The sequence below is a fragment of the Actinoallomurus sp. CA-150999 genome, from assembly GCF_050942425.1.
In the GTDB taxonomy this organism is placed as follows: domain Bacteria; phylum Actinomycetota; class Actinomycetes; order Streptosporangiales; family Streptosporangiaceae; genus Actinoallomurus.
Window position 1 is genome coordinate 11,854,870 of the sequence record NZ_CP192063.1, and the last position, 55,286, is coordinate 11,910,155.

Genomic DNA, 55,286 nt, shown 5'->3' on the forward strand with positions numbered 1-55,286 from the left:
TCATCGCGAACCGCGCGGGCGTAGCACGCTGCGTCGAGCCAGCCACCTTCGGGGAAGGTCCAGCCCGTGGTGTCTCCTGCGCGGACGATGCGCTTGGCTTCTGCTTCGAGTCCGTGGGGGAACTGCAGCCAGCCACGTATGTAGATCCAGGTGCCCATGATCCGATAATGCCAGGTCGGCGGCGGTGCGGACCCTGCCAGAGCGGCTCGGTGGACGCCGGACGGGTGGGTCGTGGCCGGGGCCGCCCACACCGGCAGGACCATAGGGGATCGGCGCCCACGCCGCACGCCCGTAGGGCGGGCCGGTGTGGGCGCGGGCGAGACGCGCCGCCGCCTTGACCTGATTACAGCTCAATTCGGCAATACGACTGTGCCGCCTCGTCCCGCACTACCGACGCGACACGAAAGCGACCATGATCATCGAAAATGTCGGAGGCACGAACGCAAGGAGACGGCATGGGCGACAGTGATCCTCACCGTCCTGTCGGCCCATGCGGCCGTCGACCCCCAAGAGGTGCGGTGGCTGGCGCAGTACGACCACTATTCCTCCCACGATCCCACAGACGGGGAAACGCTCGTCGAGATCACGATGGCGTTTGACGGCAACAGCTACCACGGCGACCTGCGCGGGCACCGCTTGCTCCACGTTAAGGAGACCGCCCAGCTCCTCAAACAGCTGAACATGGCACCCGTTCCCGACGCGCTTCTCCAACTCGGGCATACCGACGGGATGTGGTGGCAGCATCAATCTCGCGGGTGGGTGCTCTTGCGCGCGGAGGTCTGGGGCGGCAGGCTCCAGCGGCACGCCCGATCAAGCCGTTACTTCCTACTCGGAGGCTGAGCCAATGACACCCAACCCGCAGGACGCGATACTCGAAGAGTTCGCGGCGTACTACAACGCCGACGAGCTCGAGGGATTCATTCATGACGGCCTGGCAGAGCAGGTAGACGACTCGGCCACCCGTATGGTGCACATTCTCGGCGACCGCGCCGCTGAGGTAGCGGACCTGCTGCGCGAAATGGCGGCCGACCCCGCTCACCCCCTATTCGAGACGATCGGCACCCAGACGATGTACGACTGGAATACCCCCGACTCCTGGGCGAAGCTCAAGGAGATCGCGCGACGCATGGCCGATGGCATCACCGCGGCCACGGGCAGCGTATGAGCGAATCCTGTCGGGCTCGAAACCACCACACCACCCACCAAGCGCCGCCGAGTGGTCAAAGCCGTGGCGTTGTTGGATCCGACGATGCGGCAACTGATCCGCTAGATAGGGCCAGAGGAGTCGAGGCGTGCCTACCCACGGTTCCCCCGCGTTGACGCCGCGCGTCGTCCAATCCTTCTCTGCGCGACGCGCACCGCTCCCCCTGCCGGGTCATCCCCTCTGCCGTCCCACCCTTCGGGAAGGGCCACGTCAACCGCATCATTACGTGGAATCCGATCTGTCAAGGTCGGTGGCGTGCCGGCGACTGCCGACCCGCAGTCGGCCGGCAGATGGGCGATGACCAAGGCGATCGCATCGTGGGGGTTGTCGACTTCTCCGATGGCTGGTCCATGAGGCGAGCGGACCTGCCACCACACGACGCGGTATGTCCCGTCCGGTCGGGGACCGATCACGGGAATGTCGTGTGTGTAGGGGAAACCGGTGCAGCGGCTGAAGTGCAGCGAGCGGTGGCTGTGGAAGGGGAACAGCGCCCGCAGCCGTGGCTGGGCGTAGGCGGCCTCGATCAGGTCGTGATCGACGTGCGGTGCCGAGGTGTTCCGGTAGATCGCCCATTTAGCTTCGACCGCGTCGCCGCGTTCGTGGGCTTCGGCAAGCGGGCCGTACTCGACGAACAGGCAGGCGGCCTTCAACTCACGCAGGCGCGAGCCGGCCTGCCAGAGTCCGATAGCCTCGGCCGCTGCGGACAAGTCGCCGGTCTTGGCCTTGGCCATCATGACGCCCCGGTCCCAGAACTCCATCAAGAACCAGCGTTGCTGGCTGCCCGCGTTGACGCTCACATGCCGATGGGCGTCACCTACCCGCGTTGCGCAATCCCACCAGCCGGGAGCACTGGTCAGCACCGCCGTCAGCTCATAGCCCGCATGATCGAGCGCGGTCTGCATCGCAGCCTGGAGGCTCCCCGCCAGGCCGATCTCGGGGTAAAGGCGGACGAGGTGCTCTCCCGGCTGTCGTGTCACAGCTTCAACTCTGCCGCAGCGACACCGATTCTGAACGGGTACAGCCCGCCCTTCGATCAAGCAGGACCCCGCCGGAGGCAATGACACGGTCGCGATTGCGCTGCCGCGCTCCTCTGGGCTACTGGCGAAGCTGGCCCATCTGTGGGTCAAAGCACACCAAGCCGAGTCGTGCCGCGACGCCAGCAGCGAACGCGGATGTCTCGTCGGCTCGGCTCCACGCCATTGGAATGTAGATGTAGGGCCCGGACGCTCCTCTAATCAGCGGTGCCGCTGACCAGGGCGTGTCCTCGTCTTCAGACGGTTCTGGCCACCGTTGCAGCAGCAGGTCGACGACCTTACTGATCAATGGTGTCGGAGGGCTGAAGCTGTCTCCGTCGAGGTACTGCTCGTACAGGGCTTCGTGGATCTGTGCGGCCGCCCGGTTGTTTGCGGGACGCTCGCCCTCCCAGACCGCCAAGTCGTAACTCATCGCCGGATGATCTCATGACGCGTTCGGCGAGCGCTCGCGTTCAACCCTGTAGGCGATCGTAGAGCTGTAGGAATGACGGCCGCTCCACCCGGCTGGCCGCCCGACCGGCGCGGCCGGAGGGACCAGCGCCGCCTCGACCTGATACAGCTCAATTCAGCAATACGACTGCGCCACCTCGTCCCGCGCTACCGACGCGACACGAAAACGACCACGATGGTCGAAGGTGCGGAGGCACGAACCCAAGGAGGCGGCATGGGCGACAGTGGCAACGTGCTGGTGGCCGACATCGAGGGAGGCCACACGATTTCGTGCATCCTGCGGTGGCCCCACTATTGGGGTGGCCAAGCGCACTGCCTCGCCCGCGCGGTCGTGACTGGCCCGCCGGAGGTACCGGTGGCCGTGTTGTCCGAGCTTGCCAGCAACCCCGACCTGCTCGGCATCAGCGCCGATTTTCCCGCCGCAGCAACCGCCTTCCTCACCGTCCTGTCGGCCCATGCGGCCGTCGACCCCCAAGAGGTGCGGTGGCTGGCGCAGCACGGCCACTATTCCTCCTACGATCCCACAGGCGGGGAAACGCTCACCGAGGTCACGATGGCGTTCGACGGCCACCACTACCACGGCAACCTGCGCGGGCACCGCTTGCTCCACCTTGAGGAGACCGCCCAGCTCCTCAAACATCTGAACCTGGCACCCGTTCCCGACGTGCTTCTCCAACTCGGGCACACTGACAAAAAAGGCCCTGCGATCTGGTGACCAGGGCTGCGGTCGCTGCCAGGCAGTACGCCCAAAACGAGACCGACGCATCCCGCTCCGCCCCCGCCGACCTGCGCCTCAGCGCTTACCGCTGATTCTCGACCGAACGGAATAGTCCCGGGTCCTAGGTTCGTTCTCGGCGAGGACACCGGGTAGGGGTAGACAGCCGCACCGCAACGTGCCTGTTCCGCGGCCACCGTGACAGGTTCAGGTCTCGCTGCTGTCATTACCTATCGGTTCGGCGAGCTTCGATTAGCTGGTTTCGCGGCCGAATGCCGCGCGGTCTGATGGTTATGCCCCACTCTGCGGCGTTTCGTGCGAGTGTCGAATGACTCACACCTGCTTCATCGGCCAGTTCGTCGAGGGTTCGTCCGTTGTTGATGTATTCCTTTTCGAACCAGTCTCGCGAGAGGAAATGCCGACGCTGCTGGCCTGGCTGGCGGACTGGGATTCCAGCGTCTGCCAGTGCGGCCTTCACGAGGGTCACACTTCCTCCGACTTGTTTGGCGATCGTGGCCATGGACTGACGTTCCACAATATAAAGCTCATGGAGCCGCTCTGGGGAGAGGAGTCCTCGACGCGGCCGAAGTGCATTCCGAGCCTGGCTGGGGGGATGGGGCAAGGCGCGACGACGAGGCGAATGTGGACGGATTGTCGGGGAGTTCACCGTGAAGACCCCAACACCGGTGATTTCAGCGTAGAGCCGAACGTTTTCATAGCTCAGGCTCATCCGCTCGGCCACTTGGGAGATGGAGGCTCCCTGCGCGGCGAGGTCGCGCAGGACATCCGGATCGAGCTGATCGGGATCCGGGCCAGGCCAGTTGATGTTCTGAGCCCAGTCGCGAGGCGGTTCCCATGTCACCGGTTCATCGATAATCCCCTGCCTTTTCAGGGCGGTCTCGGCCTGTTCAATTAGGAAGGCTCGCAACTCTGGTGCTATCCCATATCGGAGGACGTTCCAGCCCGTCGTGACCACGTCCGTGCTGAGCGGCTCGTCGGCGATGTCGTTGACATCTGATCCGGTAAGCAACGCGACCACGTAGAGATTTATGAGATTCAGGCGGCGATCGGCATCCCGCTTCCAACCTTGGCGGTGACACAGCTTGAAGTGGGCGTCTCGGTCAACGATTGCGCTTTCGCGGATGAATAGTCGACGTCGCCGACTGTAGTTGATCGGCGATCCGTGCCGGTCCAGTCCGGCAGCCAGCTGGAATATGGTCGACATGATCGCGTCGTGTCTGTCCGGGTGGAAAGCGAGCAGCGACCGGATGATGCTCTTGCCGCCGGACAGCCCGAGGTAAGAGCCTGCCTGGTCGTAGGTAAAGCCCGTGGGTGACGTCGGGATCAACAACATGGCGCTGAGCGCTGCGCGGGGACGCCCCATCCGGTGGTTGGCGGCCTCGCTATTCACCAGCCGCATGCTCCAAGAAGGCCACAGCATGGCCGGAATCTGATCGGCTCTTCGCCGTAGGTCCGCAATTGGGCTCGAAAGGAGGCGCGGACAGGGAGAGGCGGTACCGTACTTCAGCCGGAAGATGGGCCGCAGGTCGCTGTCCATGGAGGCCAGCGCGCGACTGCTGACTTCAGGACTGACCTTTCGGTATGGCACGAAGAGCGCTGCAGGGTTGAGGTTCTGACGGCGCGCCCGCTCGCTACGCGTCACCCACCTGAAGATTTCACGCCCGGCCATACCCGATGACGTCAACGCGATCAATGCGATGGCGCTACCAACGGCAATGGCATTTGCGGTAGGGGTGGAAAGCGCGTTCAGAGGCGGCGGAATCTCGCCTCGGTGCTCATGAAGAATTTCGGCAACAGCGCTGGGAACGGACATCGGCTGAGCGTTTAGGGCTTCCAGCGCCTGCCAACTCAGGATGTAGAGGTCATGCAATCGCTGTCGGGCTGCGACCCGGTCGTCTTGCGCGAGGACCTTGTTGATGTGCCTCTGGGTAGTGATCGTCGTCTCGCCGCCAACGAGTTCACGAACGGGCACGTCGCCGAGGGGGAAGTCACAGATGGCGCGCTTGGTGCTCGGTGAGTGCCGAGTAGCGTCCAGAGGCTTTGGCCGAGCACCGCATTCAGGGCAGATGTCGGCCAGGATCACCGAGTGCCGCAGACAGCAGAACTGCCACGGGAGCCGCCAGGACAGTTGCCAGCGACCTGAGTCCTCCCGCAAGCATCGAGGGCAGAAGCGAGTGCCAGCAGTGCCACGCCAGTCCGGTGGGCGGCCGAGTCCCCGAGCCTTCCTCCTGATGGTGATGGCGATTCCGTCATAACGACTCAGGGTCATCTCGGTTAACCGGTCAGCTTGCACTCCGGTGGCCCGGGAGAGGGCTTCCCGCTCGAGATCGGCCAACGCGACCACCATTTGCCCGATTCTGGCTTCTGTCAGCCCCAAGAACCGCAGAAGGTCGCGAGAGGGCACTCGCAGGCGGGTCGCGTAGGCCGCCAGCCAACTATCCAGCGCCTCCCCTGGGAGAGGCCGAACCACGATAGGGATGCGCTCAGCGGACCAGCTCATCAGGCCGTCTGCTTGCGCTGCGTGGGGTGAGTCGGCCGAGTCGTCAACAGGCCGGCTTCGATCGCCGCGGCAAGTTCCTGGCGGGACTCCTCCGCAGCGGCGTCATTCTTGACCTGGTTCATCAGCTCGGGATCGAGTCGCTCGTGGCCACTGCGGATCGCCCGTAGGCAGCCGCGGTTGATCAGGGCCATGAGGGAGGCGAAGTGTCCAGTGGACCGTGCGTAGAGATAGTCCGGGAGATCATCAGCAAGCATCCCGGGGCACTTCTCCGCCAGCACCAGTTGACGCTCGATCGTCTTCAGAAGCGTCCGCCACTCCCGCCGTCCGGCTTCGTCCTCGATCTGAAAGGGCCGCAGCGTAAGCGGAGTCGTCCGGCGCCCGAACTGGGCAAGCAGCGCCTCCTCAGGCGAGAAGCCCTCCCGGAGGAGCCCCCGTCTCTGCACCCCGACTCCGACGTGGATCAGCGTCACCGGAAAGACGTTCGACAGGTACTTCAGCTGGTTGGCCATCCGCACGGAGTTGCTATGGGAGCCGGCGAGGAAGTGCACGTCATCGATGATGAACACGGCGGTCTTCAGGCTCAGCACCGCATCCACCGCTCGCTCCGCCAGGGTGTCCGCGTCACCAGACGTCGGCAGGCCGTAGAACCGGCAGATGGCCGCGTTCAGACCACGGATCTGCGTGTTCCCGGTCAGCGCGATGTAGATCACCGGAACTCTTCGGTGCCCGGCCACGGTGGTCTCCCCACGCAGGGCGACCTGTTCGCGATAGAACCTGCGCCCGTAGTCACGCACCGCCGTGCTCTTCCCGAGCCCGGGATAGGCATCGACCAGCGCAGCCGGCTTGGCCTTGTCGCCATCGTGTCGATTCGATTCGACGATCGCCGCCAGATCCTCGTGCAGAGCACGTAGTTGCGGGGTCTGGATCGGTCCGATATTGGCATGCCAGACCGCGCGCCGATCGTTGTGACGCAGCAGCTCACGCGGCGACAAGTCGGCCAGTTGGCCGCGGGTGAGGCACTCGGGTTTGACACGATCAGGACCGTTTACCTCCTGCAGCCACCCCGAGAGGCGAGTCGGCGAGTACTGCTGGTCATCGCCCTCGAACGGCTCGTCGTCTACCACCTTCAACGGCTCTCCCAAACATCGGCGTAGAAGTCGTCTTCCTCGACCGAGCCGGCAAGGTCCTCATCGCCGGGGAAGACGGCCTCGCACTCGTCCTCCTCGTCGTCGTCTCCACCCAGATCCACCTCCGCGGATGAGGCGGCCGTCAACCCCTGCCTGTCATCCGCCTCTGCATCGAGATCCGAGAATGTGTTCAAGGCCGCGAGGCGCTGGACGGACGGCAACTGGGCAACCTCACCACTCTCGCCTTGCGACGGGTCGTCGCCGCCGACCAGCCGCAGCCGCTCCTGAGACAGCCTCACCGCCATACGCCGCTCGACACGGTCTGCGGCCAACCCGGCACCCCACCGCTCCAGCAGTTCGACGAGCGCACGCTTGGTGTCCGGGAACCGGTGAGTCTTCGCCGCGAGCCTGCGCGCATAGGCGACGGCTTCGCTGCTGACCGGCCCGTTCAACGCCGCGGCGTGTTCCCAAGCCAGGCGATGCCAAGCGTGGTCCTTAGGGTCTTGGAAGTAGACCTTGGTGACGTCGCCGCGATCCACCGCGATCGGCCACTTCCCCGCATCCACCCCGCGGTATGGACTGGGCTGGTTACGGTAGCCGTTGAGCGCATCCCCGTTGTAGCGCAGTCCGTTGACCTCCACGCCGTAGTGCTGGATGGTCGTGCGTACCTCCTCCAGGAACTCCAGCGCGAGGTCCGGGCGGATCGGAATGCGCAGCGGGCCAGTGCGGGTGACCCCGTGCTCGAACATCTCCAGTGGGCTCAGTTTCAGGCCCGGGACCTCCGGGATCGTGAGCCCGCGGTGGTGGCGCCGGTGATAGATCTGAACGATCCATTCCCGGATGATCGCTTCGAGTTCGTCGAGGAAGAAGTACGCCTCCTCCTCGACCTTCTCGCCACGGCTGTGCACGTCCGAGCCTTTGTAGCCGGGCAATGCCGCCAACAACCCCTCGTTCAGGGTCTTGAACCAGCGTTCCACCGGCTTGTCGGTCGGCGTGTAGGGCCGGGCGGGCTGCAGCGAGATGTCCAGCTTCGCGCAGACGCTGCGGATGTGGTTCGACACGTAGATCTTGCCGTGGTCGAAGACGATGGTCTCCGCAGCAACCGCCGGTAACACCGGCTGTCCGTGCGCATCCACCAACTTCTCCGCGTCCACGACCACCGTGGACGGCACCCCGCAATACGGCAGCGGCTCGCCGCTTTCCGCAGTGGCGTCGCGGGGCCGGACCGTCTCGAACAGCACCCCGGCCACATCCACCGACTTCGTCGAAACCGGTGTCAGTCGCAGTCCGGTGATGACCTTGCTGTAGAGGTCCATCGCAACCGTGAGCTCGCATTGCACCCAACGGCAGGTCACCGGTTCCATCGCGAACACGTCCAGCCGGTTGGTGTCCAGCACCACGTACTCGCCAGGCCGCGTCGCCCGCAGTCTTCCGTAGGTTCCCTGCGGACGGTTTGCGATCGACCGCTTTCCCTTGGTGCTGCCCTCGAACGCGCCCGTGCCCTTTGCCAACTCCCGAAGCAGCTCATAGCCCATCGTCCGGCTGGGAAGAGGCACCGTGTCCCTCCCGAAGTCCCTGGCCAGACACTCCTCGATCTCCGCCAGCACCAAGTTCCGCACCGGCCGGCTGGACTTCACATGCTTCGCCAGCACCGTCCGGGCCATATCCACCCAGCGTGGATCCGCCCGGTCCAGCGCATGCCTCGCCGGACGCTCACTCACCAGGCCAGCCGGGCCGGACTTCTTCACAGCCGCCGCCCATCGACGGATCGTGCTCGCACCGACGCCCAGCTCCGCGGCCTTTGCCGCGTAACGGTGCAGCATGGGTGCCCCTGGGGCGTAGTCCGGACGCGGCTCGCCCGCCAGTGCCAGCTCCGAGCAACTGAGCTGATACCCGGTGAGGACCTCTTGAATGTGACGGAACCTCACCGTCAAAGCATCGTCCTGGTCCTCATCCAGGCCACTCAGCGTCGCCGCGACGGCCGACTCCTCTTCCGGGGACGCGACCAGGACCTGCGTGGTGGGGTGAGAAAGCAGGACAGAGATGTCGACCTGCCTCCACGCCGGGGAGCCAGCGGCCGCGGCCTGTCGCAGGAGGATCCGGCGGCCCTCGATCTCCGCGACGGTGAACTGCTCACCGTCGAAGCGCAACGGCAGCCCTGGCCGCAACATCACCGTCCACGCACTCATTCGCATCTCCGCAGCACCGAGCTTCCCGACAGCGGACGGGACAAGTCCGTGATCAGCCGCCCGGCCCACAACAACGCCATCAACGGGGGGCGGCCCTCATGAGCGGGACGGTCGCCGACGAGCCGACGCTCGGCGATGGCCATCTGGTCGCCGTCCGCGACGCTCCGCCAGGCCCGTTCGATCTCAGACGCGGGCACCACGCCAGGTCGCCGGTATGCCGCCAGGACCCGTACGTTCTCCAGCAGCACAGGATCAGCGCCGGACCAGACTTCATACTCCCAGCCATGCCGCCTGACCAGCTCCCCTGGCCACGCCAGCGCCTCCGCAATCTTGGGATCCTCCAAGCGGCTCGCCGGCTTGACGTTGACCACCCGCACCGTCCCCGACCTCTTGACCAACAGGAAGTCCGGGACATGCCGCCGTACTCGATCGCCGACGCGGGCCACGAGCCGGCACGGCTGAGCAAAGATCGCCCGAACCGCCGGATCGAAATCGGCCAGCAGCAGCCGAGCCAACTCCAGACGGCTCTCGTAGACCACGTGCCCGCCCGTCGTGGCAGACGCATAGCTGCCCGAGTAGTGAGCCTGTCCACGCACAGACCGGACCTGTCTCCACGGCCCAGACTCCGCGAAGTCCATCAATCTCAGCTGCGAAAAGGGAACTTCGCGCACCGACCCGTCCTCATACCGGATCGACACCGAAGGAGATATCCGGTCACGACGGGCCTTACCCGTGCCCCGTACCGCCATAGCTCAGACCGTACAGACCACGTCGTACGTCTGCCCCGAAGTCGCCAAGATCTCCGTAAACGGGCAACTACCGAACGTCACAAGTGCTCATGATCACCCGGATTTGCTCGGACAGTGCTCATGATCAGCCGCCAGTGCTCATGTAGGATCCGCGGGATCATGAGCACTCGCAGGCCGGTGACCTGCATCGTTCTTGGATGTGAGCAACGCGCTCTCGCTGGTTTTCCGGGGGATCATGAGCAATCCGACGCCAAGGGGCATCGCTGGGTGTTCCTGCTGGCATGGCGAATGGGACAGCCATCGGGCCGGAACCGCCGGAACGGAGCTGAACGGCATCCGCCGCACCCTGGTCGCCCGGCGTGGTTTCGTCTACATGTAGCAGATCTGACTCAAAGTCCGCGAAGCGGTGATGTGTGAGGGCTCAGGACTTCCTTGACAGTTTGTTCTCAGCTCTTCCTTAACCCGCGCCCGGACAGACGTCATCTTCAGGCCCACGAGCTCTGCGGTTCGCCCCGCAACGCTAAGGTCGTGGCCCCCCGGGAACGCGGAGCAGGTTCCGGGGGGCCACGACCTGTTCCGCCCTGACGCCCGCAACCGGCGGCGGGAGTTGCGGCATCACGGCCAGGGTATTCGTGTTGTTTTGGGGCCCCTGAGCCGAGGACCGACGCTTTCCGCATTCGCCGCGCGGGGCGTCAGTGGGCCCAGGTGCTGGTGTCCGGCTGGGCGCCCGCGGGGAGCACGGTGGCGGGGGCGGGCGCAGCGGGCTGGGCCGCCGGGAAGCGGGCGGTCGCCAGCAGGACCACCGCGACGATCCCTTGGATTCCGATGATCATGGCGAGTGTCACCGGGGCCGTGACGTTCAGCAGGACCATCGTGAGGTTGGTCGCGAAGTGCACAGCCATTGACGCGACGATTCCGGCGCGCTCGTAGGCGTAGCCGGTCAGCAGGGCCATCGGGACGACGCTGACGGTGAACAGCACGCCATTCGGGCTCGTCAGGCCCAGCTTGTGCTGTTGCGAGCCGGTGATGAGGAACAGCGGCAGGTGCCATACGGCCCAGATGACCCCGAGCGTCAGACCGGCGTGGAAGCGGCCCATCGACGCGCGCATTCGGGGGTAGGCGGTGCCGCGCCAGCCCGGCTCCTCCGACAGCGGCCCGGTGACCAGGATGCCGAACAGGAACGCCGCGGGCCCGTTGGCCTTGTCGATCGCGTCCTTCGCGTCCTGCGCGCTGAAACCGGGCCCGCCCGCCGCGTGCGCGATCACCGCGGCCACCAGGACGGTCGCCGAGGCGAGCACCAGCAGCAGCGGCGCCCAGGGCAGGGTCGCGCGGCGGAACGGGACGGCGTTGGCGGGGGCTGGTTCGCCGCGCCAGCGGCGGCGGATCCGAACGACCAGGGCGGCGATCGCCGGGCCGAAGGCCCCCAGGACGTAGGGCGCGGCCGCGGGCGGGGAGGTCGCCGAGCCGCCGAGCCCGGCGGCGGTGAACCAGCACGCCCAGCTCAGCGCGAAGGCGATCGCCAGGTACAGGATCAGGTCGCTGCGGTAGCGGCCCGGTGCGGGGGACGTCAGGGACGAGGTGGTCATTACGCGGTTGCCTCTCGGAGGTCGGGCGTGGAAACGGGGGTCAGGAGGTCGTTCGCCGCTCGGCGGGCGTCTGGTGCGGGGCGGCGTCGAGCCGTCGCGCGAGCCAGGTGGCGGTGAGGGTGAGGAGGCCGGGATCGACTGGCTCGCGCAGGAGGCGGCGGTAGGAGCGCAGGGTGTGGTGCTCGGGGTCTTGGCGCAGGAGGTGGGTGAGGCCGGGAACGCGGTGGACCTCGGCTCCGCCCGGCACCAGCCGGTGGATCTCGTCCAGGTCGGCGGGGTCGATCTGGATGTCCTTGGCGCCGGTGACGGCCAGGACCGGAGCCGTGATGGCGGCGAGATCGTCACGGGTGTCGTGCAGGAGCATCTCTCGCATCCACCGCGCGTTGATCGGCAGCCCGGCGACGCGCGCCACGTCCGTGCGGGTCTGCTTGATCCGGGCCAGGGCCCGTTCGCCTGCGGCCTGGAGGGGCCGGCGCAGGAGGCGGAGCGGCGCGGGCAGGCTGCTGGCGATCGAGCGGGCCTGCCAGCGCAGGGCGTCCTCGCCCGGGCGCGCGTATCCGGCCAGCAGCACCACCGCCCGCACGTCGTGGCGTGCGGCCAGAGCCATGGCGTGCAGGGCGCCCTCGCTGTGCCCGACGACGGCGACGGCGCCGGGGCGGACGGCCGGGTGGGCTGCTACGGCGAGCAGGGCGTCCGCGGCGTCCTGCCGGTTCCCGGTGAAGCCGGCCGCGCGCCAGGTGCCGGGGGTGGCGTCGGCGCCGCGCCGGTCGTAGCGCAGGGTGGCGATCCCCTCCGCCGCCAGGGCGGCCGCCAGAGACGGGCCGAGGTTCATGGGAAGCCTGCGGGTGTTGCCGTCGCGGTCCAGGGGGCCGGAGCCGTGCAGCAGCAGGACCGCCGGGTGCGGGCCCGCGCTGTCCGGCAGGGTCAGGGTCCCGGCGAGGGGTGTCCCGTCGTTGGCGGTGACCGTCATGTCGATGTCGGGCAAGGGCTTCACCTCTCATTGTTATCAAGGTGAGAACATTATCAGCCATGAGACAATGAGGGGGTGGCAACCGCGGATCTTCTTCTTCATCCCGTCCGGGTGCGCATCCTGCAGACCTTGATCGGCGCCGGCGAGCTGACCACCGCTCAGCTGCGCGAGCGCATCCCCGACGTCTCGCCGGCGACCATGTACCGGCACGTCGCAGTGCTCGCCCAGGCGGGCGTCCTGGAGGTCACCCGGGAGAGACCCGTCCGCGGCGTTGTGGAGCGCACCTACCGTGTCCGCGAGGACAAGGCCCGCATTGACCAGGCGGCCCGCAACGCCATGACCAAGGACGACCACCGGCGGGCCTTCGCCGTCTTCGCAGGCGCCGTGATGGCCGACTTCGACCGCTACCTCTCACGCGAGGATGCCGACCCACCCCGCGACAACCTCCTCTACCGGCAGGGCGCGGTCTATGTGACCGATGAGGAGTTCACCGCACTCGTCGAAGAGATCGAGGCCGCCGTCGCCCGCCACACCCGCACCGCCCCCGGCGACGGCCGCACCCGCCACATCATCAGCCTGGTCCTCGTCCCGGACCCGCCCCCTGGGAGCGAGCGCTGAGTGGCCCCGGCACCCCCGGGAACGGGCCGGCGGCGTCAACGCAGGACGACCAGCGGCTGGTCGCGTCCGGTATGGCGCCGCCACAGCTCGTCGGCCACCGCGTCCGGCTCGTGCCGGGCCCCCGGGCCGACCGCGCCCACGATGGTGACCTGGGCACAGCCGTGCCGTTCCGCCAACGCGCCCGGCCAGGCCAGTACCCGAGCGACTCTGTGATCTTGCAACCGCGCGGCCGGCTTCACGTTCACCAGCCGACCCGTACCCGCGGCCGTCACCAGCAGGAAATCCGGCACATGACAACGGATCTGGCCATCGACCTGGGCCACGAGACGGAACGGCTGGGCATAGATCTGACGGACGTGTGGGTCGAAATCGGCAAGCAGCAGCCGGGCCAACTCCAGGCGGCTCTCGTACGCGACAAACCCGCCCGTCGTCGCAGATACGTACGCGCCGGCATAGTGCGCCTGGCCATGGCGGGCACGGACCTGCCGCCACGGAACCGACCCGATGAAATCCGACAGACGCAAGCGATCAAGCGTGAACTCCCGCACCGCCTGGTCGTCGTAGCGAACCCAGACGAACGGATCGCACACCCTCATCCGAGCACGTAACCGTGCCATCAACCCACAGTAGGCGAACCAGACTCACTGACCAGCGTCGACCCCTGACCTGGGACTCCACCCCGCCGCCCGGCCGAGCGGCCCTCGTCAGCCGCAGCCGCCATCCCGCTCTCAGCCTGTTATTCGCTTCCTAGCGCAGAGCAATTACAACGTTTCAAGAATTACAGCGACTACCCTCAATATAATTGCTCACGAATCCGGATTTGCTCATTCACTGCTCATGATCACGCGGATTTGCTCACTCATTTCCGGATCCTACAGCTCACGAAAACGCGGACCCTACAAGTAGGGCCGCTCAGTGGGCCATGTCGACGAAGCGGCTGTAGTGGCCCTGGAAGGCGACCGTCACCGTGGCGGTGGGGCCGTTACGGTGCTTGGCCACGATCAGGTCGGCCTCGCCCGCCCGCGGGGACTCCTTCTCATAGGCGTCCTCGCGGTGCAGCAGGATGACCATGTCGGCATCTTGCTCAATGCTCCCAGATTCACGCAAATCGGACACCATTGGCTTCTTGTCCGTTCGCTGCTCCGGGCCACGGTTGAGCTGGGAGAGCGCGATGACCGGGACCTCGAGCTCCTTGGCGAGAAGCTTCAGCGACCGGGAGAACTCCGAGACCTCGACCTGGCGGCTCTCCACCCGCTTGCCGGACTGCATCAGCTGCAGGTAGTCGATGATGACCAGGCGCAGGTCGTGCTGCTGCTTGAGCCGCCGGCACTTGGCCCGGATCTCCATCATCGACATGTTGGGCGAGTCGTCGATGAACAGCGGCGCCTCGGCGACCTCGCTCATCCGCCGGGCCAGGCGGGTCCAGTCCTCGTCGTTCATCGAGCCGGACCGCATCGCGTGCAGCGCGACCCGCGCCTCGGCGGACAGCAGGCGCATGGTGATCTCGTTACGCCCCATCTCCAGGGAGAACACCACGGTCGCCAGCTGATGCTTGATCGCCGCCGCCCGAGCAAGATCGAGCGCCAAGGTCGACTTCCCAATTGCCGGCCTTGCGGCGATGATAATCATTTGTCCGGAATGGAGGCCGTTGGTCAGGGCGTCCAAGTCAGTGAAGCCGGTGGGGACGCCGACCATCTGGCCGCCGCGGCTGCCGATCGCCTCGATCTCGTCGAGGGCCCCGGGCATGATGTCGCTGAGCGGTGCGTAGTCCTCGCCGGACCGTTTGTCGGCGATGGCGTAGACCTCGGCCTGCGCCCGGTCGAGGAGGGCGTCGGCGTCGGCGCCGTCGGTGCTGTATCCGAGCTGGGCGATGCGGGTGCCGACCTCGACGAGCCGCCGCAGGACGGCCTTCTCTTGGACGATCTTGGCGTAGTAGCCGGCGTTGGCCGCCGTGGGCACCGAGGCGACGAGCGTGTGGAGGTAGGGGGCGTCGCCGATGCGGCTGAGCTCGCCGCGTTTGAGCAGCTCGTCCTTGACCGTGATGGCGTCGACCGGGTCGCCCCGGCCGTACAGGTCGAGAACCCGATCGAAGACGGTCTGGTGGGCGGGCCGGTAGAAGTCGCGGCTCTGCACCATCTCGATGACCTCGGCGATGGCCGTCTGGGACAGCAGCATGCTGCCCAGAACGCACTGCTCCGCGGCGACATCGTGCGGCGGTGTGCGCTCGAACTCCTGCTCGTGTGACGGCATCTCGGTGACGCTCATTCCACCACCCCCAACCGCCTCAATCGCTCACGTGTTCCACGTCTACCCCCCGGGTCTGACAGTCTGCGGCCGGTACCGGACGGATGGCAAAACGATCTGTGGAGGGTGTTGTGGACTGCCTGTGCATACACGCCGATCCAGCTGTGCACATCACCTGTGGATAACTTGTGGATGATCGGATCACCCCACTGAAAAGCGGCGCTGAGCTGGGAATACTCCGTCCACCACCTGTGGGCGGGAGAAAGTTTTGGCGGCGGTCATCCACAGGGTCACCCACAGGACAAAGTAAGTGTTAATCCACATTTGTCGGTTACAGTGGCACATCATGATGTTCCGGCACCCCCACGACCGGGAGATTCTCCGTCTCGCGGTTCCGGCCTTCGGCGCGCTCGTCGCCGAGCCGCTGTTCCTGCTCACCGACTCGGTGATCGTCGGCCGCCTCGGGACCGTCTCCCTCGGCGCACTCGGGGTGGCCGGGCAGATCCTCGGCACGCTGGTCAACCTGTGCGTGTTCCTCGCGTACGGGACCACCGCCTCCGTCTCCCGTCAGGTCGGCGCCGGGAACCACCGGGCCGCCGTGCGTCAGGGCATCGACGGCCTCTGGCTCGCCGTCCTCATCGGGGTCGGGCTCATCGCCGCCGGGCGGCCGCTCGTCCCGGCGGTCGTCCGCGCGTTCGGGGCGTCGACGGTGATCGCGCCGCAGGCGGAGACGTACGTCCACGTCAGCCTGCTCGGGGTGCCGGCGATGCTGATCGTGCTGGCCGGGACCGGGGTGCTGCGCGGCATGCAGGACACCAGGACGCCGCTGTTCGTGTCGGTGGGGATGTTCGCCGCCAACGCCGGGCTCAACGCCCTGCTCGTCCTGGGGATGGGGTGGGGGATCGCGGGATCGGCCTGGGGCACCGTGCTGGCCCAGACCGGTGGAGCCGCCGCGTACGTCGTGATGGTCGTGCGCGGCGCGCGGACGTACGGCGCGCCGCTGCGTCCGGACCTGCGGGGTCTGCGGGCGTCCGCGACGGCCGGTGTGGGCCTGCTGATCCGGACGCTCAGCCTGCGCGTCGTCCTGGTCGTCGCGACCATGGTCGCCGCGCGCCTCGGCGACCCGCAGATCGCGGCTCACCAGATCGCGGCGAACATCTGGACGCTCACGGTGTTCGCGCTGGACGCGATCGCGATCGCCGGGCAGGCGATCACCGGCCGCCAGCTCGGTGCGGGCGACGTGGCGGGCGCCCGCGCCGCGACCCGCCGGATGATCGAGTGGGGCGCGGCCTGTGGGGTGGTGTTCACACTCGCGCTGTTCGCCGTTCGCCCCTGGCTGCCGGACGCGTTCACCGGCGACGCGGCCGTCCGGTCGCAGCTCCTGGGCGCGCTGGTCATCGTCGCGCTGCTGCAGCCGATCGCCGGAGTGGTCTTCGTCCTCGACGGGGTGCTGATCGGCGCGGGGGACATGGGGTACCTCGCGGTGGCCGGTGTGATCCAGACGGCGGCGTTCCTGCCGGTGGCGTGGCTCGCGTACGCGCTGGGCGGCGGCCTGGTGTCACTGTGGCTGGCGATGGGCGTCTGGATGACCGCGCGGCTGATCACCCTGGGCTTGCGGGCCCGGAGCGACGCGTGGCTCGTCGCGGGGGCCGTCCGCGGCTGATCCTTTCCGGGCCGCGACCTGGGCGCGCATGCCGTCCAGCATTCGTTGCAGGCCGTACTCGAACAGCGTGTCGCCGTCCAGGGCGGCAGGCCCGGCGGCGGTGATGATCGGGAACCGTTCGGGGTCGAACTCGCCGGCAGCGCCGCTCTGGCGCTCGGCGTCATTCTGCTCGTCCAGCACGAACCCGACCACGTAGTGACCGAGCACGATCACGGCGCGGAGGGCGTCCTCGGGAGTGAACCCGGCGTCGACCAGGGTCTCCAGCACGCGCTCGATGTGCGGCCAGGACTCGGGTATCGGCCGGTTCCCGGCGGCGAGCCGTGCGCCGTCGCGGTGCGCGAGCAGGCCGCGGCGCTGCACCCGCATGCCCTCGGCGAGCCATTCGTCCCACGGCTGACCGGGCGCCGGGGGACGGATGGCGATGCCGGCCTCATCCCTCGCGAAGACGGTCAGGTGGTCGAGGAGGTCCTGTTTGTTCGCGAAGTGCCAGTAGAGCGCGGGGGCCTGGACGCCCAGCTCTTTGGCCAGCCGCCGCAGCGACAGGCCGTCCAGGCCGACCTCGTCGAGCAGTCGCAGAGCGGTGCGGAGCACCGTCTCACGTTCCAGAGCCATGAACGTCCTCCTCGGTTGACAACTTAACACTGTTTGAGTAACCCTTAACACCGTTAAGGATTTAACACCGTTAAGGAGTGATGATGTCGTACGACGTGGTGATCGTCGGCGCCGGGCCCATCGGCCTCTTCCTCGCCTGCGAACTCGGGCTCCAGGGGGTGCCCACCGTCGTCCTGGAGCGGCGGACCGAGATCGACCCGACCCTCAAGGCCGGCGGCGTCGCCGGCCGGGGCGCCGACACCCTCATCCGCCGGGGCGTCGTGGAGCTGTTGGGCGACCTGCCCTCGATCGCCGACATGACGGGCGGCCGTAAGCCCGGCGCCGACAGCCTGCAGATGAAGACCGCCACGGCAGGGTCGCCCCCCAGGGGGCACTTCGCCGGGCTGTGGATCCTGCGCGGCGGCACCACCCCGGGCGGAGCGCCGATCATCGCCGGTCAGCAGGTGATCGAGGCCGCCCTCGAGAAACGCGCGATCGAGCTGGGCGCCGACGTCCGGCGCGGCCACGCCCTCACCGGCATCGACCAGGACGACACCGGCGTCACGATCGCCGTCGCAGGGCCCGAGGGGCCGTACGAGCTTCGCGCGGGATGGCTCGTCGGCTGCGACGGAGGGCGCAGCGCGGTCCGCAAGCTCACCGGATTCGCCTTCCCCGGCGACGATGGAGTGATCACCGGTCATCAGGCGCTCGTCGACGTCGACGACCCGGACTTCTTCCCGCGCGGCTGGCACCGGACCGAGCACGGACTGCTCGTCCATGGGCCGATGCCGCAGCGGGTTCTGGCCGTGGAGTTCGACGGGCCGCCCGTCGACCGCTCCGCTCCGGTCACCCGCGAAGAGCTGCAGGCGTCTCTCCGGCGGCTGTCCGGCACCGACGTCACCGTCACCGCCGTGCACAGCGCCACACGGTTCACCGACAACACGCGGCAGGCCGAGACGTACCGCACGGGCCGGGTGCTGCTGGCCGGTGACGCCGCCCACGTGCATCCGCCGTTCGGCGGGCAGGGACTCGCGCTCGGCCTCGGGGACGCCGTCAACCTCGGCTGGAAGCTCGCCGCCCAGGTATCCGGACAGGACCGGGACGGGCTGCTCGACACCTACACGACCGAACGGCACCCGGCCGCGGCGCGCGTCCTGCACAACACGCGCGCACAGGTGGCACTGCTGGCCCCCGGCCCGCGGGTCGATGCCCTGCGCGACATCTTCACCGCCCTGGCCTCGACCGACGAGGCGAACCGCCTGCTCACCGACCTCATGGCCGACCTCGACCTGCGCTACGAGGTGGACGTCGACCATCCGCTCGCCGGCCGCTACTGCCCGGACCTGCCCCTGACCGTCGCCGAAGGCGCGACGAGCGTGGCGGAGCTGTCGCGGAGCGGCCGGCCGCTGCTGCTCGACCTCGATGACCGAGCCGACGTACGAGACGCGGCAGGTCCGTGGGCCGGCCGGATCGAGATCGTGACGGCGCGGACGGAGGAGGCCCCGGCCCCCGCCGTGCTCGTACGGCCGGACGGGTACGTCGCGTGGGCGGGCGAGGACGCCGACGGGCTGCGGCACGCGTGCGCCCGCTGGTTCGGCACCAGGGCCTAAGGGGTGAAGCCGGTCAGCATCGCGGTGAGGCCGAGGTCGAAGTGGTCGTCGGGTTCGGTGGCGTCGGCCGCCTCGGCCAGGGCATTGTAATCGGGCGCATCCGGGGCGGGTCTCCGGCTCCGGGCTCCGGCGCCCAGGCGCAGTACGGCGACGCTGAGGGCGTGCCCGAGGGTGTACTCCCGCAGGCAGCGGACCATCCGAAGGGCGGTGTCCGGCGCGAAGCCCGCGTCCCGGAGCCGGTTGATCATCGCGACGCCGGTGTCGATCGACGCGGGTGAGCGGACCGGCCGGGTGGCGAAGATCGTGACGGCGTGGGGATGCCGCAGCAGAACGTCCCGGAGGCGGTGGCAGTACCGCGCGGCCAGTTCTTGCCAGGTGCCGTCCCAGGGCAGGGAGGCGACGTCCAACTCGTCGAAGATCGCCTCCGCGATGCCGTCGAAGAGCGCCTCCTGGTCCGTGAAGTGACGGTAGACGGCCATCGGGTCGGCGCCCAGCGCGGCGCCGAGCTTGCGCATGGAGAACTTCGGGAGGCCGTCGGCGTCGATGAGGACCAGTGCGGCGGAGACGATGTGGTCGCGGTTGAGGCGCACCCGGGCAGGCCTGGACGGCGATGCCTCGTCGGTGCGGCCCTTGGGCGTCATGAGCGGTAGCGGTCCAGGATCGTGATCAGCCGGGTCGTGAATGCCTCCGGAGCCTGCTGGTAGACCGTGTGGCCGCCGGGGAACGTCTCGCAGGATACGCCGAGCCGCTCGGCGAGTACGAGCGCGGGCCGATGGTAGGGACGGCCGGTGCTGTGCTCGCCGACGGCCGTGCACCAGCGGACACCGGCCGCGCGTAGGGCGTCGAGGTCGGGCCGGTAGCGGAAGCAGGCGGCGGGCAGTTCGCGCTCGATGAGGAGATCGGCGTTGCCCAGCATGCGCGTCATGGTCGACGGCTCGCGCCGGGTGATGCCGCGCAGCACCGACCCGACGGCCAGCCCCCAGCGGGTGGCGACGGCGATCATCGCCTGCCCGAACGCGGACCGGAAGATCCTGGGTGGATCGTCCATCGTCATCGCGCCGAACGCCGCGAACGCCCGCATGGTGCCCTTCTCTCGTCCCAGCCGGGCGATGTCCTCCATGGCCCGCCGCTCGGTGCTGTCGGCGGGCAGTATCTGGATGAGCGGGGGCTCGTGCGCGACGGCTCCCAGGAGCCGGTCGGCGTGCCGGCTCAGCAGCTCCAGAGCGATGACCGCCCCACCGCTGGTACCGAACACCAGCGCGCGGTCGATCCGGTAATGGTCCAGGATCGCGACGACGTCTTCGGCCTGGTCGGACATGTCGACCGGACCGTCGGGCTCGGCCAGGCTGCTGCGCGAGTTCCCGCGCCGATCGAACGTGATGACCGTGAACCGTTCCGACAGCAGCGGAACGACATCCTCGTACACGCCCGCGTCGCCACCGCCACCCGGGATCAGCACCAAGGTCGGCCCCTGACCGGATCGCTCGACGTGCAGGAGCGCCCCCTTGCTCTGGACCAGATCTATCTCGGCCTTCATCGCCTCATCTCCTATGTCTACGCCGTAGATATCTACAGCGTAGACTACATCGTAGACATGACAGAAAAGCTCATTGTTGACCAGATTTCAAAATTAGTCATATAGTCACGACGCTGAGCGGATCCCCCGAATCACAGGAGGGCGTCATGAACACCAACCCCACGGTGCTGATCTCCGGAGCCGGCGTCGGCGGGCCGACGCTGGCCTACTGGCTGGCCGAGCACGGCTTCCGTCCCACCGTCGTCGAGCGGGCGGCGGGCCTACGTTCGAGCGGCAACCCGGTGGACGTCCGGGGCCCGGCCGTGGAGGTGGCCGAGCGGATGGGGCTGCTGGGGCGGCTGCGCGAGGCCGCCACCGAGGTGAAGGCGATGAGCTTCGTCAACGGCTCCGGGCGCCGGGTCGGCCGGGTCGACATGCGGGCCATACAGCAGGCGGCCGGCGGCCGCGAGGTCGAGGTGACGCGCACCGACCTGGCAAAGATCCTCTACGAGGCGAGCCGGGACTCGGCCGAGTTCCTGTTCGACGACACCATCACCTCGCTGCGCCAGGACGATGACGGCGTGGACGTCACCTTCGAGAAGGCCGCGCCTCGCCGGTTCGACCTGGTGATCGGGGCGGACGGACAGCACTCGATGACGCGTCGCCTGGCGTTCGGCCCCGACTCCGAGTTCGTCCGTCACATCGGCATGTACGTCGCCACGATGCCGCTGGACGGCCCGGTGGAGAACGGGCGGGAGATCCTCCTGCACAACACCCCCGGCCGGCTCGTGTCCATCCACCCCGTTCACGGCCGCGCCCTGGCCGCCTTCATCTTCCGCCGCCCGGCGGTGGAGGACTTCGACCACCGCGACCTCGAGCAGCACAAGCGGATCGTCACCGACGCCTACGCCGGTGGCGGCTGGCGCGTACCGGAACTCCTGGACGGCGTGCGCGCCGCCGACGACCTGTGGCTCGACTCCGTCAGCCAGGTCCGGCTCGACCGCTGGAGCAACGGCCGCGTCGCGCTCCTCGGCGACGCCGCCTCATCGGTGTCGCTGTTCGGCGACGGCTCCACCCTGGCCATGGCGGGCGCGTACACCCTCGCCGCGGAGCTGGCCGCCACCCCCGCCGACCCTCAGTCGGCCTTCGCGCGGTACGAGGCCGCGCATCGCACCCTCGTGGATCCGAAGCAGAACAACGTCGCGACCGCCGCCTCGCTGATGGTGCCCGCCACCCGTACCGGAATCGCGGCCCGCAACCTGGCGACCCGCCTCTGGCCCGCCGCCGCCACCGTCGGATGGGTGCGCCGCCGCATCGCCCCACGCCGCGGGTCCGCACAGGTGGCCGCCTGATCGTGCTCGCGGGAATGTCGGAGGTCTGCGACACGCTTGCCTTGCTGCGGGGCCTGAGGGTCAGGAGTGGCGGCGACATTTGAAGGTACGGAAATACGCTCCCGTGTCGGTCGGCCACGCTAGACTTCGAACATGTGTTCTACACAAGGGGAGCGCCTCGCGCGCCTCACCCGAGCGATCGACGACCTGGCGGCTGAGGGCCTCGGCGGCCTTCCGCCGGACGCGTGGGCGGAGCGGGTGGCCGGCATCTGGGCCCTCGTCGAAGGGCTCGATCCCGAGCTCGCCCGCCGCCGCGCCTACTACGAGATTCAAAACTGATTCGCCATACGGCGAACGACGACGGGGGGCGGGCGTCGCCGTCTCGACGCCCGCGCCGGGCGGCCGCACCGCCCGGCGTTCTCAGCCAGCCGGTGGCCGGCTCGAGCCGAACCTCTACTTTCCGTGGCCGCGCAGTCGGCGGTGCTGGCGCGAGGTGACGCGGCGTCGCGCATCCGAGGGCGGATCGGCGGGACGCGCGGCGTCATCCAGGGCGCGCGCCACTTCCACCCGCAGGCGGGGCAGCCGGCGGTGCAGCACGTCACCCGGGCAGTCCGTCTGGTTGTAGTCACGGTGGCCGATGATCGCGACCGACGGGTCCAGTTGGTGGGCCGTGCACAGCCAGACGCAGACCTCGACCAGGGACTCCCACAAACCGTCGGGGACGTCGTCCTTCAGATACGTGCCCTCGTTCTCAATGCCGATCGTGTGCTTGTTGTGGTGCAGCGACTGGGCGCCGACGACGAGTCGTCCCTCCTGGATGGCCTGCAGCGAACCCGCCCGCCCCTCCATGACGTGGCCGCCGCGGCTGATCGTCAACTGCTCGCCGATGTCGTCCCAGCCATTGGACTCCATATGGTCCCGCTGGATCTGCCGGGAGAGCGCGAACGCGTGCGCGCGCGACATGTCCGGCACGTTGGGAGAAGCCGTGTGGTGCACGATGATGTGGTCCGGAGCACGGTCGAGCACCCGAGGCGGGCGCTTGGGCGTCCGTGCACCCCACTCCTTGCGCGTGTACACCCTCGGTGTCGCGTCAGCATTCGCCCACATCATCCCGCCGGCCATCATGACATCGGCGGCGACGACACCCAGCATCGCCCGCAGCACATTCCGGCGTAGCGTCCCCTCACCCACGACCGCGGCCACCCCCCGTGGACGACTGATCGCCAAGCGTAGTGATCAGATCACGGAATGCGAGGAAGCCGGATTGGGCGTTTCACCGGGAAATAACGCCGATGTGGACATCGGCCGGCGCAGCCGGGTGCGTTGGACGCCCGCGCCGTGACGGTCGCGGACGGGCCATAGGACCTCTCCGGTGATCCCTCTCAGCGCTGAGCGCCCGGGTCGACGGGTGGGAGGCCGAACTCGGCGATCAGATCCGGTCCGCCGCCGAAGACGACGACACGGCCGATGCCGCCATCGGTCACGGTGAGGACCGCGAGTCCGAACGCGCGGTGGATGCCATCGCCGTCGCGGTGATAGGCGGCCACGGCGGGCTGTCCGTTGGCTCGGGTCGGGATCATCCGCCAGTCCCCGGGGGATCCGATCACGTACGCGAGGTAGCGCAGGCAGGTCACGCGGCCGGCGAACCAGGTACGGGTGCCCACCATTTCGATCGCGGCGTCGGTGCGCAGCGCCCGTTCCAGAGCCGTCGTGTCGGCGTGCTCGAACCCGGCGATGTACTGCTCGAGCAGCGCCTGGACGTTCGGCTCGGTGGGCTCGCTGAGCTGCCCGCGTTCCGGGGCCACCTCCTCGAGGCGGGCACGGGCCCGCTGCAGCGCGCTCTTCACCGCGGCCGTGGTGGTGTCGAGCATGACCGCGACCTCGGTGGCCGGGAAGGCGAGCACCTCCCGCAGGATGAGCACGGCCCGCTGCCGCGGAGGCAGATACTGCAGGCTGGCGATGAGCGCGAGGCGCAGGTTCTCGCGTGCGGCGGTGATCACCGCGGGGTCCTGTGACTCCGGGCTCACCAGCGTGTCCGGAATGGGCTGCAACCACGCCACCTCGGAGTCGGCCGGATCCAGCGGGGCGTCGGGGTCGTCGCCGGGGCCGCCCAGACCGGACGGCAATGCCCGCCGACCGCGCTGCGCGAGCGCGGTCAGGCAGGCGTTGGTCGCGATCCGGTACAACCAGACTCGCAGCGAGGCGCGGCCCTCGAAGGTGCCGTAGGACCGCCATGCCCGCAGGTAGGTCTCCTGCACGAGGTCCTCGGCCTCGTGCGCCGAGCCGAGCATCCGGTAGCAGTGCGCCAGCAGCTCGCGCCGAAACGGCTCGGCACGGCGGGAGAATTCCTCGGCACCGGGCACGAGGCCCATCCTTTCCGTCATCACCAACGCCGGGCGTCCGAACGGTCGAGGGTCACAGGCCGAGCTTCGGACGTACCCAGTCGGCCATGGCGCGGATCGCCTCGTCGGCCTCGGGCGCTCGGCCGGCGGCCATCTGGAAGGTGTGCTGCATCTCGGGGAAGACCTGGAGCCGGACGTCCACACCGGCCTTTCTCGCGTGCTCCTCCAGCCGGCGGGCGTCATCCAGCAGCACCTCGTCCCCGCCCACCTGGATGTGGACGGGTCCGAGACCGGACAGGTCGGCGTACAGCGGGTTGGCCAGCGGATCCCGGGGGTCGCCGCCCTCGCCGAGGAAGATGCCCACGAGCCCTCGTACGACGTCCGTGGAGAAGAAGGCGTCCCGGTCCCGGTTGGTCCGGTACGACTCCCCGAGGGCCTCCATGTCCACCCACGGTGAGAACGGCATCGACGCGGCGGGCAGCGGCAGTCCTCGTTCGCGAGCCCGGAGCTGGGTGGTGATCACGAGTCCGCCGCCGGCGGAGTCACCGGTGAACGCGATGTGGTCCGCGCTGATCCCCTGGTCGAGCAGCCATCGGTAGACGGCGGTGGCGTCGTCGACCTGCGCCGGATGGAGGTGTTCGAGCGCGAGACGATAATCGAAGATCAGCGCCCGCACTCCGGTCGTCTTGGCCAGATGACCGAACATCTTGCGGTGCGAGTACATCGAGCCGCCCACGAATCCGCCGCCGTGCATGCACAACAGCACGCGATCCTCGGCGCTTCCCTTCGGCACGGCCCACATGGCGGGCAGGCCGCCCGCGTCGGTCTCGAGGTAGTCGACTCCGCGCGGTTCGGCCGTCAGGCCGCCCCAGGCATCGTCCGCGGACTCGGTGTCCGGTCGCTCGGCCTCCGGCCGCTCAAAGGCCAGGCGGGCCGCCGCCCAGTGCCTCTTGACCGCTTCGGACTGCTTGCTCGGCATCGTCTCGTCTCCTTCATTCGCTGCGGAGCCTTCGACAATGCAGACCTTCGACGGCCGAGAAGGAATCGCTCGCCGCCGATGGAAATGCGAAAGGGCCGGGTCCATGGGACCCGGCCCTTCACGCTGATCGAAAGGTCAGCCGGCGAGGACCTCAAGGGAGATCTTCGCGCTCACCTCGGGGTGCAGGCGGACCGCGATCTGGTGGGCGCCGACCGTCTTGATCGGGTTCTTGACCTCGATGCGACGCTTGTCCAGCTGCGGACCGCCGGAGGCCTTCACGGCACCGGCGATGTCGGCCGGGGTCACGGCGCCGAACAGCCGACCGCTGTCACCGGCACGCGTGCGCAGCCGCACCTTGAGCTTCTCCAGCTCGCCGCGGATGGCCTCCGCCTGCTCGACGCTGGCGATCTCACGGGCCGCGCGGGCCTTGCGGATCGAGTCGATCTGCTTCTCCGCGCCGCGGGTCCACTGGATCGCGAAGCCGCGCGGGATCAGGTAGTTACGGCCGTAACCGTCCTTCACCTCGACGACCTCGCCGGGAGCGCCGAGGCCGGAGACCTGCTGAGTCAGGATGAGCTTCATGAAGAGTGACTCCTTTCTCAGCGGGCCGTGCTGGTGTACGGCAGCAGCGCCATCTCGCGGGCGTTCTTGATCGCGGTGGCGACGTCACGCTGGTGCTGGGTGCAGTTGCCCGTCACCCGGCGAGCGCGGATCTTGCCGCGGTCGGAGATGAACTTGCGCAGCAGCGCCGTGTCCTTGTAGTCGACGTAGGAGAGCTTCTCCTGGCAGAACAGGCAAACCTTCTTCTTCGGCTTGCGTGGTGCCGGTTTCGCCATCGTGGTGCTCCTTAGAAGAAGAGCCCCGCTCGCGCGGGAATGGTCGGTCGGATGATGAGTGATGCCCGTACGGGCCTAGAACGGCGGGTCGTCGGAGAATCCACCGCCGCCGCCCCCGGTCGCCCAGGGGTCGTCGGCCGGGGCGTTGCCGCCTCCGCCTTGACCGCCCTGACCGCCACCGAAGCCGCCGCCCTGGCCACCGCCGTAGCCGCCACCGCCCTGGCCGCCGCCACCGAAGCCGCCGCCACCGCCTCCGCCTCCGCCGAAGCCGCCACCGCCGCCCTGGCGCTGGCTCTTGTTCACCTTGGCGGTGGCGTTCTTCAGGGACGGACCGACCTCGTCGGCCTCGAGCTCGAAGACGGTGCGCTTCTCGCCCTCGCGGGTCTCGTACGACCGCTGCTTCAGGCGGCCCTGGACGATGACCCGCATGCCGCGCTGGAGGCTCTCGGCGACGTTCTCCGCCGCCTGCCGCCAGACGTTGCAGGTGAGGAAGAGGCTCTCGCCGTCCTTCCACTCACCGGACTGCTGGTCGCGGAAGCGAGGGGTGGAGGCCACGCGGAAGGTCGCGACCGCTTGCCCGTTGGGGGTGAAGCGCAGTTCAGGGTCGGCGACGAGGTTGCCGACGATCGTGATCTGGGTGTCGCCTGCTGCCATGCGGCTCTCCGGTTACAGATCGTGTGCGTGTCGTGGGTGACAGGTCCTGAGCTAGCAGGAAACGGTCAGTGGGCCTCGGGGCGGATGACCTTGGTGCGCAGGATGGTCTCCTGCAGGTTCAGCTGCCGGTCGAGCTCTTTGACCGTGTCAGGGTTGGCCGTCAGGTCGATGACCGCGTAGACGCCTTCGGACTTCTTGGCGATGTCGTACGACAGGCGCCGGCGGCCCCAGACGTCGACCTTCTCCACGCTGCCACCGCCGTCCTTGACCACGGTGAGGAACTGGTCGAGCGACGGCTGGACCGTACGCTCCTCGATGTTCGGGTCGAGGATGACCATGACTTCGTAACGACGCATGCGGGTCCCAACCTCCTTTGGACTGGTGCGGTCACGGTCTCTCCGTGACAGGAGGGCTCTTGCGTCGCCCCGCGTATCGGATATGCGGGACCGACACAGGTTACCAACAACCAGCAGCTCAATCGGCACGCTTCGCGCGGACGGCTCCCCGCTGCGGGCGGGTGGCTCAGCGGCCTCGGCGCCGGTCGAGCTCGGACATGATGTCGGCCATCCGCGACCGCATGCGCGCCGTCTGGGTCGTCAACATGGACAACTCCTCGACGAGCTCGGCGTCGTCGATGGCGGCCAGGTCACGAGTGATGATCGTCATGGCATCCTCCGTTCGAAACCACGTTCGACACTACCGCGTCGGACCGACAGAACGCTCGCCGCCCCGAGGAGCCCGGCCAGGGGGTTGACCAGCATCGCGACGAGGCACACCCTGGGAGGAAACCCTCTCGGATGGAGGTGGCAGATCGTATGTCACCGGCAGCGATCCCACGACGTAATTTCCCCCGCCAGGAGCATCCCCTGGAGAACTCCCTGGCGATCACCGCCCTGATCGCCGGCTTCGTCGCCTTCGTGACGGGCGCCATCCACGACACGCACTTCATCGCCGTGTGCGTGGGGATCGTGGCGTTCTTCTTCGGCCTGTACTCGCAGCTGGTCTCCGCGACCACGACCGAGCGCTGGCTGAACGTCCTGGGGATCGGCATGGCGTTCGTCGGCGTCGGTCTCGGCCTGTCCCATGGCGGCTTCACGATCTGACCTCGCTTCCGGGCACCGGCCTCGCGCGCTGGATCGGCCGGTCCACGACCCCGGATGCGCTGCGGTCAGCGCGTCCGTCCCACCTCGCGCGTAGGCTCGACGCCATGCTGCGAATCGGAGCCCACGTCGACCGGTCCGACCCGCTCGCCGCCGCGGCGGCGAAGAAGGCCGAAGCGGCGCAGTTCTTCCTCGGCGACCCCCAGGGGTGGAAGGCGCCCGTCCTGCCCGACGGGTACGAGGCGATCCGCGACTCCGACGTCGACGTGTACGTACACGCGCCGTACGTCGTCAACGTCGCGTCGCCGAACAACCGCATCCGCATCCCGAGCCGCAAGATCCTCACCCAGCAGCTCGAGGGCGCCGCGAAGATCGGCGCCAAGGGTCTGATCGTGCACGGCGGGCACGTGCTGAAGAACGACGACCCGCAGGCCGGCTTCGACAACTGGCGGAAGGTCTTCGAGCGGATGGAGGACTACCCCGTCCCCGTTCTGATCGAGAACACCGCCGGCGGCGACAACGCCATGGCGCGCAGGCTCGACCGGATCGCCCGGCTGTGGGAGGCCCTCGACGGCTTCGACGTCGGATTCTGCCTCGACACCTGCCACGCCCACGCGGCGGGCGAGGACCTCGTCGACGTCGTGGAGCGCGTCAAGGCCATCACCGGCCGGATCGACCTGGTCCACTGCAACGACAGCCGTGACGCGTTCGGCTCCGGCGCCGACCGGCACGCCAACCTCGGCGACGGCCAGATCGACCCAGAGCTGATCCTCGCCGTCGTACGCGCGGCCGGCGCGCCCGTGATCGTGGAGACGCCCGGCGACGGGCAGGCCGCCGATATCGCCTGGCTCCGCGAGCACCTCTGAGCCCTCCGCGGTGGCCGGCACGGTCCGCGCCGGCCACTACGGCGGTCACCTATGACCGATCACTCGATCAGCAGTGCTTCACCAGACCGAGGCCGGCGAAGTTCGAGTGCCAGAAGCGCTTGTTGCCCTTGACGTGGGCATGGACCCCTATGCAACCGGCCCGCTTCAGCTTCGACCCGTTTGCCCCGCCTTTACGTCGCGACCGACGGCGCGCGACGACCCGGCCCTTCGGCCCGGCCGCCTTCTCATGCGGCGGTGTGCGGGTCCACACGGTGGCCGTGCTCGAACGCCGCCAGGAAGGCCTCGTCGCCGAGCATCGCCCGGACCGCCCCGGTGATGCGGTCGACGTCTCCACGCTCGCCGGGCGGCAACGGAGCCCCGACGGACGCGCGGGTCGCGGCGGCCGCCCCGAGGATGGCGGCGGCGCGCTCGGGACGACCGAGGCCCGTCTCGGCCCCGGCGAGTCCTTCGAGGGCGAGGGCGATCGCCCGGGGATCCGCGATGGCGCGCGCCGCGGCGTACCCCTCCCGGTGCAGGCGCAGCGCGGCGTCATGGTCACCGCGCTGCTCGGCGATGAACCCGAGCTGGGCGAGGATGAACGCCTCGCCGGCCGTACCGCCGACCTGACCGAGCCAGCCGAGCCACTTGCGCAGGTGCGCCTCGGCCTGGTCGAGCCGCCCCTGCCATCGGGCCCCGAGGCCGAGACCGACCTCGGCGTACTCCTCGGCGGAGCGGTTCGCCTGCTCGATCGCCAGCCGCCGGGCCCGCTCGTGCAGGCGCTCGGCTTCGGCGTGGTCGCCGGTGAGCAGCGCGATCCGCCCCAGCCCCGAGAGGCGGATGGACACCTCCGTCCACATCCCGAGCTCCTCGGCGAGGCCGAGGTAGTTCCGGAGCCTGCGCGCCGCCTGGTCGTAGTCGCCGGTGACCTCGGCGACGACCGTGAGGGCATAGCCCGCCTCGAGGCGTCCCCAGGCGTCACCGAGCTCGTCGAAGATCTCCATGCTCCGGCGTCCGTCGCGCTCCATGGCCGTGAGATCGCCACGGCCGATCGCCAGCTTGGCCCGGGTGCTCAGCGCCGCCGCCGTGCCCCAGCGGTCACCGGCGGCCTCGAAGACCGCCAGCGCGTCGTTCACCCGCGCCTCGTGCACGGCGAAGTCGCCGTACGCCCAGCGGACGAGCGTCAGGAACCATTCCGCCCTCGCCCGGCCGACCGGGTCGTCGACACCCGCGTACGGGTCCAGCGCTTCGGAGTCCTGCGCGGCGGGCCCGGTGCCGTCCGGCGACCACGCCGCCAGGCCCGCCTGCCAGGCCACGGCCGCCGCCCGGCGGGCCGGTGCCGCCGGGCCGTCGACGCCCAGCGCGGTGGCCAGCGATCGGCGGGCCTCGCCGAGCCGACCGCGCAGGAACCAGTACCAGGCCATGGCGTTGACGAGGCGCAGCGCGAGGTCGGCGCCGGCGGGAGCACGCCCGCGCGTGCCCTCCCCGGCGGCCCACTCGAGCGCGCCGCGGACGTTCGCCGACTCGAGGTCGAGCAGCCGGAGCCACTTCCGCTGCAGGGGACCGCGCAGCTCGGCCTCGGCGCGCTCGGCCAGGGCGGCGTAGTACTCCGCGTGGCGGCGGCGAACCCGTACGGACTCCCCTGCCTCCTCGAGACGTTCGAGGCCGTACGCCCTGATCGACTCCAGCAGGCGGTACCGGCCGCCGTCCGCGACGACCAGCGACCGGTCGACGAGACGGGCGAGGACGTCGAGCACGTCGGCGGGCCGCACCCGGCCGCCGTCGCCCGGCGCGTCGGCGTCATCCGAGCAGACCGCCTCGGCGGCCTCGAGGGTGCAGCCCCCCATGTGAACGGCCAGGCGCCGCAGCACCACCCGCTCAGGTTCGGGAAGCGGCTCCCAGCTCCAGTCGATCATCGCGCGGAGCGTGCGCTGGCGGGCCGGGGCGTCACGCGGACCGGTGGCCAGCAGGCGGAACCGGTCGTCGAGGCGGAGCGCCAACTCGCGTACGCCGAGGGTCCGGACGCGGGTGGCCGCGAGCTCCAGGACGAGCGGTATCCCGTCCAGGCTCCGGCAGATCGCCGCGACCGCACGAGCCTCGTCGGCATCCAGGGCGTCGAACACGAATCCCGGTGCCGCCGCGGCGGCCCGCGCCGCGAACAGGCGTACGGCGCTGAACTCCTCGGCCGCCGGTGCTCCGTGCGGGGGCAGGTCGAGTGGCGGCACCGCCTGAAGGTGCTCGCCGGTGACACCCAGAGGCTCCCGGCTCGTCGCGATGATCCGGAGCGCTGGCGCGGCCTTCAGCAGCCGGTGCGCCAGATCCGCCACGGACTCGCCGACGTGTTCGCAGTTGTCGAGCACCAGCAGGAGCGTTTTCGCGGCCAGCGCATCGGCCAGCCGATCGGCGAGCGGCGCGGATCGGCCGGAGGGCAGCACTCCCGAGGCGGTGTCATCGCGGAGGCCCAGGACCCCCGCCACCGCGTCAGGCACTTCCGCCCCCGTACGCGCCGCCAGCTCCACCAGCCAGACGCCGTCGGCGTACGCCGCGACCAGTCCGGCGGCCGCCTCGAGGGCCAAGCGCGTCTTGCCGACGCCCCCGGGGCCGGTCAGCGTCACGAGCCGGGCGGTCTCCAGGAGCGCCCGGGTCTCGGCGACCGCCCCGGCCCGGCCGATCAGGTCGCTCAGCGGCGCCGGCAGGTTCGTCCGGGGAGGCGGCGCGAGCGCCGGATCATGCGTCAGGATCGCGCGGTGCAGTGCGGCGATCTCGGGTCCCGGATCCGCTCCCAGCTCCTCGGCCAGATCCTCGCGCAGCCGTTGGTAGCTGACCAGCGCCGCCTCCTGACGGCCGGCGCGGTACAGGGCCCGCATCTGCGCGGCCCGCAGCCGCTCCCGCAGCGGATGCCGCGCCACCGGCTCGGCCAGCTCCTCGATCACCCGGTCGTGCTCTCCGAGCTCCAGCCACGTCTCGGCCCGCTCCTCCAACGCGGTGAGGCGCTCGTCGTCGAGCCGTGCCGCGACCGTCCGAGTGAACACCTCGTCGGCGAAGTCGGCGTACGCGGGCCCCCGCCACAGACCGAGCGCCTCCGCCAGAAGCTCCTCACGGACGCGCGGCCCACCGGCCTCCCGCGCCCGCCACATCAGGTCCCGAAACCGGTCGGCGTCGACGGCGGCGTCAGACTCCACGGACGCGCTGCCGGATCCAGCGGGCACTGTGCCGGCGGGCACTGTGCCGGATCGAACGGGCGCTGTGCCGCCTCCGGCGGGCACGGCGTCAACGCCCGCGACCGCTCTGTCGGATCCCACGGGCGCGGTGCCGGAGGCACTCGCGGCGACGCGCAGCGCGTACCCGGCCGGGCCGTACGTCACGAGGGCGCGACCGCCCGGTTCTGCGCGCTCGAGCGTCGTGCGCAGCTGGGAGACGCGGGCCTGCAGCGTGCCCACCGCATCGCGCGGCGGCCGGTCACCCCACAGATCGTCGACCAGCCGATCCACGGAGACGGGCCGCCCCTCGTGCGCCAGCAGGTCGGCCAGGAGCACCCGGACCTTCCGGTCGGGTACGGCGACCAATGAGCCGTCATCCGTCCAGACCGCCAGCGGACCGAGCACCCCGAAGCGCACGCCGCCAGCGTAGCCAGCCCCGCCGACGCCGACGGCCCGCGATCCCCACCCCGGAGCCGTACGGCCACGCCCCCGATCGCGGCGTGCGACCACCACTCGCCCCGCCCGCACCGCACGAACCGCCGCCGTATCGCGAGGCCCGCTCGCGCCTCACCCCGCGCACCCGCCCGATCGCGGCGTGCAGCCCACGCCCCACGCACCCGCACGGACCACCGGCCCGATCGCAGGATGCGACCTGTGGCCGTTCTCGCCTGGGCGGGCGTACGGCCGCAGGGTGCGATCCCGGCTCGCCCCCGCCCTGCACCGTACGGGCGCCGCGCGGTCGCGGAGTGCGGCCCGTGGCCGACCCGTAGGGAACCCGTGGCGTGTCCGCCGATCGTGGGGTCCGCACACCCCTGATGAGAGGAACACCGTGAGCACGCGTGAACACGTCACCGTCATCGGCCTGGGCGCCATGGGCTCGACGATGGCCGAGGCATTCCTCGCCGCCGGCCACCCGACGACGGTGTGGAACCGTACGACCGCCAAGGCCGACCCGCTCGTCGCCAAGGGAGCGACCCTGGCGGCCTCACCCGCCGACGCGGTCGCGGCCGGCGACCTGGTCGTGATCAGCCTGGTCGACTACGCCGCCATGTACGACGCCCTCGGCGCTGCGGACGACACTCTGCGCGGCCGGGTGCTGGTCAACCTCAGCTCCGACACGCCGGACGAACTGCGCAGGGCGAGCCGATGGGCGGCCGAACGCAGTGCCGAACTCGTCACCGCGGGCATCATGGTGCCGCCGCCCGGGATCGGGAAGCCTGGCTCGTACGCCTTCTACAGCGGCCCCGACGGCGCCCTCGAACCTCACCGGGAGACGCTGGAGGTCCTCGGCCGCGTCGACTACATGGGCGGCGACCCCGGCTTGGCGATGGTCTACTACCAGGCCATGCTCCTGGTCTTCTGGACGAGCCTGACGAGCTACATCCATTCCGTCGCGCTGCTGCGGACGGCAGGGGTCAAGGGGGAGGCGCTGCGCCCGTACGTCGCCACGATGTTCGACGACCTGGCCGCCGACGGCCCGATGGGCTTCCTGCGCATCGTCACCACGCAGGTGGAGGCCGGCGAGTACCCGGGTGGGCAGAACAACCTCCACATGCAGGTGGTCGGTGCCGGACACGCGGTGCAGGCGCTCCGTGACGCAGGCGTCGACACCACGATGCCGACCGCTTTGAAGGAGCTGTTCGTCCGCGCGGAGGCCGCCGGCCACGGCGCCGACGGCTTCACCAGCGTCGCCGAAGTGATCAAGAAACCGGAAGCCTGACCGCGCCGCCTCAGATCAGGCCCCAGAATCGGCTCACCGTACGACGGCGTCCTCCATCATCGTCGGTGGGTGCACAACGAAGAAGCCGCCGATGAGCACCGAACTCCCGGCGGCTTTCTTGTCTGCGGGGTCAGCGGATGACAGCGACCTCAACGCACTCGCCCTGCTGGCCAGAGCGAGAGGACCTGCGCCAATCCAGGCGCGACGAATCACGATCGGACATGGCTACACGCTCTCGGGTCGATTCGGTCAGTATGTGCCGTATCTTCGGACAGCATCGTGATCGTATCCTCCGGTGTCATCGCCATGACGTTCAGTCGCCGAAAGACGCGCTTGTACGGGTCCACGTCGACCGGTTCCTCCAGCAGCAGTTCTCCGCCGGCCGTCTCGATGTAGGCCGCGTCCGGGTCACCTTCTGGGAACGACAAGAGCGTGAACGGGCCGGACAGGCCCGGATGGGCACCCACCTCGAACGGCAGCACCTGCACGGTGACCTTTGGCATCTGGGCGAGTTCTATGATCCGCTCCAGTTGCGCCCGCATCACTTCCAGCCCGCCGACCGGGCACCGCAGTGCCGCCTCGTGGATGATCGCCCACAGCCGTACGGAGTCCTCACCTTCGAGGATCTTTCTGCGCTTTGCGCGGACCTGGACTCGCTTCTCGACCTCCTCGGTGGACAGCTCGGCCGCGCCGGTGCGGATCAGCTCTCGGGCGTAGTCATCGGTCTGCAGCAGGCCAGGGATAATCAGCGGCTGGAACGTCAGCACCTCCGACGCCTCGGCCTCCAGCCCGATGTAGGCGGTGTACTTCTTCGACAGCATCCGGCTGTACGGCGTCCACCAATCCTTCTGGCCTCCCTCTTTCGCGAGGGTGATCAGCTCTTCGCGGACGGCATCATCGGTGACGCCGTACGCGTCGAGTAGATCGCGGACGTCGCGCCAGCGTGGCTTGGTCCACCCGGCGCGCTCGATCCAGTGGATCTTGTCAGTCGAGCAGCCCAGCGCCTCGGCTGCCGTCTCGACCTCGATGCCGGCCGCGACCCGTAGGCGCTTCAACTCAGCGGACAGGCGGCGTCGCCGCAGGGTGGGCGTGCTCCGTGGCATGGCGTCGATCGTATGGGAGTGCGCGGCTGACGGCAGGGGAGCAGACATAAGACCACATTCTTATTCAATTGAAAGCTTCGCTTGAAGAATACGTTTGATGGGTGCACGCTAAGCGCATGCGCCCATCAAGTAGGGCCATCCAGCCTGGCGTTTCTGACGGGGAGTGATCCTCCTGTGACACCTGACAATGCGGCCCTTGCCGACCACACCTCAATGCCCACCGAGCGGGCGTTCCTCCCGCTCCACGCATGGCCCGAGGTCGTACGCCACGCCCGCCGATTCGTCGCCGCAGCCGTAGTCGGCTTCCCGTACGATCCGTACGACATCGCGCTTATTGCGTCAGAGCTCACGACCAATGCCGTGCGCACCGCAATGGCCATGCGGACCTGGCCGGATGACATGTTCCCGATCGGCGTCGAGGTCACCGTCACCGAGCGATACGCGCACGTCGCCGTCACCGACCCAAACCCTGGACCCATGCCAGCCAGCGCACGGGGCGGTCTGCTCGCCCAGGGCGGCCGTGGCTTAGTAATCGTCGACCAGCACGCCCTCGCCCGGTGGGCGACCTACGCCGATGACGGCAAGACCGTGCATGTCGTCGTCATGGCCTCGGGAGTCCTGCTGACGGACGATGAGCTGAAGCGGATCGGAGTCCCGCAATGATCCGCCGGCTCCTAGCCATGCTTGGCTGGCCACTAGTCCGGCCCACCCCCGCGCGTCGTCCGACAGTCGACGACACGGCCACCGACATCCCGCCCACACGCGTCTTCCGACACCGCGAGCCCACCGACCCGACAGACGCGGCCGTGGAACGCCTTCAGAGCCTGTGCGTGCAGTGGCTGGTGATGTGGTGCTGGTACCGGCGCGAGTACGTCGCGATCGCAAAGTTCGGCGACAAGCCGACGATCATCTACGACCGCGACCCGCAGCAGTTGGTGTTCCAATGCCGCGCGGCCGAGCTGGCGGTGGCAGTGTGAGCGGCCGGGGGGTGGATCGACCGATGATTGACGTCGCCGTTGTCGGCTCGAACCGGACAATAATGACAGTTCAGCGTCCATTACGGCGACAAAGAGTCATCTGCGGCGGCAAAGCGTCGGCGGGTGGATCGGGGTAGCCCGGTGACCGAGTCGGGGAGCAGATCGCTGCGCTCTGAGCGATCGAGCGCGTTGAATCCCGGGTGGCCGAGGCAGGATTGACCTGGTGAAGCTCACCAAATTCGGACATGCCTGCGTGCGGATCGACAAGCACAACCGCGCGCTCGTCATCGATCCGGGGGCCATAACCCCCGAGCCGGAGGCCCTCACCGACGCGCACGCCGTCCTGATCACGCATGAGCACTTCGACCACTTCGAGCCGGAGCGGCTGCGGGTGGCGGCCGAGCGAAATCCGAAGCTGACCGTGCACACCTGCCCCGGTGTCGCCCGGCACCTGACCGACCTCGGCGATCGGGTGCAGGTGGTCGGGAACGGTGACACGATCCAGGTCGCGGGCTTCGAGGTCGCCGTTGTCGGCGAGAAGCACCACTTCAGCCATCCGGACGTACCTCCGGTGGACAACGTCGGATTCCTGGTGGATGGAGAGGTGTTCCACCCGGGTGACGCGCTCACCGTCGTCGACGTCCCGACGTTGCTGGTCCCTGGTCAGGCGCCGTGGATGACGGTTCCCGACCTCATCGGTTACCTGCGGAAGCTCAACCCCCGCCGTGCGTTCGCGATCCACGACGGGCTGATCAACGACTGGGGCATCCAGGTCCTGGAGAGTGTGCTCGAGAGCGAGGCCCGGCGCGGCGGCACCGAGATCCGGCGACTCAAGCCGGGCCAGAGTGTCGAACTCTGAGACCCGAGACGAGACCCAGGCGTCGAATGCTGAGCCCCGAACGACGCCCGAGATCTGACCGCCTGAGATCCACACCCTGTGGATAGCCAGCCGACGTGCGGCTCTCCCGGTCGGCGGCACGGCGGGGGAAGGGATCGGCGTCAACGACCCGCCGGGGCTGATGCGCGCATGTCCCGGCGTGCGGAGCCGACATGCGCGGACCGCGCGTCCGGACGCCGACTAGTTGTCCACAGGGCTGTGGACAACGACTGACGACTCAGGCGTCCGGGAGCCCCACGGGGGCGCGCTCCCGGTCCTCCTCGGTGACCAGGAGGAGGACCGCCATCGGGGTCGACGTCCGCCGCCAGTGCTCGACCGCGGTGGTGAAGACGTCCAGCAGGGTCTGGTGGGTCGCAGGGTCGGCGTCGGCCAGTTCCCGCCAGCGGTCGTACAGCACCAGGTAGCCGGTGTTCGCCGGTACCCAGGACAGGTCGGTGAGGCAGTCCTGCAGCGCGTCCCAGTTGTGACCGAAGTACGAGGGCAGGATGAACTCCTCGGCGCATCGCTCCAGCAGCGTCCGCTTGTCGTGGACACCGTGGCCATCGAGCCAGAAGGCCCGCCATCCGGCGCGTTCGGCCTCGGTGGCGCCCCGGGAGGCCTCCTTCCGGTCGACGGGCCAGGTGTACACACCCGGTTCCCGGTGGCCGGCCAGCAGCTCCGCGATCATGGATCACCCGTTCGGAAGACTCGACGGTCCCAGCGCTCGGTGTTCTCTCTTCGATGATCCCCCGGACGCCCCGTCCGCCGTCACCCGGCCCACCCTCCCGAGGTGAACGCCACCACCTCGGCGGTCATCAGCGGCACGAAGATGACGATCAACAGGACGTACACCGGGCGCCGGCATCGGCCGGCCGCCAGCCACAACGGCCACCACAGCAGCGTCGCCCGGCCGATCGACAGGTAGTACGCCGAGGTCAGCAGCGAGGCGAGCTGCAGCCCGACGTACACGCCCTCCGCCCACCGGCGCCGGACCAGCAGCCACCCGGTCAGCGCGACGCCGACGGCGGCCGCGATCAGCTCCACCCGGAACGCCGTCGTGAACTGATCGTGCGTGCCGAAGGCCGCCTGCCAGGTGGTGTGGAAGGAGTCCCACGGCCACACCGTCGAGCGTCCCCAGCCGGCCTGCTGCGCATGCTGCCACGCCGACCAGTCGCCGGTGCGTCTCCACAGGTACAGCGTGTAGCCCAGCACCGGGAGGAACGGCACGGCGAGCCACGGCGCCGACCGCCATCGCCGGTCCGCGGTGACGAACTCCACGATCAGCGCGACGGCGAGGAACAGCCCGGTCACCCGTACGCAGGTCGCGCCCGCGGCGCAGAGCGTGGCAGCCGCCCACCGTCGCCGTCGGGCCAGCAGCCACGCCGGCAGCGCGAACGCCAGGAAGAGACTCTCGGAGTAGCCCGCGAACAGGAACACGGCGTACGGACTGACGAGCAGCGCGAACACCGCCAGCGGTCCCACCGGACCCGGACCCGCGTGCGCCCTCAGCATCCCGCGGCGACCCGCGTGGGCGCCTCCCGCCGGGCGCCCGCTCTCCATGAACTCATCGCCGAGCCGGGCCAGCGCGACCATCGCCACCGCGCCCGCTACGAAACTGATCAGCAGGGCGGCCAGCCGCCAGTCCGGAACGACCAGGTGGACCGCCCGCAGCGCGAGCGGCAGACCGGGAAAGAACGCCGGCAGCCCGGGGTCCGGCGGGTGCGTGGGATCGCCGCCGTAGCCGTACCGGGCGATCTCGACGAAGTGGTCGACGTCCCACTGGGTCCAGCGGTCGAGGAAGGAGTCGCGCAGGTCGCCGTGCGGCCACAGGGCCGAGGCGAGGAACGAGATCGCCAGCACGGCGATCCGTGTACCGACCCAGGCGCGCAGGGCGAGACGGTCGCCGTGAAGAAGCCGCGCCGCGCCGATTCCGTGCGGACGCTCCGCCTGATCCATCGGTCAGGCGGGCCGCGGTGCCATACGACGCGACAGCACGAAGCGATCCTCGGCGTCGTCGAGAACGCCACCGGCCGGGTCGTCCGCGCCGGCGGCGCGGACGATGTCGAGGCGGGGCATGAGGATGTCGACCACGACGAGGGCCGCCAGCAGCAGGACCGTCAGGAAGCGGGCCAGCAGCGCGATGTAGTAGACGCCGTCGTTGATGCCCGCCGCCGGGGCGTGCCCGGAGAAGACCGCGGACAGGGTGGCGGACAGCCCCACGCCGGGATGCTCCTTCGCTCCGGCCAGGAGGTACCACCAGATGCCGAAGAAGTAGATGATCTCCCCTGCCTGCCAGAGCAGGAAGGCGGGAAGTTTCGGCCGGGCGAGCACGACCAGCGGCAGCAGCCACAGGACGTACTGCGGCGACCAGACCTTGTTGGTGAGCAGGAACGCCGCGAGCACCAGGAACAACACCTGCGGCAGCCGGGGACGGCGCGGGGCGAGCAGCACGAGGAGCGCGATGGCCAGGGCGAGGACGGCGAACCCGACCTCGCCCATCAGGTTGAGGGTCGGTATGTCATCGACGGAGGACAGGCCCTTGCGTTCGGCGAAGAAGAAGATCGAGCCCCAGTCGACCGGGCGTTTCTGGTTGAACGTGTAGAACCGGCTCCAGCTGCCCCACGCCGCCAGCATGATCGGGACGTTCACGACCAGCCACGCGACGACCGTGCCGGCGAGCAGTCGGCCGAACTCCCGCCACTTCCCCGCACGCAGGCACAGCAGGAAGAACGGGCCGAGGAGGATCAGGGGGTAGAACTTCGCCGCGATGGCGAGGCCGAGCAGGCCGCCCGCGAGCCCCGGCCGACGCCGCGCCCAGGCCGCCAGCGCCAGCGCGGACAGCGCGACGGCGAGCAGGTCCCAGTTGATGTACGCCGTGAGCAGCAGCGCGGGCGACGCCGCGACCATCAGCCCGGCGCGACGCCCCTGCCCTCCGGCGACCAGCGCCGTCGCCAGCACGGTGACGACCGCGCAGAGTACGAGCGCCACGGCGGTCAGGTTGAAGAACCACATACCGCGCGAGGTGACGGCATCGCCGCCCAGCCAGCGCGCCGGAGTCGCCGCGGCCTGCATGAGGCCGCCCGTGAGCACCGGATACTCGACCGGCTCGGGGATCTTGTCCAGGTACGGGATCTTCCCGTCGGCCAGCCCCCGCCCGAAGTACAGCGGGTAGACGTCGGTGTAGCAGGCGTTGCGCACCGTCGGGATGAAGTCGAAGCCCGCCTGCTTGCACGGCAGCTTCTGCAGATAGCCCAGGACCGACACGACGGCGGTCGTGGAAACGAGCAGAGGCAGCAGCTGCCGGAATCCTGTACGGACACCGGCGGGGCCGGGAGAGCTCGCTGCTCCCCCGGCCCCATCGATCAGTTGTGACTCCGACATGACTGCAGGTTATTCCTTGAAGGGCCGCGCCGCCCGTCCTTGGCCGTTGGGCGGGTTATTGGGATCCGTCGGGTTCGACGGGCAGCCCATGATGTTCCTGCAGGTATTAGTGGGGTTGGGCGTCGGGCTCTGGTTCCCTTGCCCGGTGCACTTCGGGTCGAACGGGTGGTGCTTGCAGTACTTCGGGTTGGGCGGGCCACCCGGATTCTGCGTCTTGCCCGGCTTGCACTTGTCGAGCACCGGGTCCTGGCCGGGCTGACACGTCGGCGTCGTCGACGGCGTCGGCGTCGTCGCGGTCGGCTTCGGCGTGGCGTACAGCTTGGGCGGAGAGAAGTACGCGGGCGGTGGGAACTGCTCGGTCGTCTTGCCGTCCAGCGCCTGGCTCATGTAGTCGTGCCAGATCTGGGCGGGCAGGTCTCCACCGTTGATGTGCTGGTAGTCGCCGACGTTCTGCAGCGGAAGGTATTCCGCCTTCTGGTGCTTCTTGGCCGCGTGGAAGCGCCACATGCCGACCGTCGTGACGTACTGCTGATTGGTGCCGCTGATCTTCGGGGTGAAACCGGAGAACCAGGCGGCCTTGTTGCTGTTGGTCGTGCCGGTCTTGCCGGCCACCTGATGGTCCCCCAGCTGAGCCTTCGTGCCGGTACCGGTCTTGACGACCTGCTGCATGGCGTATTGCACGTCGTGGGCGATCTCCGGGCTGAAGGCCCGCTTATCGGTCACGATCTGAGGCTTGTGCACCTTGTTGTTCTTGTCGATGACCTTGACGATGCTGTGCGGGGCGTTGTACGCGCCGTCGTTGGCGATGGTGCCGTATCCGCCGACCAGGTCGAGCGGCCGCATGTCCGACTGGCCCAGGAAGAAACCACCCGTACCGGGGAGTCCGCGCTGCAGGGCCAGCTTGGGAATGCCAGCGTCCTCCGTGAGCTTGAAGACGTTGTCCGTCCCGGCCTTGTAGCCCAGTGGCACGAAGATCGTGTTCAAGGACTTCGCCAGACCGGTGACCATGTCGACGACCGGCTGCTGGAGATTGCCCTCATCGTTGGTGAACTTCCGAGCGGTTGGGGCATCAGGAGAGACCCGGTCACCTTTGGTGTCGAAATATCCGGGAGCGGTCGCGTCCATCGTGCTCTTCAGCCCGATGCCCTCCTTGTCGGCGGCCGCGAGCACGAACGGCTTGAAGGACGATCCCACCTGTGCCGTGGAGTAGTAGACGTCGTCCACCGCACGCTTGAGGTAGTCCTTACCGCCGTAGGCCGCGAGAATCTCCCCGTTGAGCGGGTTGATGGTGACCAGGCCGACGTTGGTGTCCTTCGGCATGTGCTTGGCCTTCAAGTCGGCCTCGACCGTCTGCTGCGCCTTCTTCTGAAGGTCGCGATCCCAGGTCGTGGTCACCTTCAGGCCACCGTTATCGATATCCGTGTCCGTGTAGCCCATCCCGTGCAGGGCGTTCCGGATCCGCTGGATCATGTAGCCCTGCTGCCCCTGGTACAGCTGGCTGTCCTTCTGCTTCCGGGTCTTCGGCGGGTGGTCTTTGTACTTGGCGTAGTCCGCATCGGACAGCTTGCCGATCTTGACCATGCCCTGAAGCACGAGGTTGTAGCGGTTGACCGCGTCGGTGTGCCGCTGGCCCGTGCTGTTGGGGTCGTAGTACTGCGGCTGCTTGATGTTCGCCGCGAGCACCGCCGCCTGCGGGGCCGTGAGGCTCGCGGCGTGCACCTTCGGGCCGAAGTACGTCTGCGCGGCGGCCTCGACTCCGTTCGCGCCGTACCCGAAGTAGATCGTGTTGAGATAGTTCTGCAGGATCTCCTGCTTGCTCAGGTGTTTGCCGACCTTCACGGCGATGAAGATCTCTTTGAACTTCCGGCTGAACGTCCGCTGCTGGGTGAGGTAGGCGTTCTTGACGTACTGCTGCGTGATGGTCGAGCCGCCCTCGGTGTTGCCCCCGGTGAGGTTGTTGACCACGGCACGGCCGATCCCCTTGGGAGAGATGGCCGACTCGTTGTAGAAGTTGTGGTCTTCGATCGCGATCGCGGCCCACTGCATGTTGGGGTTGATCTGACTGAGCGGCTTGATGATCCGCGAACTGCCGAGCTGCAGCATCCGGCTGCCGTCCCGGTACTGGACGGTGGTGCCCTGCTGCATGACGTCCGCGTTGGGGGCCTTGGGCATCTGCACCATCGCGTACGCGACGCCGATCATGCAGATGCCTGCGAGAGTGCCGATGCCGAAGACGGCGAGCCACAGCTTCCACGACAGGAGGCGGCGCCAACCGGCCTTCTTGCCCTTCTTGCCGCGGCGCGTGCCGTCGCCGCCGCCCCCGGGTCGCCGGCGACCTGGGCCGCCACCGCCGCCGGATCCTCCGGGTCCGCCCGGGCCACCGGGGCCACCCGGGCGGCTGGGGCCGCCGGGGCGTGTACCAGTGGGGAGTGCGGGAAGGTTTGACCCGCCAACCTGCGGCTGCGGCCGGGTCGGGGCAGGTCCGGCAGACCCCGATCGACCGTACTCTGGCCCGTAATCGCTGCTGTAACTCACGCGACCTCGTTCACTGGGGTACGGCTTTTTTCAATCCGTCCGACAGTACTGCGTAGGCAAGTGAGCGGGGACCGCCTGCCGGGCACGCGACGTGGTCGCGTGGCTACTCTCGGACGCTTTGTCCCTGGTCGGGAGCTGTGTCTCCGTGCCCAAGGACGTAGGACAGCGTCAAGTAGTTCCAGGCACAACCTTGACATACCTCGACCACATAGACCCGAAATTCACCGAATTCCCGGGCCATCTCCTGGAGCTCATCCGTCGCCTTGACGCGTCCCGCGTACCGGCCGAGCTCGTCGCCGTAGACGTACGTGACATGAGTGAGCCGTTCCTTCCGGCAGACAGGACATGCCTGGTCAGTGGGCTCGCCATGATACTTCGCCGCGCGCAGGAGATAGGGGTGGGCGTCGCAGGCGTCCGCGACGGTCAGGCCGCCGGATGACAGCTCGGCCAGCGTGGCCCGCCGGGCGAGCCCGTAGTCGACGACCAGTCGCTGGGACCACATGTCAGCAGACTACGACGGGCCGCAATCCCCGATCCGTGACATTCCAGGCACCGTACGTGCGTCTTGCCCGAACACGGCCCCCTTCCGGCCCTTCGCCGGACCCCCCGCTTGCCAGGCTTCCCACGGCCACGTATCGTCCTGATGTATCGAGTCGATACATTCGAGCGATACATCGAATCGAGCGGTCGAGTTGGAGGGACTATGAGAAGCAAGGCCGGCGTGCTGGAGCTCGCCGTGCTCGGGCTGCTTCACGAGTCCCCCATGCACGGGTACGAGCTGCGCAAGCGGCTGAACACCGTGCTCGGCATGTTCCGCGCGTTCTCATACGGCACTCTCTACCCCTGCCTCAAGGCGCTTCTCGAGCAGGGGCTGATCACAGAGGACGACGAGGAGCCCGTCGCGGTACGTCCGGGTGGCACCCGGCGCTCGAAGATCGTCTACAAGCTCACGGCCGAAGGTAAGGAGCGCCTTCAGGAGCTCCTGTCCGAGGCCGGCCCGGCGTCCTGGGAGGACGAGGGGTTCGGAGTGCATTTCGCCTTCTTCGCCCAGACCCGCGCCGACGTACGGCTGCGGATCCTCGAGGGTCGGCGCAGCCGGCTCGAGGAGCGGCTGGAGAGCGTACGGGCCGCGCTGGCCCGTACGAGGGAGCGTGTCGACAACTACACGCTCGAACTCCAGCAGCACGGGTTGGAGTCGGTCGAGCGCGAAGTCCGGTGGCTCAACGAGCTGATCGGGCGCGAGCGCGCACAGCAAGCAGATGAGAGCAACGGCTGAGGGCGCTAGGCGTCCCCCCGCAAAGAAAGCAAAGGAGCATCCGGATGGGTTCAGTGCGCGTAGCCATCGTCGGTGTCGGCAACTGCGCGAGCTCGCTCGTCCAGGGAGTCGAGTACTACAAGGACGCCTCGCCCGAGACTCGTGTCCCTGGTCTGATGCACGTTCAGTTCGGCCAATACCACGTCGGTGACCTGGAGTTCGTCGCCGCCTTCGACGTCGACGCCAAGAAGGTCGGCCGTGACCTTTCCGAGGCCATCGTCGCCAGCGAGAACAACACGATCAAGATTTGCGACGTGCCGCCGTCCGGCGTCACGGTGCAGCGCGGTCACACCTTCGACGGTCTCGGCGAGTACTACCGCGAGATCGTCGACGAGTCCGACGAGCAGCCGGTCGACGTCGTCCAGATCCTCAAGGACACCCAGGCCGACGTGCTCGTGTCCTACCTGCCGGTGGGCTCGGAGGAGGCGGACCGCTTCTACGCGCAGTGCTGCCTCGACGCCGGCGTGGGCTTCGTGAACGCGCTGCCGGTCTTCATCGCCAGCAACCCGGAGTGGGCCCAGAAGTTCACCGACGCGGGGATCCCGATCGTCGGTGATGACATCAAGTCCCAGGTCGGCGCCACCATCACCCACCGTGTGATGGCCAAGCTGTTCGAGGACCGCGGGGTCGAGCTGCTGCGCACGTACCAGCTCAACTTCGGCGGCAACATGGACTTCATGAACATGCTGGAGCGCAAGCGCCTCCAGTCGAAGAAGATCTCCAAGACCCAGTCGGTCACCTCGCAGATCCCGCACGAGATGGCAAAGGCCGACGTGCACATCGGCCCGTCCGACCACGTGCCGTGGCTCGACGACCGCAAGTGGGCCTACGTCCGTCTGGAGGGCAAGTCCTTCGGTGACACCCCGCTGAACCTCGAGTACAAGCTCGAGGTCTGGGACTCCCCGAACTCCGCGGGCGTCATCATCGACGCGGTCCGCGCCGCCAAGATCGCCAAGGACCGCGGCATCGGCGGCCCGATCCTGTCGGCGAGCTCCTACTTCATGAAGTCCCCGCCGGTCCAGTACAGCGACGACCAGGCCCGCGACGCGGTCGAGGCGTTCATCCGCGGCGAGGTCGAGAGGTAAGAAGGTAGGCGCTCCCGACGGAACGTCAGCCGAGTAGCGCAGGGCCCGTACACCGCACGCGGTGTACGGGCCCTGCGCGTTGTGCGGCGGCCGTTTCGGCAGAACAGGGCGTAACCCCGGGTTCCGGCCACCTGACCTGTGCCCATACTCTGGACCACGGCCGGACACCGACCGTGTCGGGGCCCGGCTTGACGGCCGACGGGGCCGGGCAGGGTTCACCGTGTCAAGGGGAAAGAAGGCGCTGTGCGCAGAGTCGGGCGAAGACACCCGCCGCCGTGCCGTTCAAGCCGGTGAACACGCAGAGCACTGTTCGTCTCACAGTGGGCTCATCAGCAATAACAAGCTTATTGCGCGATCTCAACGGTTGAGTAACTGGTACCACTCGTTACCGGGCCGAGCTGGACAGAAGCCGTAACTCACGGTGTTCTTCCACCTTGGACGCGCCATGACCTGGTGCATCTCAACGCGATGCAAGACGGCCGGAAGTGGCCGGATGGAGGGCGTACATGATTGGCAGGAAGTCAGGGCTGACAGCTGCCGCCGCGATCGGCACCCTTGCCCTGGCCCTCGCAGCCTGTGGCGGGGGTTCGGGCGGCAGCAGCGGTTCGGACGATGGCAAGCCGAAGAAGGGGGGCACACTCCGAATCATCGGCGCCGGCGGCCAGGACAACCTGGACCCGACGAGCGCCTACAGCACCGCATCGAGCGCCCTCCAGCGGACCTATTCGCGGCAGCTCTTCGCGTACCCGGCGTCGAAGGACCCGAAGACGGCCTCGACCCCGGTGCCCGACGTCGCCGCATCGATGCCGACGGCGGAGAACGGCGGCATCAGCAAGGACGGCCTGACCTACAAGATCCAGCTGCGGCACGGTGTCATGTGGAACACCAGCCCGCCGCGTGAGATGGTGGCCGGGGACTTCGTCCGCGCTTTCAAGCACATGTGCAACCCGGCTTCGCCGGTCGGCGCGCCGAACTACTACGTGCCGAACATCAAGGGGATGCAGTCCTACTGCGACCCCTACCTGAAGAACAAGAAGCTCCAGCAGGACCCCAAGGGGATGGCCGCCTACGAGAACGGCCACGAGATCTCGGGTGTCAAGGCGCTGGACAATTACACGATCCAGTTCGACCTGACGAAGCCCGCCTCTGACTTCATCAGCCTGCTGGGCATGACGTTCGCGTCGGCGGTGCCGGTCGAGTACTACCAGTACGTGCCGGGCAGCGTGGACCAGTTCAAGCACCTCGTCTCGGCCGGGCCGTACCAGATCACCGCGTACGACCCGAACAAGTCCATCACCCTGGACAAGAACCCGAACTGGAAGAAGGACTCGGACCCGCTCCACAACCAGTGGGTGGACCGGATCACGGTCACCGAGGGCCAGGGCTCGCCCGAGGCGGTTCAGCAGCAGCTCGAGGGCGGCTCGGCCGACATCTCCCTCGACCAGCCGGTGCCGGCGTCCGCGCTCGGCCGCCTGGCCACGAAGAATGACCCGAACCTGACGGTCAACGGCCCGCCCATCTCGAACCCGTACCTGGTCTTCAACCTGAAGAGCCCGAACGAGAAGAAGGCCATGCAGAACCTCAAGGTTCGGCAGGCCATCGAGTACGCGATCAACAAGGTCTCGCTGGCGAAGGTCTACGGCGGTCCGAAGTACAACACGCCGCTGAACACCGTGATCCCGCCGGACAGCGTCGGCTACCAGGACTACAACCTGTACCCGACCAACGGCAGCCAGGGCGACCCGGCCAAGTGCAAGCAGATGCTGTCGGAGGCCGGCTACCCGAACGGCCTCAAGATCAAGGCCGCGTACCGGCAGGCGGGTAACCACCCGGCGATCTTCCAGAGCTACGCGCAGGACCTCCAGGCGTGCGGCATCACCGTCACCGGTGTGCCGGTGCCGCAGGCGGACTTCTACTCGCAGTTCCTGCAGAAGACCGACAACACCCTCGCCGGCAAGTGGGACGTCGCCGCTCCCGGCTGGGTGCCGGACTGGTTCGGTAACAACGGGCGTGCGGTCATCTCGCCGCTGTTCGACGGTCGCAACTGGGCCGACGGCACCTCCAACTACGGTGGTTACGACAGCCCGGTCACCAACGGCCTGATCGACAAGGCGCTGGAGGCCAAGACCGTGGACGAGGCCGCCGGCTTCTGGCACCAGGCCGACCAGCAGATCATGAAGGACGCGGCGATCGTGCCCTTCATGGCGCAGAAGACCCCGTGGTACCACTCCTCGAAGGTCAAGGGCGCCACGTGGCTCCCGATCGCGCAGCAGTTCGACTTCACGAACCTGTGGCTGAGCGGTAGCTGACCCCCACCACTGCCACGCGACGCGGCCGGGCCCCGGATTCCGGTGCCCGGCCGCGTCACATGCACATCCCCGCGCAGATCGCCTGGCATCCTGGCCTCGGTCGATGTCGCCGAGACCGTTCTCATCAGGTAAACATGCTGTGGCTCTGCTCTCTAACCAGTTCTCGAAGGGGAGGACATGAGCCTTCTCGAGGTCCATGACCTAAAGGTCTCCTTCGATACCTCCGACGGAGTGGTCAAAGCCGTCCGTGGGGTGTCGTTCAGTGTTGACCGGGGGCAAACCCTCGGCATCGTCGGCGAGTCCGGCTCAGGTAAAAGCGTGTCCACCCAGACGCTCCTCGGGCTCACGGCCGGCGCACGGATCGAAGGACAGGCTCTGTTCGAAGGTCAAGATCTCTTGACCATGAGCGATGAGCAGCTCCGGCGGATCCGCGGCAAGGAGATCGCAGTGATCTTCCAGGATCCGCTGTCCAGCCTGCACCCGCTGTACAAGGTGGGTCGGCAGATCGTCGAAATGATCCGGAACCACGAGCCCGAGGTCACGAAGGCACAGGCCCGCAAGCGGGCGGTCGACCTCCTCGGCATGGTGGGCATTCCGCAGCCGGACCGGCGGGTGGACGACTACCCGCACCAGTTCTCCGGCGGTATGCGGCAACGCGCGATGATCGCGATGGCGCTCGCACTGAATCCCAAGCTGATCGTCGCCGATGAGCCGACGACTGCGCTGGACGCGACCGTCCAGGCGCAGATCCTCGACCTCATGCTGCGCCTGCAGCGGGAGTTCGACAGCGCGCTGATCATGATCACGCACGACCTGGGGGTGATCGCCGACCTCGCCGATGACGTGTTGGTGATGTACGGCGGAAAGCCGGTGGAGTTCGCCGATCGGCGCACCCTTTACTACCGGCCGCACCACCCGTACACCAAGGGGCTGCTCGAGTCGATCCCCGGCTCCAGCGGGGCGAAGGACCGGCTCAAGCCGATTCCGGGTCAGCCGCCCTCCCTCATCAACCCCCCGACGGGCTGCACGTTCCATCCCCGCTGCGCGTACATCATGGACCGCTGCGTCACGGATGAGCCGCAGCTGAGGCCGGTGCTCGACGCGGACGGCGGCACCGATCCGAACCACCGGTCCGCGTGCTGGCTGCCCATCGAGGCCACGGGGCTGAAGCCCGAGGCGGAGGAGCTTCGCCGGCAGGCGGTAGCGACGGGACGTACCACGGCGGCCAACATCACCACCCAGGGCGTGGAGGCACAGCAGTGAGCCAGAGCGGTGACGCCCTCGTCAAGCTCGAAGGCGTCTACAAGCACTTCCCCATCAAGCAGGGGGTCTTCTTCAAGAGGGAGGTCGGCCGCGTACACGCGGTCGACGGTGTCGACCTTGAGGTACGCCGCGGGGAGACGCTGGGCATCGTCGGTGAGAGCGGCTGCGGCAAGTCGACGCTGGCCCGCTGCATCACCGGGCTGCACCCGATCACCAAGGGCCGCATCCTCTTCGAAGGTCAGGACATCGGCAAGTCGCCGAGCAAGGCGTTCCGGCGCGACGTCCAGATGATCTTCCAGGACCCGTACGGCTCGCTGAACCCGCGCCGCCGGGTCGGCTCGATCATCGGCGACCCGTTCGACATCCACGGCACCGCCTCCGGCGCCGAGCGGAAGCGTCGGGTGCAGGAGCTGATGGAGCTCGTTGGTCTCAACCCGGAGCACTTCAACCGGTTCCCCGCGGAGTTCTCCGGCGGGCAGCGGCAGCGCATCGGCGTCGCACGTGCCCTTGCGCTCAAGCCCAAGCTCATCGTCTGCGACGAGCCGGTCTCGGCGCTCGACGTGTCGATCCAGGCGCAGGTCATCAACCTGCTGAAGGACCTGCAGGACGAGCTCGGCCTCACCTACATCTTCATCGCCCACGACCTGTCGGTGGTCCGTTACGTGTCCAACCGGGTCGCCGTGATGTACCTCGGCAAGATCGCCGAGGAGGCGGACGGTGAGGAGCTGTACGAGCGCCCCCGGCACCCGTACACCAACGCGCTGCTGTCGGCCGCGTCGGTGGCCGACCCGGACGCCGCCGAGCGGCGGGACCGCATCGTCCTCATCGGCGACGTCCCGTCGCCGATCAACCCGCCGTCCGGCTGCCGGTTCCACCCGCGCTGCCCCAAGGCGCAGGAGACATGCGTCGGGGACGTCCCCGAGCTCATCGCGCGTGCGGGCGATCCCGCCGATCACCTCACCGCGTGTCACTTCCCGGTCGAGGCCGGGGAGCACCTCGCCCGTGAGACCGCGGGGATCGAGCAGCTGTCCACCGAGCCCACGCTCCCGAGTGCATAGGCGACGACAATGAGCCTCACTGATCTCGAAGCCGACGCATCGCTTCCGGCCGCGGGAGAAGCACCGGCGACCGGTCGCATCGAGGGTCGCAGCCCGTGGCAGCTCGCCTGGGCCCGACTACGCCGCGACAAGGCGGCGATGATCTCTCTCGTGGTCATCGTCCTGCTCGTCGTCATGGCGTTGGTCGCCCCGCTGATCTCCAAGTGGATCGGGTACGCCCCCGCGTTCGGCGACCGGAAACTCGGCGTCACCGTGGACGGCCTGCCGGTCGGCCCCAACGGGCATCACCCGCTCGGCACCGACCGTCTCGGGCGTGACCTGCTCGTCCGGGCCGTGTACGGCGCGCGCATCTCGCTCATCGTCGGCCTGGTCTCCACCGCCGCGGCCACCATCCTCGGTGTCGTCGTCGGCTCGGTGGCGGGCTACTTCGGCGGTGTCATCGACACGGTCCTGGCCCGCTTCATGGACGTGACGCTGTCGTTCCCGTACCTGCTGTTCGCCATCGCGCTGGCGGCGGCGTTCGGGGCCAGCACACCGCTGACGATCTTCGTCATCACCTTCTTCTCGTGGGCCTCGATCGGCCGGATCGTGCGCGGCCAGGTCATCTCGATCAAGCAACGGGAGTTCGTCGAGGCGGCCAGATCCCTCGGCGCGAGCAACATGCGGATCATCTTCATCGACGTGATCCCGAACCTGCTCGCCCCGCTGATCGTGCTGGCCACGATGACGATTCCGGTCGCGATCGTCTTCGAGGCGACGCTCTCGTTCCTGGGAGCCGGTATCGACCCCCGTACGTCGAGCTGGGGCAACATGCTCAGCGACGCCACGGAGACGTACCAGGTCGCCTGGTGGACGCTGTTCGTGCCCGCCGCCTTCCTGCTGATCACGACGCTGGCGTTCAACATCCTCGGCGACGCCGTGCGCGACGCCCTGGACCCGCGCTCCGAGCGTCTCTTCGCGGCCCAGAAGGCCGGCCGGAAAAACCGGAAAAAGAAGAAGTAAGGGACCACCGACATGCTTCGTTTCCTGATCCGGCGGGTCGTCTTCGGTGTCGTGGTGCTGTGGATCGTCACCCTGGGCGTCTTCCTGCTGTTCTTCGCCACCTCGAAGGACCCTGCCGCCCGCTTCGCCGGCAAGTCGGCGACGGCGGACACGCTCGCCCTGGTGCGCCACAAGCTCGGCCTCGATCAGCCGCTCACGGTGCAGTACTGGCACTTCCTGACGCGCCTGCTGAAGGGTGACCTGGGGTTCTCCTTCGTCACCCAGACCCCGGTCACCGACATGATCAAGAGCGCGCTGCCCGCCAGCCTGTCCTTGATCCTCGGCGCCGCGGTCATCTGGCTCATCACCGGCATCGTCACCGGGGTGCTCAGCGCGACCAAGGCGCGGACGCTGCTCGACCGCGGCATCACCGCGGCGGTCCTCGTCGGCATCTCGATGCCCGCGTTCGTCGTCGCGCTGACGCTGGCGTTCCTGTTCGCCAACAAGATCCAGATCTTCCCGGCCTCGGGCTACGTCGCGATCCAGCAGAACCCGGTGCAGTGGTTCCAGCACCTGGTGCTGCCGTGGCTGACGCTCGCCCTCCTGCAGTCGGCGATCTACACCCGGCTGACCCGGGGCTCGCTGCTGGATGTGCTCGGTGAGGACTACATCCGCACCGCGCGGGCAAAGGGCCTCCCGGAGAACAGGGTGATCTACCGGCACGGCCTGCGCTCCGCGCTGACCCCGGTGCTCACCCAGTTCGGCGTGGACATCGGCGTCCTGATCGGCGGCACGCTCGTCACCGAGACCGTGTTCGGCCTGCAGGGCATCGGCCAGCTGACCGTGCGCTCGCTGACCACCGGCGACCTGCCGGTGATCATGGCCGTCGTGCTGATCGCGTCGTTCTTCGTGGTCCTCGCGAACATCATCGTCGACGTCGTGTACTCCTTCCTCGACCCGCGCGTCCGTCTCGAGTAGCGGCCGCGTCGAAACAGCACCGGAACGGCCGGTCATCCCCTCAGGGACGACCGGCCGTTTCGCTGCCTTAGGCTTGGTCGGTGTCCTACGCCGCCGACCTGCGCCTGGTCATCCGGGGTCAGGACTTCCGCCGCCTGTTCACGACCCGCGTGATCTCACAACTCTCCGACGGCGTGTTCCAGGTGGGCCTCGCGGGCTACGTCCTGTTCTCCCCGGAACAACAGGCCAGTGCCACCGAGGCGGCCGTCACCGCCGCGGTGCTGCTGCTGCCGTACTCCGTGCTCGGCCCGTTCGCCGGCGTCTTCATCGACCGGTGGCGGCGCCGCCAGATCCTCGTCCACGCCCCGCTCATCCGCGCCGTCGCCGTGGTGGCGACCGCGCTGCTGCTGATGCGCGGCGACGACGGCCTGCTGTTCTTCCTCGCGGCGCTGATCGTGTTCGCCGTCAACCGGTTCTTCCTGTCCGCGCTGTCGGCGGCGCTGCCCCGCGTGGTCGGATCGGCCGAGCTCATCACCGCGAACGCCGTGTCGGTGACCTCCGGGACGATGATGACCTTCGTCGGCGCCGGAGTGGGATACGTGCTGCGGGTGCTGTTCGGCGCCGGCCAGAGCGGCACCGCCGGTGTCCTCCTCGCCGCCGCCGTCCTCTACGTCGGCACCGCGCTCGTCGCCACCCGCATGGGCCGCGACCGGCTCGGCCCCGACCAGAGCGAACTGCGGACCGACACCCGCGAGGCGCTCGGCCGGGTGCTGCACGGACTGCTCGACGGCGCCCGGCACGTACGGGACCGGCGCCCGGCCGCCGCCGCGCTCGGCGCGATCGGCGCCCACCGCTTCCTCTACGGCATCGCGACCATCATGACGGTGCTGCTGTTCCGGAACTACTTCTCGAGCAGCGCGGAGGCCGGGCTCGGCGGGTTCGCCGTCGTCCTCGTCGTCTCCGGCGTCGGATACTTCCTCGCCGCCGTGATCACCCCGGCCGTCACGGGGCGGATCCGCAAGGAGGCCTGGATCGCGATGCAACTGGCGTTCGCCGGCGTCGCCGAGGTGATCCTCGCCGCGCCGTTCTCCCCGCTGCCGTTCATCCTGGGCGCCTTCGTGCTCGGGCTCACCTCTCAGGGCGTGAAGCTCTGCGTGGACACGATCGTGCAGACGTCCATCGCCGACGCCTTCCGCGGCCGGGTCTTCTCCATCTACGACATGCTCTTCAACGGCCTGTACGTCGCCGGCTTCGCCGTCGCCGCCGCCCTCCTGCCCGCGAACGGCAAGTCCTACGGCGTCCTCGCCCTCATCGGCGGCGGCTACGCCCTGGCATCACTGCTCTACTGGCTGTCGATGAGAAACACTTCGAGGGTTGCCACCGCCGGTAGTAACCTGGCCTCATGAGCGAGCCTCACGGGGCAGACGACTCCGAACGTACCGTATCCGACCGAGTGCGGAAAGTTAGCGTTTCGATGCCGGAATCGCTCATCACGCAGGTCAGAGAGCGTGTAGGTTCCGGGTCGTTCAGCCGTTACGTCACGGAGGCAGTGATGCGTCAGCTCCAGATGGACAACCTCGACGACCTCATCGCCGACTACGTGTCCCGGCATGGTCCCCTGCCCCAAGAGGCACTCGACAAAGCGGAGAAGGCACTTTGCGAACTGGAAGCGAAGTGGGCCGAGGAGGGCTGGTAGCCCGCACGTTCGTCCTCGATTCCGAAGGCGTCTCCAAGCTCGCCGATGATCACCCCCACCTGGTCTCGTTCGTAGCGAAGGCACGAAAGAGACAGGCGAATGTCGTCACCAGCGCTGTAACACTGGCCGAGGTGCTGCGCGGCTCTCGTCGCGATGCAGCGGTGCACCGCGTTCTCAAGAAGGTGGACGTCGTGCCGCTGACGCGGGAGCTCGGGCGGACCGCCGGTACGCTCCTCGGCCGCAGTGGTCTCCCCGGCACCGCGACGATCGATGCCATGGTCGCCGCGACCGCTCTCGACCAGCCTCGTCCCGTCGTCATCCTGACCAGTGATCCGAATGACCTCAAGAGCCTGATCGAAGGTGAGGTCGGCGTGGGGGTCCTGGCCGTCTGATCTCCGGGCTCTCGCAGAAGGAGAGCCCGGGGCTTCGGTGGCCGCCGCCTGAGCCGTAACGGCCGGCGGTGGCCGAGCTCAGCGGTGGGTGAAGAGCGGATGCCACGCACCGGGCGCGTCACTGTTCTGGTAGCCGGTGAGCGGGGTGATGCTCTTGCCATCGACGCTGACCAGGACGTACCGATTGTGGAATTCCCCCTTCCCGGTGCACCTCTTGACGTCGCACGCGACCGCGATCAGATGGGTGTCGTCCGCCCAGGCGCGAAGCTGTTCGACCGGTTGGACGCCGACCTGCTTCGACGTCGTGACGTCCTCGACTGCCGTGGCGGGACCGTGCGGGTTCGTTCTGCCAGGGCCGACGTACGGGTTTCCCCGTGAAAGGTAGCGACCGCTCGGGGACAGTCCCGCCTCATCGACATAGGTCTGGTCCTCGTGTGGCGGCGCCGGCCGAGGCGTACCGCTCAGGTCGTAGAACCTCTTGGTCGGCGTCGTGTCCGTAGGCGCCCACAGCAGTCTCCCGTTCCGGCTCCAGCCGAGGTCCTGCCTGGCGTCGACGTTGTCCGTACCCGCCGGGAGGGTGTGGAACGCCGCCTTGCCGGACGCGACGTTGACCAGGTAGTAGCCGGTCCGCGAACTCGTCCCCGGACCTGCGGGCACATCCACGGACCGGTCGTAGGTGGTCACGAGCAGCCGCGTCCCGTCCGGCGACCAGGCCAGGCCACCGGCCGGATATTCCAGTGTGATCCAGCGGGTGACCTTCTGGGTCTTCAGGTCCACCAGACCGACCCGGGCGGCCGGCAGGGGGCCTTCGAGGACGGCGGCCTGCCGGAGGCCGGGTGCCACGTCGAGGTTCGCCCAGGGCGTCCTCTGATAGCCGCCGGTCGCGGGGCGGTAGAGGTACCACGTGTCCCGGAACACCGTCTTCCCGCCGATCGACGACGTCTGCCGGATGTAGTAGGCGGAGATCGCCGTCTGGCCCGCCGCGACGAAGCGCTGAGGCGGCGAGTGCGCGGGGTCCGTGTGCAGCGAGGTGTCCATCGGCGTGGGGCGCGTCGCGGGACGCGGTGCGGTCGGGGCCCCGACGTCGACCGCGAACGTCGTCGCCGCGACGGCGGCCGCCGCCCCCGCGACGAGGGCGATGCCGCGGATCCGCCGTCGGGTTCTGCGGCGCAGCGCCCGATCGGCCAGGCCGGCGGGCACCCGGGCCTCGGCGGACCATTCCTCGAGTGACTGCCGGACGAGCGTCTCCAGCTTCACGGTCGAACCTCCGTGATGTTCTTCAGTGCGGCGAGTTCGGGGGAGAGTTCGCGCAGGCGGGCGAGGGATCGGTAGGTGGTGCTGCGCACCGTGCCGACGCTGCAGTCGAGGATCCGGGCGACCTCGCTCTCCGGAAGGTCCTCGAAGAAGCGCAGCACGAGGACGGCCCGCTGTTTGGGCGTGAGCCTGGCCAGCGCCCGGCGTACGGTGATCTTCAGCTCCACCGCCGCGGTGTCGTCTTCGTGGGGCCGCTCCGGCAGGACGGCGACCTGGGTCTCACGCGATCGC

General features: G+C 68.5%; 57 protein-coding genes (2 of these 57 only partly in view). 25 read left to right on the forward strand and 32 right to left on the reverse strand.

The features are described 5' to 3' along the window. On the reverse strand, positions 1-158 hold the 5' end (the start) of the coding sequence (locus tag ACQP2O_RS54965; protein WP_433178769.1) for a hypothetical protein. It extends 184 nt beyond the left edge of the window; the window shows 158 of its 342 coding nt (coding positions 1-158); the start codon lies at positions 156-158; its stop codon lies beyond the left edge, outside the window. 307 nt (positions 159-465) lie between these two features. On the opposite strand from ACQP2O_RS54965, the gene ACQP2O_RS54970 reads away from it, so the two are divergent. Both ACQP2O_RS54970 and ACQP2O_RS54975 read left to right on the forward strand, forming a co-directional pair. Next, the gene (locus tag ACQP2O_RS54970) at positions 466-840 is read left to right on the forward strand and encodes a hypothetical protein (RefSeq protein ID WP_433178771.1); all 375 of its coding nucleotides are present in this window, start codon (positions 466-468) and stop codon (positions 838-840) included. 4 nt (positions 841-844) lie between these two features. Further along, a complete protein-coding gene (locus ACQP2O_RS54975) occupies positions 845-1,165 on the forward strand; it encodes a hypothetical protein (RefSeq protein WP_433178773.1) in 321 nt (106 codons plus the stop codon). Between the two features lie 131 nt (positions 1,166-1,296). Here ACQP2O_RS54975 and ACQP2O_RS54980 read toward each other — a convergent pair whose 3' ends face one another. Both ACQP2O_RS54980 and ACQP2O_RS54985 read right to left on the reverse strand, forming a co-directional pair. Further along, complete coding sequence (locus ACQP2O_RS54980; RefSeq protein WP_433178774.1) at positions 1,297-2,181, reverse strand: DUF6193 family natural product biosynthesis protein; 885 nt, start codon at positions 2,179-2,181, stop codon at positions 1,297-1,299. A gap of 118 nt (positions 2,182-2,299) precedes the next feature. Beyond that, positions 2,300-2,650 (reverse strand): hypothetical protein, encoded by a 351-nt coding sequence (locus ACQP2O_RS54985; RefSeq protein WP_433178777.1) that lies wholly within the window; start codon positions 2,648-2,650, stop codon positions 2,300-2,302. Positions 2,651-2,902: 252 nt separating this feature from the next. Between ACQP2O_RS54985 and ACQP2O_RS54990 the strand changes: the two genes are divergently transcribed. Further along, positions 2,903-3,403 carry a hypothetical protein gene (locus ACQP2O_RS54990; RefSeq protein ID WP_433178779.1) on the forward strand — a complete coding sequence of 167 codons (501 nt, stop codon included), beginning with the start codon at positions 2,903-2,905 and terminating at the stop codon, positions 3,401-3,403. Between the two features lie 226 nt (positions 3,404-3,629). On the opposite strand, the gene ACQP2O_RS54995 is transcribed toward ACQP2O_RS54990, so the two are convergent. The 4 genes from ACQP2O_RS54995 to ACQP2O_RS55010 are packed head-to-tail and all read right to left on the reverse strand — an operon-like array spanning position 3,630 to position 9,989. Beyond that, positions 3,630-5,924 (reverse strand): TniQ family protein, encoded by a 2,295-nt coding sequence (locus ACQP2O_RS54995; protein WP_433178781.1) that lies wholly within the window; start codon positions 5,922-5,924, stop codon positions 3,630-3,632. Beyond that, positions 5,924-7,048 carry an AAA family ATPase gene (locus ACQP2O_RS55000; protein ID WP_433191538.1) on the reverse strand — a complete coding sequence of 375 codons (1,125 nt, stop codon included), beginning with the start codon at positions 7,046-7,048 and terminating at the stop codon, positions 5,924-5,926. The genes ACQP2O_RS54995 and ACQP2O_RS55000 overlap by 1 nt, the downstream gene beginning before the upstream one ends. 2 nt (positions 7,049-7,050) lie before the next feature. Further along, the gene (locus tag ACQP2O_RS55005; protein WP_433178783.1) at positions 7,051-9,240 is read right to left on the reverse strand and encodes a hypothetical protein; all 2,190 of its coding nucleotides are present in this window, start codon (positions 9,238-9,240) and stop codon (positions 7,051-7,053) included. Next, positions 9,237-9,989, reverse strand: coding sequence for a TnsA-like heteromeric transposase endonuclease subunit (locus ACQP2O_RS55010; protein WP_433178785.1), 753 nt, complete (start codon positions 9,987-9,989; stop codon positions 9,237-9,239). The genes ACQP2O_RS55005 and ACQP2O_RS55010 overlap by 4 nt, the downstream gene beginning before the upstream one ends. 199 nt (positions 9,990-10,188) lie before the next feature. Here ACQP2O_RS55010 and ACQP2O_RS55015 point away from each other — a divergent pair, with 199 nt between their 5' ends. Next, the gene (locus ACQP2O_RS55015; protein WP_433178788.1) at positions 10,189-10,368 is read left to right on the forward strand and encodes a hypothetical protein; all 180 of its coding nucleotides are present in this window, start codon (positions 10,189-10,191) and stop codon (positions 10,366-10,368) included. A gap of 313 nt (positions 10,369-10,681) precedes the next feature. Here ACQP2O_RS55015 and ACQP2O_RS55020 read toward each other — a convergent pair whose 3' ends face one another. Together ACQP2O_RS55020 and ACQP2O_RS55025 are read right to left on the reverse strand one after the other, a co-directional pair. Beyond that, positions 10,682-11,575, reverse strand: coding sequence for a lysostaphin resistance A-like protein (locus ACQP2O_RS55020; RefSeq protein WP_433178790.1), 894 nt, complete (start codon positions 11,573-11,575; stop codon positions 10,682-10,684). Positions 11,576-11,615: 40 nt separating this feature from the next. Beyond that, the gene (locus ACQP2O_RS55025; protein WP_433178792.1) at positions 11,616-12,560 is read right to left on the reverse strand and encodes an alpha/beta hydrolase family protein; all 945 of its coding nucleotides are present in this window, start codon (positions 12,558-12,560) and stop codon (positions 11,616-11,618) included. A gap of 60 nt (positions 12,561-12,620) precedes the next feature. Here ACQP2O_RS55025 and ACQP2O_RS55030 point away from each other — a divergent pair, with 60 nt between their 5' ends. Then, positions 12,621-13,163 carry a helix-turn-helix domain-containing protein gene (locus ACQP2O_RS55030; RefSeq protein WP_433178794.1) on the forward strand — a complete coding sequence of 181 codons (543 nt, stop codon included), beginning with the start codon at positions 12,621-12,623 and terminating at the stop codon, positions 13,161-13,163. Positions 13,164-13,198: 35 nt separating this feature from the next. Here the strand turns inward: ACQP2O_RS55030 and ACQP2O_RS55035 are convergent, their stop codons facing one another. After that, complete coding sequence (locus tag ACQP2O_RS55035; protein WP_433178796.1) at positions 13,199-13,753, reverse strand: TnsA-like heteromeric transposase endonuclease subunit; 555 nt, start codon at positions 13,751-13,753, stop codon at positions 13,199-13,201. Between the two features lie 322 nt (positions 13,754-14,075). Beyond that, positions 14,076-15,428, reverse strand: coding sequence for a replicative DNA helicase (gene dnaB, locus ACQP2O_RS55040; RefSeq protein ID WP_433178798.1), 1,353 nt, complete (start codon positions 15,426-15,428; stop codon positions 14,076-14,078). A gap of 325 nt (positions 15,429-15,753) precedes the next feature. Here dnaB and ACQP2O_RS55045 point away from each other — a divergent pair, with 325 nt between their 5' ends. Further along, entirely contained in the window at positions 15,754-17,070 is a 1,317-nt protein-coding gene (locus ACQP2O_RS55045; RefSeq protein WP_433178800.1) for an MATE family efflux transporter, read from the forward strand. Here the strand turns inward: ACQP2O_RS55045 and ACQP2O_RS55050 are convergent. Next, a complete protein-coding gene (locus ACQP2O_RS55050; RefSeq protein WP_433178802.1) occupies positions 16,966-17,682 on the reverse strand; it encodes a TetR/AcrR family transcriptional regulator C-terminal domain-containing protein in 717 nt (238 codons plus the stop codon). The genes ACQP2O_RS55045 and ACQP2O_RS55050 overlap by 105 nt on opposite strands. Positions 17,683-17,765: 83 nt before the next feature. On the opposite strand from ACQP2O_RS55050, the gene ACQP2O_RS55055 reads away from it, so the two are divergent. After that, positions 17,766-19,271, forward strand: coding sequence for an FAD-dependent monooxygenase (locus ACQP2O_RS55055; RefSeq protein WP_433178805.1), 1,506 nt, complete (start codon positions 17,766-17,768; stop codon positions 19,269-19,271). On the opposite strand, the gene ACQP2O_RS55060 is transcribed toward ACQP2O_RS55055, so the two are convergent. After that, a complete protein-coding gene (locus ACQP2O_RS55060) occupies positions 19,268-19,912 on the reverse strand; it encodes a TetR/AcrR family transcriptional regulator C-terminal domain-containing protein (protein WP_433178807.1) in 645 nt (214 codons plus the stop codon). The genes ACQP2O_RS55055 and ACQP2O_RS55060 overlap by 4 nt on opposite strands. Further along, a complete protein-coding gene (locus ACQP2O_RS55065) occupies positions 19,909-20,808 on the reverse strand; it encodes an alpha/beta fold hydrolase (RefSeq protein WP_433178810.1) in 900 nt (299 codons plus the stop codon). Before ACQP2O_RS55065 ends, ACQP2O_RS55060 begins: the two co-directional genes overlap by 4 nt. Before the next feature lie 146 nt (positions 20,809-20,954). On the opposite strand from ACQP2O_RS55065, the gene ACQP2O_RS55070 reads away from it, so the two are divergent. Together ACQP2O_RS55070 and ACQP2O_RS55075 are read left to right on the forward strand one after the other, a co-directional pair. Then, a complete protein-coding gene (locus ACQP2O_RS55070; protein WP_433178813.1) occupies positions 20,955-22,139 on the forward strand; it encodes an FAD-dependent monooxygenase in 1,185 nt (394 codons plus the stop codon). A gap of 132 nt (positions 22,140-22,271) precedes the next feature. Continuing rightward, entirely contained in the window at positions 22,272-22,457 is a 186-nt protein-coding gene (locus ACQP2O_RS55075) for a hypothetical protein (protein WP_433178816.1), read from the forward strand. A gap of 114 nt (positions 22,458-22,571) precedes the next feature. Here the strand turns inward: ACQP2O_RS55075 and ACQP2O_RS55080 are convergent, their stop codons facing one another. From ACQP2O_RS55080 to ACQP2O_RS55115, 8 genes are all read right to left on the reverse strand, one after another. Continuing rightward, positions 22,572-23,309, reverse strand: coding sequence for a peptidoglycan recognition protein family protein (locus ACQP2O_RS55080; RefSeq protein ID WP_433178819.1), 738 nt, complete (start codon positions 23,307-23,309; stop codon positions 22,572-22,574). Between the two features lie 191 nt (positions 23,310-23,500). Continuing rightward, positions 23,501-24,481, reverse strand: a complete 981-nt coding sequence (locus ACQP2O_RS55085; protein ID WP_433178820.1) for a sigma-70 family RNA polymerase sigma factor — start codon at positions 24,479-24,481, stop codon at positions 23,501-23,503. Between the two features lie 52 nt (positions 24,482-24,533). Then, positions 24,534-25,439 (reverse strand): alpha/beta hydrolase, encoded by a 906-nt coding sequence (locus ACQP2O_RS55090; protein ID WP_433178822.1) that lies wholly within the window; start codon positions 25,437-25,439, stop codon positions 24,534-24,536. Between the two features lie 135 nt (positions 25,440-25,574). After that, the gene (gene rplI / locus ACQP2O_RS55095; RefSeq protein ID WP_360882199.1) at positions 25,575-26,021 is read right to left on the reverse strand and encodes a 50S ribosomal protein L9; all 447 of its coding nucleotides are present in this window, start codon (positions 26,019-26,021) and stop codon (positions 25,575-25,577) included. Between the two features lie 17 nt (positions 26,022-26,038). Continuing rightward, entirely contained in the window at positions 26,039-26,275 is a 237-nt protein-coding gene (gene rpsR, locus ACQP2O_RS55100) for a 30S ribosomal protein S18 (RefSeq protein WP_252781265.1), read from the reverse strand. Positions 26,276-26,350: 75 nt separating this feature from the next. Then, positions 26,351-26,929: a single-stranded DNA-binding protein gene (locus ACQP2O_RS55105; protein ID WP_433178825.1), complete on the reverse strand. Its 579-nt coding sequence runs from the start codon at positions 26,927-26,929 to the stop codon at positions 26,351-26,353. Positions 26,930-26,994: 65 nt separating this feature from the next. Next, the gene (rpsF, locus tag ACQP2O_RS55110; RefSeq protein WP_433178827.1) at positions 26,995-27,285 is read right to left on the reverse strand and encodes a 30S ribosomal protein S6; all 291 of its coding nucleotides are present in this window, start codon (positions 27,283-27,285) and stop codon (positions 26,995-26,997) included. Positions 27,286-27,451: 166 nt separating this feature from the next. Then, positions 27,452-27,595 (reverse strand): hypothetical protein, encoded by a 144-nt coding sequence (locus tag ACQP2O_RS55115; RefSeq protein WP_345444044.1) that lies wholly within the window; start codon positions 27,593-27,595, stop codon positions 27,452-27,454. 149 nt (positions 27,596-27,744) lie between these two features. Here ACQP2O_RS55115 and ACQP2O_RS55120 point away from each other — a divergent pair, with 149 nt between their 5' ends. Next, complete coding sequence (locus tag ACQP2O_RS55120) at positions 27,745-28,032, forward strand: hypothetical protein (RefSeq protein WP_433178829.1); 288 nt, start codon at positions 27,745-27,747, stop codon at positions 28,030-28,032. A gap of 104 nt (positions 28,033-28,136) precedes the next feature. Next, a complete protein-coding gene (locus ACQP2O_RS55125; protein WP_433178831.1) occupies positions 28,137-28,895 on the forward strand; it encodes a deoxyribonuclease IV in 759 nt (252 codons plus the stop codon). Positions 28,896-29,140: 245 nt separating this feature from the next. On the opposite strand, the gene ACQP2O_RS55130 is transcribed toward ACQP2O_RS55125, so the two are convergent. Then, on the reverse strand, positions 29,141-32,509 hold the full coding sequence (locus tag ACQP2O_RS55130; protein WP_433178833.1) for a BTAD domain-containing putative transcriptional regulator: 3,369 nt from the start codon (positions 32,507-32,509) through the stop codon (positions 29,141-29,143). A gap of 412 nt (positions 32,510-32,921) precedes the next feature. Between ACQP2O_RS55130 and ACQP2O_RS55135 the strand changes: the two genes are divergently transcribed. Further along, complete coding sequence (locus tag ACQP2O_RS55135; protein ID WP_433178835.1) at positions 32,922-33,812, forward strand: NAD(P)-dependent oxidoreductase; 891 nt, start codon at positions 32,922-32,924, stop codon at positions 33,810-33,812. Positions 33,813-33,942: 130 nt separating this feature from the next. Here ACQP2O_RS55135 and ACQP2O_RS55140 read toward each other — a convergent pair whose 3' ends face one another. Both ACQP2O_RS55140 and ACQP2O_RS55145 read right to left on the reverse strand, forming a co-directional pair. Further along, the gene (locus ACQP2O_RS55140; protein ID WP_433178837.1) at positions 33,943-34,035 is read right to left on the reverse strand and encodes a DUF397 domain-containing protein; all 93 of its coding nucleotides are present in this window, start codon (positions 34,033-34,035) and stop codon (positions 33,943-33,945) included. After that, positions 34,022-34,915: a helix-turn-helix domain-containing protein gene (locus ACQP2O_RS55145; protein ID WP_433178839.1), complete on the reverse strand. Its 894-nt coding sequence runs from the start codon at positions 34,913-34,915 to the stop codon at positions 34,022-34,024. Before ACQP2O_RS55145 ends, ACQP2O_RS55140 begins: the two co-directional genes overlap by 14 nt. Before the next feature lie 174 nt (positions 34,916-35,089). Here ACQP2O_RS55145 and ACQP2O_RS55150 point away from each other — a divergent pair, with 174 nt between their 5' ends. From ACQP2O_RS55150 to ACQP2O_RS55160, 3 genes are all read left to right on the forward strand, one after another. Beyond that, positions 35,090-35,578 carry an ATP-binding protein gene (locus ACQP2O_RS55150; RefSeq protein ID WP_433178841.1) on the forward strand — a complete coding sequence of 163 codons (489 nt, stop codon included), beginning with the start codon at positions 35,090-35,092 and terminating at the stop codon, positions 35,576-35,578. A gap of 143 nt (positions 35,579-35,721) precedes the next feature. Further along, the gene (locus ACQP2O_RS55155) at positions 35,722-35,892 is read left to right on the forward strand and encodes a hypothetical protein (RefSeq protein ID WP_433178843.1); all 171 of its coding nucleotides are present in this window, start codon (positions 35,722-35,724) and stop codon (positions 35,890-35,892) included. 223 nt (positions 35,893-36,115) lie between these two features. Continuing rightward, complete coding sequence (locus ACQP2O_RS55160; RefSeq protein WP_433178845.1) at positions 36,116-36,751, forward strand: MBL fold metallo-hydrolase; 636 nt, start codon at positions 36,116-36,118, stop codon at positions 36,749-36,751. A 256-nt stretch (positions 36,752-37,007) separates the two neighbouring features. Here the strand turns inward: ACQP2O_RS55160 and ACQP2O_RS55165 are convergent, their stop codons facing one another. The 5 genes from ACQP2O_RS55165 to ACQP2O_RS55185 form a co-directional block, all read right to left on the reverse strand. Then, a complete protein-coding gene (locus tag ACQP2O_RS55165; RefSeq protein ID WP_433178847.1) occupies positions 37,008-37,457 on the reverse strand; it encodes a barstar family protein in 450 nt (149 codons plus the stop codon). Positions 37,458-37,537: 80 nt separating this feature from the next. Beyond that, positions 37,538-38,725 (reverse strand): hypothetical protein, encoded by a 1,188-nt coding sequence (locus tag ACQP2O_RS55170; protein WP_433178849.1) that lies wholly within the window; start codon positions 38,723-38,725, stop codon positions 37,538-37,540. A gap of 3 nt (positions 38,726-38,728) precedes the next feature. Further along, complete coding sequence (locus ACQP2O_RS55175; RefSeq protein WP_433178851.1) at positions 38,729-40,150, reverse strand: glycosyltransferase family 87 protein; 1,422 nt, start codon at positions 40,148-40,150, stop codon at positions 38,729-38,731. Positions 40,151-40,159: 9 nt separating this feature from the next. After that, entirely contained in the window at positions 40,160-42,685 is a 2,526-nt protein-coding gene (locus tag ACQP2O_RS55180; protein ID WP_433178853.1) for a transglycosylase domain-containing protein, read from the reverse strand. Positions 42,686-42,788: 103 nt separating this feature from the next. Next, on the reverse strand, positions 42,789-43,187 hold the full coding sequence (locus ACQP2O_RS55185; RefSeq protein ID WP_433178855.1) for a DUF5318 family protein: 399 nt from the start codon (positions 43,185-43,187) through the stop codon (positions 42,789-42,791). A 201-nt stretch (positions 43,188-43,388) separates the two neighbouring features. Between ACQP2O_RS55185 and ACQP2O_RS55190 the strand changes: the two genes are divergently transcribed. The 10 genes from ACQP2O_RS55190 to ACQP2O_RS55235 all read left to right on the forward strand — a co-directional run bounded on the left by ACQP2O_RS55190 (position 43,389) and on the right by ACQP2O_RS55235 (position 53,741). After that, positions 43,389-43,961, forward strand: a complete 573-nt coding sequence (locus tag ACQP2O_RS55190) for a helix-turn-helix transcriptional regulator (RefSeq protein WP_433178857.1) — start codon at positions 43,389-43,391, stop codon at positions 43,959-43,961. Positions 43,962-44,005: 44 nt separating this feature from the next. Next, positions 44,006-45,085, forward strand: coding sequence for an inositol-3-phosphate synthase (locus ACQP2O_RS55195; RefSeq protein WP_433178859.1), 1,080 nt, complete (start codon positions 44,006-44,008; stop codon positions 45,083-45,085). Between the two features lie 506 nt (positions 45,086-45,591). Further along, entirely contained in the window at positions 45,592-47,394 is a 1,803-nt protein-coding gene (locus tag ACQP2O_RS55200) for an ABC transporter substrate-binding protein (protein ID WP_433178861.1), read from the forward strand. A 177-nt stretch (positions 47,395-47,571) separates the two neighbouring features. Next, positions 47,572-48,657 carry an ABC transporter ATP-binding protein gene (locus tag ACQP2O_RS55205; protein WP_433178864.1) on the forward strand — a complete coding sequence of 362 codons (1,086 nt, stop codon included), beginning with the start codon at positions 47,572-47,574 and terminating at the stop codon, positions 48,655-48,657. Beyond that, positions 48,654-49,715 carry an ABC transporter ATP-binding protein gene (locus ACQP2O_RS55210; RefSeq protein ID WP_433178866.1) on the forward strand — a complete coding sequence of 354 codons (1,062 nt, stop codon included), beginning with the start codon at positions 48,654-48,656 and terminating at the stop codon, positions 49,713-49,715. Before ACQP2O_RS55205 ends, ACQP2O_RS55210 begins: the two co-directional genes overlap by 4 nt. Before the next feature lie 9 nt (positions 49,716-49,724). Beyond that, positions 49,725-50,717, forward strand: a complete 993-nt coding sequence (locus ACQP2O_RS55215; RefSeq protein ID WP_433178868.1) for an ABC transporter permease — start codon at positions 49,725-49,727, stop codon at positions 50,715-50,717. Between the two features lie 12 nt (positions 50,718-50,729). After that, entirely contained in the window at positions 50,730-51,674 is a 945-nt protein-coding gene (locus ACQP2O_RS55220) for an ABC transporter permease (protein ID WP_433178870.1), read from the forward strand. 80 nt (positions 51,675-51,754) lie between these two features. Further along, a complete protein-coding gene (locus ACQP2O_RS55225) occupies positions 51,755-53,059 on the forward strand; it encodes an MFS transporter (protein WP_433178872.1) in 1,305 nt (434 codons plus the stop codon). Further along, positions 53,056-53,349, forward strand: coding sequence for a hypothetical protein (locus tag ACQP2O_RS55230; protein WP_433178874.1), 294 nt, complete (start codon positions 53,056-53,058; stop codon positions 53,347-53,349). Before ACQP2O_RS55225 ends, ACQP2O_RS55230 begins: the two co-directional genes overlap by 4 nt. Then, complete coding sequence (locus ACQP2O_RS55235) at positions 53,328-53,741, forward strand: type II toxin-antitoxin system VapC family toxin (RefSeq protein WP_433178876.1); 414 nt, start codon at positions 53,328-53,330, stop codon at positions 53,739-53,741. Before ACQP2O_RS55230 ends, ACQP2O_RS55235 begins: the two co-directional genes overlap by 22 nt. A 78-nt stretch (positions 53,742-53,819) precedes the next feature. Here ACQP2O_RS55235 and ACQP2O_RS55240 read toward each other — a convergent pair whose 3' ends face one another. Continuing rightward, complete coding sequence (locus ACQP2O_RS55240; RefSeq protein WP_433178878.1) at positions 53,820-54,998, reverse strand: hypothetical protein; 1,179 nt, start codon at positions 54,996-54,998, stop codon at positions 53,820-53,822. After that, positions 54,995-55,286: the 3' portion of a sigma-70 family RNA polymerase sigma factor gene (locus ACQP2O_RS55245; protein ID WP_433178879.1), read on the reverse strand. Its footprint extends 89 nt past the window's final position; the window shows 292 of its 381 coding nt (coding positions 90-381); its start codon lies beyond the right edge, outside the window — the gene reads right to left on this strand; its stop codon occupies positions 54,995-54,997. Before ACQP2O_RS55245 ends, ACQP2O_RS55240 begins: the two co-directional genes overlap by 4 nt.

Excerpts from the sequence above, each read along its gene's own strand:
- ACQP2O_RS54975 (WP_433178773.1), top strand. The coding sequence starts at position 845 with ATGACACCCAACCCGCAGGACGCGATACTCGAAGAGTTCGCGGCGTAC.
- ACQP2O_RS54985 (WP_433178777.1), bottom strand. The coding sequence starts at position 2,650 with ATGAGTTACGACTTGGCGGTCTGGGAGGGCGAGCGTCCCGCAAACAAC.
- ACQP2O_RS54990 (WP_433178779.1), top strand. The coding sequence starts at position 2,903 with ATGGGCGACAGTGGCAACGTGCTGGTGGCCGACATCGAGGGAGGCCAC.
- ACQP2O_RS54995 (WP_433178781.1), bottom strand. The coding sequence starts at position 5,924 with ATGAGCTGGTCCGCTGAGCGCATCCCTATCGTGGTTCGGCCTCTCCCA.
- ACQP2O_RS55005 (WP_433178783.1), bottom strand. The coding sequence starts at position 9,240 with ATGAGTGCGTGGACGGTGATGTTGCGGCCAGGGCTGCCGTTGCGCTTC.
- ACQP2O_RS55010 (WP_433178785.1), bottom strand. The coding sequence starts at position 9,989 with ATGGCGGTACGGGGCACGGGTAAGGCCCGTCGTGACCGGATATCTCCT.
- ACQP2O_RS55020 (WP_433178790.1), bottom strand. The coding sequence starts at position 11,575 with ATGACCACCTCGTCCCTGACGTCCCCCGCACCGGGCCGCTACCGCAGC.
- dnaB (WP_433178798.1), bottom strand. The coding sequence starts at position 15,428 with ATGAGCGTCACCGAGATGCCGTCACACGAGCAGGAGTTCGAGCGCACA.
- ACQP2O_RS55045 (WP_433178800.1), top strand. The coding sequence starts at position 15,754 with ATGATGTTCCGGCACCCCCACGACCGGGAGATTCTCCGTCTCGCGGTT.
- ACQP2O_RS55050 (WP_433178802.1), bottom strand. The coding sequence starts at position 17,682 with ATGGCTCTGGAACGTGAGACGGTGCTCCGCACCGCTCTGCGACTGCTC.
- ACQP2O_RS55055 (WP_433178805.1), top strand. The coding sequence starts at position 17,766 with ATGTCGTACGACGTGGTGATCGTCGGCGCCGGGCCCATCGGCCTCTTC.
- ACQP2O_RS55060 (WP_433178807.1), bottom strand. The coding sequence starts at position 19,912 with ATGACGCCCAAGGGCCGCACCGACGAGGCATCGCCGTCCAGGCCTGCC.
- ACQP2O_RS55065 (WP_433178810.1), bottom strand. The coding sequence starts at position 20,808 with ATGAAGGCCGAGATAGATCTGGTCCAGAGCAAGGGGGCGCTCCTGCAC.
- ACQP2O_RS55070 (WP_433178813.1), top strand. The coding sequence starts at position 20,955 with ATGAACACCAACCCCACGGTGCTGATCTCCGGAGCCGGCGTCGGCGGG.
- ACQP2O_RS55075 (WP_433178816.1), top strand. The coding sequence starts at position 22,272 with ATGTGTTCTACACAAGGGGAGCGCCTCGCGCGCCTCACCCGAGCGATC.
- ACQP2O_RS55090 (WP_433178822.1), bottom strand. The coding sequence starts at position 25,439 with ATGCCGAGCAAGCAGTCCGAAGCGGTCAAGAGGCACTGGGCGGCGGCC.
- rplI (WP_360882199.1), bottom strand. The coding sequence starts at position 26,021 with ATGAAGCTCATCCTGACTCAGCAGGTCTCCGGCCTCGGCGCTCCCGGC.
- rpsR (WP_252781265.1), bottom strand. The coding sequence starts at position 26,275 with ATGGCGAAACCGGCACCACGCAAGCCGAAGAAGAAGGTTTGCCTGTTC.
- ACQP2O_RS55105 (WP_433178825.1), bottom strand. The coding sequence starts at position 26,929 with ATGGCAGCAGGCGACACCCAGATCACGATCGTCGGCAACCTCGTCGCC.
- rpsF (WP_433178827.1), bottom strand. The coding sequence starts at position 27,285 with ATGCGTCGTTACGAAGTCATGGTCATCCTCGACCCGAACATCGAGGAG.
- ACQP2O_RS55115 (WP_345444044.1), bottom strand. The coding sequence starts at position 27,595 with ATGACGATCATCACTCGTGACCTGGCCGCCATCGACGACGCCGAGCTC.
- ACQP2O_RS55120 (WP_433178829.1), top strand. The coding sequence starts at position 27,745 with ATGTCACCGGCAGCGATCCCACGACGTAATTTCCCCCGCCAGGAGCAT.
- ACQP2O_RS55125 (WP_433178831.1), top strand. The coding sequence starts at position 28,137 with ATGCTGCGAATCGGAGCCCACGTCGACCGGTCCGACCCGCTCGCCGCC.
- ACQP2O_RS55140 (WP_433178837.1), bottom strand. The coding sequence starts at position 34,035 with ATGTCCGATCGTGATTCGTCGCGCCTGGATTGGCGCAGGTCCTCTCGC.
- ACQP2O_RS55145 (WP_433178839.1), bottom strand. The coding sequence starts at position 34,915 with ATGCCACGGAGCACGCCCACCCTGCGGCGACGCCGCCTGTCCGCTGAG.
- ACQP2O_RS55165 (WP_433178847.1), bottom strand. The coding sequence starts at position 37,457 with ATGATCGCGGAGCTGCTGGCCGGCCACCGGGAACCGGGTGTGTACACC.
- ACQP2O_RS55170 (WP_433178849.1), bottom strand. The coding sequence starts at position 38,725 with ATGGATCAGGCGGAGCGTCCGCACGGAATCGGCGCGGCGCGGCTTCTT.
- ACQP2O_RS55175 (WP_433178851.1), bottom strand. The coding sequence starts at position 40,150 with ATGTCGGAGTCACAACTGATCGATGGGGCCGGGGGAGCAGCGAGCTCT.
- ACQP2O_RS55185 (WP_433178855.1), bottom strand. The coding sequence starts at position 43,187 with ATGTGGTCCCAGCGACTGGTCGTCGACTACGGGCTCGCCCGGCGGGCC.
- ACQP2O_RS55190 (WP_433178857.1), top strand. The coding sequence starts at position 43,389 with ATGAGAAGCAAGGCCGGCGTGCTGGAGCTCGCCGTGCTCGGGCTGCTT.
- ACQP2O_RS55195 (WP_433178859.1), top strand. The coding sequence starts at position 44,006 with ATGGGTTCAGTGCGCGTAGCCATCGTCGGTGTCGGCAACTGCGCGAGC.
- ACQP2O_RS55200 (WP_433178861.1), top strand. The coding sequence starts at position 45,592 with ATGATTGGCAGGAAGTCAGGGCTGACAGCTGCCGCCGCGATCGGCACC.
- ACQP2O_RS55205 (WP_433178864.1), top strand. The coding sequence starts at position 47,572 with ATGAGCCTTCTCGAGGTCCATGACCTAAAGGTCTCCTTCGATACCTCC.
- ACQP2O_RS55215 (WP_433178868.1), top strand. The coding sequence starts at position 49,725 with ATGAGCCTCACTGATCTCGAAGCCGACGCATCGCTTCCGGCCGCGGGA.
- ACQP2O_RS55220 (WP_433178870.1), top strand. The coding sequence starts at position 50,730 with ATGCTTCGTTTCCTGATCCGGCGGGTCGTCTTCGGTGTCGTGGTGCTG.
- ACQP2O_RS55230 (WP_433178874.1), top strand. The coding sequence starts at position 53,056 with ATGAGCGAGCCTCACGGGGCAGACGACTCCGAACGTACCGTATCCGAC.